We start from the raw sequence: 56,625 nt of genomic DNA on the forward strand, positions 1-56,625 counted from the left end.
ACATACTGCTTTCTCTCGTGCATGGGCCGGGGGCGGATTTTCCTTCCACACCAAATAATTACTATGAGGGTTTGGCTGACTATGGTGTTCAGAACCTAGCAAAGTCGACAACAGCAATCAAGCGGTTCTATCAAATTTGTACAGGTTCTGAGTTATTGCGCGGAAAGAATCGTTAGGCTCAGGCCCTCGCAATCGGTATGTCGTCAATCTTGGTGGTGTAGCGCGGTGTGCGGCGCTCTTGGCGCATGCGCCAGCCGCTCTCGTCCAGCTCGGGAACGCCGGTGCTGGCGACATGCACCGTGCCCTTGCCGAAGCGCTTGTTGACCTTGTCCATGGCTTCCATCAGCTTGCTTTGATCGCGGCTGGGTTCCTGAAAGAGCAGATCGCCTTGCTGCACTTCTGCAGGGCACAGGTCTTGCAGCATGACTCCGGCCTTGGATAGTTGATAGCCAGGCTGGTAGATCGAGCGCAAGCCGCGCACGGCCGCATTCACTAGCGCCTTGGTGTCGGAGGAGGGCGGCTGGAGTTGAATCACTGCCGTTTCGTAGAACCTGCGGCCTGGTCTGAATGGTGATGTGTGTGCGAAAACATGCAGGGCGCCAGCACGCAAACCGCCAGCGCGCAGTTTTTCTGCAGCCCTGGTTGCAAATTCGCTCACAGCTTCTATCAATGGGGGCAGGGTGGTGATGGGGTGACCGAAGCTGCGGGTGCATGCAATCTGTTTTTTGGCGGCAGGGGCTGTCTCCAAGCTCATGCAGCTCACGCCTTGCAGCTCGCGCACGGTGCGCTCGAGCACCACGCTCCAGCCATCGCGCGCGGCATGGGCGGGCAGCCTGGCCAGGTCAAGCGCAGTCAGCACGCCTTGCTCGGCCAGCTGGGCAGAGATGCGCCGGCCCACGCCCCAGACCTCGCCGGCGGCGGTGCGGCCGAGAATGTCGGTGCGTTGCTGCTCGGACAGCTCGGCCCAGTTGCAGACCCGCTGCAGCTCGGCGGGATAGCTGCCAGGCTTGCGCTCCGAGTCCTTGGCGACGTGGTTGCAGAGCTTGGCCAGGGTCTTGGTGGGGGCCAGGCCCACACATGTGGGGATGCCTGTCCATCTGAGGATGCGTGCGCGAATGGCAAAGGCTCGCCTGGTCAGATCCCGCACGCCGTCCAGATCCCCAATGAATGACTCATCGATGCTGTAGATTTCTTGGGTGGGGCCCAGGCCGGCAGCCAGCGACATCATGCGGTCGCTCATGTCGCCGTACAGCTCAAAGTTTGGTGAGAGGCAGACAAGCCCCTTGTGCTCGACTAGGTCGCGCAATTGAAAAAACGGCTGCCCCATCTTCACGCCCAGGGCCTTGGCCTCGTCGGAGCGTGAGATGGCGCAGCCGTCGTTATTGCTCAGGACGACGACAGGGATGCCCTCAAGGGCAGGCCTGAAAGCCCGCTCGCAGCTGACGTAGAAGTTGTTGCCGTCGATGAGCGCGAACATACATGCTCATGCAAAGCGTTTGATGCAGGACTTGACCACGCCCCAGATTTCCAGCTCTTGGTTCTCTTTGGGGACGATGTCGGGATAGGTGGGATTGCCAGCCCTGAGCTTGAAGCAGCCACCAGCGTTGTGCAGGACCTTGACGGTGAAGTCATTGTCAAGAACGGCCACGACGATGCTGCCATGGCGCGCGCGCAGTGCCCGGTCGACCACGATGAGGTCACCGTCATCGATGCCGTATTCGCGCATGGATGGCCCGGCCACGCGCAACAGGAATGTGGCCTGCGGGTGCTCGACAAGCAGCTCGGTAATGTCCAATCGTTTGCCCGAGAAGTCCTCGGCTGGTGAAGGGAAGCCTGCGCGCACGCTGCAATCAGCCAGCGGCAAGACAACTGGGGTGGCAGTGAGTTGGACGGGCATGCCGCTCAGTAGACGATGACTGTACATGCATACAGTATATAGCCGCCTTTTCTGGGCGAATATTGAAAGCCCCTGCTGCCAGCGCACGGGGCCTTTGTCGTCACGGCGCTGATGTATTAGTCAGCGGCTTCGTAGCTTTCGTCATGTACCCAGTTGCCATCCCGGTCAATGCGAAGCCATCTGGAGCTGCCGCCTTTGGCGACCAGCATCAGGTCAATGTAGTAGTCGCGGGACTTCGGTGTGTGATTGGGGCGAAGGCCGTGGTGGTAGACCGATATGCGGCTGAAGGTGTCCGCGACAAGCTGGCGCGCTTGCAATCGTGTCTCTATGTCCTGGGCTTCCACGCCGGCTGCGAGTGCCCGCCATTTCTCATCAGCACCAGATATGTCGCGGCGGGCGAGCATGGCGATATCGCGCTCTTGGGCTGTCAGAGATTTCTCTGCGACTGCCAGATCCTCTTCGAGCTGGCGGGCGCGGCGGGCAAATGTGAGTGGAATTCCTTCATCTGCCGAGGCGAGCATGGCGTCTGTCAGCTTGTCGAGCTGGGCCTTTATCGCCTCGACATTCTTTTGTGCCTTTAGAAGCTCCTTGCGGCTTTCAGAGCTGGTGTCCGTTTCAAACAAGCCTTGCAGATTCATCATGTCGGAGCAGTAAGACATGATCGCGCGCTCGATGGGGGCCACCGAGGTTGAGCCGCGAACCGGGCACACAGCACTGAAGGTGGCAGCGGCCGAGCACAGCAGGCGTCTGTAGCCATCCCGAATCCTGCCGTCAGGTAGCCGCTTCTTGCTGGCCAGGTGCTGCCCGGCCATGGGGTGCCCGCAGTACCCGCAGAACGTGATGCCTATGCCGGTGATTACGTGGGGCAGATCCCCCTTCACCCTGCGGCGTCCAGAACTCTTGACAACCCGTTGCAGGTCTTCCCAATCGAGCTCCGACAGCAGCGGTGGGTAATAGCCTTTGAGCAGGTACTCGTCGCCATCCACGCTGATAGGCTTGTGCCCAGCCAGTTGGGGCATTTTGGTGACGCGGTAGACCTGCAGCGTCTGGTTTTCCTTGCTGGTTGGGTAGATGCGCAGGCCCTCGGCATTGAGCTTCTCAATAATGCGCTTGCCGCCCAGGCCTTGCTTGTACATCTCGATCGTGCGCAGGATGGCCTTGACAGTATCGGGCTTGAAGTCCCAGCCGTCGGTGTCATTGCGGGTCAGCCAGGCCGGGTCGTGGCCCTGTTCGACGCGGCCACGGTAGGAGCCATCAATCCATTTTTCGCAAAGACGGCGGACGCTTGCCTTGACCCGCTTGCTCTTGGTGTCCGACTCTTCGTGAGCGCGAATCATCACCAGCAAGCTATAGACAAGGTCCATCGGGTTGTCTTTGAGCCGCTGCCGGCTGTAGGTCTTCCCGTCGCTGGCGGTGACCACTGTGATGCCCGCATTTACAATCTGGGCTAGTTGCGCCTGTGCCTGGATGGGTTCAGCGCGAGATAGGCGGTCCAAGCCCTCAACAATGAGCACTGAGCCAAAGGGAACACGCCCTTCTTCGACAGCACGCAGGAAAACGCCCAGAGCGCCTGATTTGATGTGCTGTTGATGGTAGGCAGAAAGACCCTCGTCCCTTAACGATAGATGGGTATCAAGTTTTAGGTCGTGCTCGGCAGCCCACTTGGCAGCATATGCAAGCTGTCGGTCTGTGCTGCCTCCTGCCGATTGCTTTGGATCAGAGAACCGCAGATAGCTATACACCAAACCATTTTTTGCAGAATCCCCCATGACTGAAGCCATCTCCCAGAAAGATCAAATTCCCCGTATAGGTATGGTATCACTCGGGTGCCCCAAGGCCTTGACTGATAGCGAGCTGATTCTCACGCAGCTCAGCGCCGAGGGCTACCAGACTTCCAAGACCTTTGAAGGCGCGGATTTGGTCATCGTCAACACCTGCGGCTTCATCGACGATGCCGTCAAGGAAAGCCTGGACACCATTGGCGAAGCTCTGGCAGCCAACGGCAAGGTGATCGTGACTGGTTGCCTGGGTGCCAAGGCTGGCAAAGAGGGTGGCTCCACCATGGTGGCCGAGGTGCATCCCAGCGTGCTGGCAGTCACGGGACCCCATGCGACGCAGGAAGTGATGGATGCGGTGCACACTCATCTGCCCAAGCCGCACGACCCGTTCGTGGACCTGGTGCCTGGCAGCTTTGGCGATGCTGGCATCAAGCTCACGCCCAAGCACTATGCCTATCTGAAGATTTCCGAAGGCTGCAACCATCGCTGCACCTTTTGCATCATCCCCAGCATGCGCGGCGATTTGGTTTCGCGTCCGATCGGCGATGTGCTCAAGGAGGCCAAGGCGCTATTCGAAGGGGGCGTGAAAGAGCTGTTGGTAATCAGCCAGGATACCTCGGCCTATGGTGTGGATGTGAAGTACCGTACCGGCTTCTGGGACGGCAAGCCCGTCAAGACCCGCATGCTGGAGCTGGCCGACGAGCTGGGCAAGCTGGCGCAGCAGCACGGTGCCTGGGTGCGTCTGCACTATGTCTACCCCTATCCCACCGTGGATGCGGTCCTGCCCTTGATGGCCGAGGGCAAGATCCTGCCTTACCTGGACGTGCCCTTGCAGCACAGCCACCCCGATGTGCTCAAGCGCATGAAGCGACCCGCATCGGGCGAAAAGAACCTGGACCGTATCCGCGAATGGCGCAAGATCTGCCCCGAGCTGGTGATTCGTTCCACCTTCATTGCCGGTTTCCCCGGCGAGACCGAGGAAGAGTTCGAGCATCTGCTTAACTTTATTCGCGAAGCCGAGATCGACCGTGCCGGCTGCTTTGCCTACAGCCCTGTCGAAGGCGCCACCGCCAACGAACTGCCTGGCATGCTGCCCGAAGAGGTGCGCGAAGCGCGTCGTGCGCGTTTCATGGAAGTGGCCGAGGAAGTCTCTACCAAGCGTTTGCAGCGTCGGGTGGGCCAGGTCATGAAGGTGTTGGTGGACAAGGCTGTCAGCCTGGGCAAAAAGGGCGGTGTGGGCCGAACCTATGCCGATGCCCCCGAGATCGACGGCGTGGTTCACATCCAGCCGCCCGAAAAGGCCAGCAAGACCTACAAGGTGGGTGAGCTGATCAGCGTGCGCATCGTGGGCACGCAGGGTCATGATCTGGTGGGCGTTCCGGTTTGAGTTTCCATGGCGCCGCTGTGCGGCGCCATGTCAATCCGGTAAGAACAAAAAGGCCGCAATTGCGGCCTTTTTGCATCTGATTTCTTGGTTGTGGCTCTGGTCTGTCAATTGCCTGCGGGAGATCTTGAGGCAATGACGGGTTCAGCTCTGACCGGGTCGCTGCCGCCTCTGGAATCAGGTTGAGACCCCAGGCATGGAGCGCCGATGCGAAACACTTTTTCTGGGCAAAGTGCTACTGCATGGTGTTGTTCATGGTGAAAAATGGCCTTTCTCGGAAGACAGCCTCTTGTCTGTAAAGAGGTTTCCATCGAAAGGTGACGAGCCTGATCTCGGCACTGTATCCACAGTTAGGGCTGCTTGGTTCCCCACCTGACCCGGTTGGCTGCTTCCCCATGCGAGGAGGCCCGTCATGCTCGATTATAGATGCAAAACAGACACAGCCCAGCGAGCTGTGAAATGAGATTCCAGGAGCAGGCTTGTTGGCATGTCCCGGCCCCGTAGAATCAGAGGCTATGTCTTATTTAGTGCTTGCTCGCAAATACCGGCCCCGTACCTTCACCGAAATGGTGGGACAGGAGCACGTGGTTCAGGCTCTGACCAATGCGTTGACCCAGCAGCGCCTGCATCACGCCTATCTGTTCACGGGCACACGTGGCGTGGGCAAGACCACGGTGTCGCGCATTCTGGCCAAGTCTCTGAATTGCCAGGGCCTGGACGGTAACGGTGGAATCACCGCAACCCCCTGCGGAGTTTGCGCAGCATGCACTGAAATCGATAGCGGGCGTTTCCCCGACTACACCGAGCTGGACGCTGCGTCCAACCGGGGGGTGGATGAGGTGCAGAGCCTGCTGGAGCAGGCGGTGTACAAGCCAGTGCAGGGGCGCTTCAAGGTCTTCATGATCGACGAGGTGCACATGCTGACAAACACCGCGTTCAACGCCATGCTCAAGACGCTGGAGGAGCCTCCGGAGTACCTGAAGTTCGTGCTGGCCACGACCGATCCGCAGAAAGTGCCGGTCACTGTGCTCTCGCGCTGCCTGCAGTTCAATCTGCGTCCGATGGCGCCCGAGACGGTTCTGGAGCACCTGACCCATGTGCTGGACAAGGAAAGCGTGCCGGCGGAGCCTCAGGCGCTGCGCCTGCTGTCGCGTGCTGCACGTGGTTCCATGCGTGATGCGCTGAGCCTGACCGACCAGGCGATTGCCTTTGGCAGCGGCCAGTTGCAGGAGGCGACGGTGCGCCAGATGCTGGGCAGCGTGGATCGCAGCCATGTATTTCGCCTGATCGATGCCTTGGCGCAGGGGCACGGGCGCGCGGTGGTGGAAGTCTCCGAAGAGCTGCGTCACAACGGTCTGTCTGCGGCATCGACGCTGGAAGAAATGTGCGCCGTGCTGCAGCGCATGGCCGTGTTGCAGGCCGTGCCCGATATGCCGCTGGATGCCAGCGACCCCGAGGCCGCCGAAGTGGACCGACTGGCCAGTCTGATGCCGCGCGACGAGACTCAACTGCTCTACAGCATCTGCCTGCATGGGCGTGCAGAGCTGGGGCTGGCCCCCGATGAATATGCGGCGTTGACCATGGCGCTGCTGCGGTTGCTGGCCTTCAAGCCGGAAAACGCCGAAGCTGGCACGGCTGAAAAAAAAACTCCAGCGCTGAGGCCTAGCCGTCCGGTTGTCCAGGCTCCGAATCCGATTCAGCAGCCTCCGGCTTCACCGCCAGCAGTGATGGAGGCACCGTCGGCCCAGGCTCAGTCCGTCCCGTCTGTACCGCAGCCTGTTACGAAAGCCGCACCGGAGTCCGCACCAAAGCAGGAGCCTGCGTCAGAGGTCGGCATGGCCGAGCCAGAACATATTCAAGCTGTTGCAGATCGCTCGGATTCAGCTGCATATTCCCTAGCAGAGCCGGTGGTGCAGGTCGCTCCGGAGCCGACCCGATCGCCAGCTCCTGCGGTGACGCCTGAGCCTGCTGCGGTTCAGCAAACCACGCCCTCGGCGAATCATGAAGCTGTCGCAGAGGCAGGCCAAATGCCCGCCGACGATGCGTCCGAGAGCGCTGAAAGCGCCGAGGTCGTCGATATGGCTGATGCTCCCGAAGAGCAGGATGCCAGCGAGGCGGCCTGGGCAGGCATGCCCGATGAGGGCTGGTCTGACGATGGGCGCTGGGGTGATGATGCTGACCTGGATGTCGGCCAGCCCCTGCATGCCATGCCGCCCATGGAGTCTGACGAGCCGGCGGCCCAGAGCGCAAGCGGCGGCTATGTCAGCACGGCCCAGGATGCAGCCCCTGTGGAGTGCACCCCCGAGGGCGATCTGTGGTTTGGCGTGGTGCAGCAGTTGCTGCAGAGCGAAGCCGTGGTGGCTGTGGCGCGGCAACTGGCGCTGCAGTCGCAGCTGCTGGGCCGTGAAGGCGATCTGTGGCGGCTGCGCGTGGAGTCCAACTCGCTCAATCAGGCTGGCACACGTGATCGTCTGCGTGCTGCGCTGGAAGCAGCCGGTCATGCGCGACAATTGCAGGTTGAGCAAGGGCCGGTGACGGACAGTCCTGCCCGCCGGCTGGCCCTGGAAAGGCAAGCTAGCCAGTTGCTGGCCGAGGACATTGTCAAAAGCAATCCGCAGGTACAAACCTTGATGCGAGACTTTGGCGCGAAAATCGTGCCCGGTAGTATCAAGCCCATATCTATTCAGCCTGAATAAGGCGTTTCAACAAAAGAAGGAATTCTCATGTTCAACAAAGGACAACTCGCCGGTTTGATGAAGCAAGCTCAGGCCATGCAGGACAACCTGAAGAAGGCTCAGGAAGAGCTGGGCAATATCGAAGTTGAAGGCGAATCCGGTGCCGGTCTGGTCAAGGTCGTGATGACCTGCAAGCATGACGTCAAGCGCATCACCATCGATCCCAGCCTGCTGGCCGAAGACAAGGACATGCTGGAAGACCTGGTGGCTGCTGCCTTCAACGCGGCTGTGCGCAAGGCCGAAGAGACCTCCAACGAGAAGATGGGCAAGATCACTGCGGGTATGCCTGGACTGCCAGGCGGGATGAAGTTCCCGTTCTGACGGATTTTCCCTTGAGCGGCAGTGCCGCTTCCCCGGCAAAGAGATGGCTGCGATGCCGCGATGCGGTTCTTGCTCGCTGTCCCTGGCCGGAGTGTGCAGGGGATGAATGGCGATCTGCGCAGTGGCAGATCGCCTTTTTTCTGGTGACTGAAAGGACAACGCGTGTCTGATGTGCAATCTCTGGATGCCTTGATCGAGGCCTTGCGCCGACTGCCGGGCGTGGGCATCAAGTCGGCGCAGCGCATGGCGTTTCATTTGCTGCAGCGTGATCAGGCCGGGGCGCTGCAGCTGGCGCGGGCACTGGACTCTGCGGTGAACTCGGTGCATCACTGCGAGCGCTGCCACACGTTTACCGAAGGCGCTATCTGCCGCATCTGTGATGACGCCGGGCGCGACGGCGCTCGGCTGTGCGTGGTCGAAGCGCCGGCCGATCTGGCTGCCATGGAGCGCACGGGGGCCTATCAGGGCTACTACTATGTGCTGATGGGGCGGCTGTCGCCGCTCGATGGCGTGGGTCCCAAGGAAATCGGCATGAAGCAGTTGCTCGAGCGTGCCTGTGACGGCGTGGTGCAGGAGGTGATTCTGGCCACCAGCTTCACGGCCGAGGGCGAGGCCACGGCCCATGCCGTCAGCGAGGCGCTCAAGTCGCGCGGCATTCTGGTCACGCGGCTGGCGCGCGGCGTGCCTATAGGCAGCGAACTCGAATATGTGGATCTGGGCACGATTGCCCACGCGCTGGTGGATAGGCGCTGAAGATATTTATTGGATTGGCTTCAAGCGCTTTTCTATCAAGCGTTTGTTGCTATCTACTTCGTTAAACGAGTAGATATAAAAAAGCCCGCTGGTTTTGCGAACAGCGGGCTTTTTTGCGGCTGGCGAGGCTTATTTGCGCTTCTTGGCAGGTGTGCCGCCGCGTGCCTTGGGTTCGCTCTTGCCGCCGCGGGGAGCGGTTGCGGTGCTGGTCTTGGCGCTCTTGCTGGCGGTGGCTGCCACCTTGCTGCCGCCACGAGTGTTGCGGGCTGAGCTGTCGCTGCTTTCGGCGCGTGCGCTGCGGGCTGCGCGGCTGGGCAGGTAGGCAATCAGTGACTGGCCGGGGCGCAAGGATGCCGTGGACTTGAGGTCGTTCCAGTCCGCGAGGTTGGAGACGCTGATGCCATAGCGGCTGGCCACGCTGACCAGGGTATCGCGCTTGCGCGCCTTGACCGTGGTGCGCACGGTCACGACTTCAGGTGCGAAGGAGATCTGACCGTTGTCGGCCACATGGCCGGGCACATCGGTCTTGACGTTGGCATCGCGCGGCACCATCAGGGTCGAGCCGGCCTTGATCAGCATGCGCGGCGGGATGTTGTTGATGGCGCGCAGATCGGCTTCGCCCAGGCCTGCACGCTGGGCGGCTTCGGCCACGGTGATGGTGGTGGGCACGGTCCATACCGTCCAGCTGGCAAACTGGCCTTCGCTATAGGCCTGCAGATTGCGGCGGAAAACCTTGGCATTGTCCCAGGGCAGCAGCACCTGTGGTGTGGCGCGCGCAAAGATCACCGGCTTGTGAAAGCTGGGGTTGAGTGCCTTGAAGTCCTTGACGCTGACATCGGCCAGCTTGGCCACCAGCTCCACGTCGATGTCGTGCGGCAGATCCACGGCCTGGAAATAGGGGTGGTTTTCGATGATGGGAAGCTCGGTGTTGAACTTCTCGGGTTCGGCCACGATGTTCTTGACGGCTTGCAGCTTGGGCACGTAGTTGCGGGTTTCGGCCGGCATCTGCAGATCAAGGTAGCCGGCGGGCTGGCCCAGCTTTTCATTGCGCTTGATGGCGCGGCCCACGCTGCCTTCGCCCCAGTTATAGGCGGCCAGGGCCAGATGCCAGTCGCCGAACATGTTGTAGAGCTTTTGCAGATAGTCGAGCGCAGCGCGGGTCGAGGCCAGCACATCGCGGCGATCATCGCGGAAGACATTTTGCTTGAGGTCGAAATAGGTGCCCGTGGCCGGCATGAACTGCCACATGCCGGCGGCTTTGGCGCTGGATACGGCCTGAGGGTTGAAGGCGCTCTCGATGAAGGGCAACAGCGCCAGCTCTGTCGGCATATTGCGGCGCTCCAGTTCCTCGACGATGTGGAACAGGTATTTGCTCGATCGCTCCGTCATGCGCTGGATGTAGTCGGGGCGCGTGGCATACCACTGCTCTTGGTTCTGGACCAGATCCTGCTCAAGATTGGGCATGGCAAAGCCCTTGCGGATGCGAACCCAGAGATCGCCCGTGGCTTCCAGTTCAGCGACTTCGGAGCTGCCGACTTTGCCCTGGCCCAGGGGTTTGAGAGGGCCGTTCGGATACATGGGGTCGACGCTGCTGGTGGTTGCGCAGCCGGTTAATATCAGTGCGCTTGTCAGCAGCAGGGTGGATAGCAGCTTCATCAGAAAACGTTTTTCCATTGGCGCAGGGTAGCCAGCACGCTGGCGGGCTCCTCGGGCTTGGTTTGAGGATCATGGTGCACGGCGGCCGCGATCACATCGGCAGCGCGGCTTCGCATGAACGGGTTGATGGTCAGCTCGGTCTGCAATGTGGAGGGCAGCGTGGGCAGCCCGTTCTTGCGCAGTTGCTGGCAATATTCCAGATACTGAGCCAGTTCCGGATTGTTTGGTTCCACGGCCTGCGCAAATCGCAGGTTGGAAATTGTGTACTCATGTGCACAGCACACCAGCGTGTTGCCGGGCAGGGCGGCCAGTGCGTCCAGCGAAGCCTGCATCTGCGCTGCAGTGCCTTCGAAGAGGCGGCCGCAGCCGCCCGAGAACAGCGTGTCGCCGCAGAACAGCAGGGGCTGGCTTTGCGCCCGGGTGCTGAAGAAGGCGATATGACCGCTGGTGTGCCCGGGCACATCGATGACCTGCCAGGGGCCACCGAACAACTCGACGCTGTCGCCGCCCTGTACGCGCGTGACCGGCTCGGGCAGGGACTCATAGGCAGGGCCCCAGACGGGAGCGCCGGTGGCCGCACGAATGGTCTCGACGCCGCCCACATGGTCGGCATGATGGTGGGTGACTAAAATGCCCAGCAGTTTCAGACCCCGCTGTGCCAATGTGCTCAGCACAGGCTCGGCCTGACCCGGATCGACGACCACGGCATGTTCTGCATCGTGGAGCATCCAGATGTAGTTGTCGGAAAAAGCGGGAATGGGCAACAGGTTCATGAGCTGCAAAATTATAGAGATGCATCACTGGACGGATTCAGCCCTCGGGCACTACCTCCTGAAATGGGAGCAGCAGCGCTTTGACGAGGCGGTGGCCGATATCTTTGGCTACCACGCCTTGCAACTGGGCTTGCCGCAGCTGCAAGGCCTGCGCGGCAACCGCATGCCCCATCGCTGGCTGGCACTGGAGGGCCTCGATCCCGTTCCGGATGCAAAAGCAGGCACTGTAGCGCAAGCGGCGGCGGACCGAGTGTCGCAGGTGCAGCCGCCTGCCGATGATGCGCATAATTTTGCCCCTTTGATGCCGGCGCTCCGGACAGCCCCGGAAGCCCTGCCTTTTGCCGAGGCCAGCCTCGACCTGCTGCTGATGCCGCATACGCTGGAGGCTTCGAACGATCCGCATGCCGCACTGCGCGAGGCTGCGCGCGTGCTGGTGCCCGAAGGGCGGCTGGTGATCAGCGGACTGAACCCTTCCAGTCTGCTGGGCTTGCAGCGCCGGGTGGAGCGCAGTGCGGGTTATTTGCCGGACCTGAGCCTGGGGGTGGGCTACTGGCGTTTGCGCGATTGGCTGCGATTGCTGAGCTTCGAGATCGAAGCAGTGCAATTTGGCTGTTATCGTCCTGCCACTGAAAGTGAAAAGTGGCTGAGCCGCTGGCAGTTCATGGAGGGCCTGGGCCACCGCTGCTGGCCGGTGATGGGGGGCGTCTATTGCGTGGTGGCCGTCAAGCGCGTGCAGGGCATGCGACTGATGAGCCCGAGCTGGCGCAAGGGCAGCGTGCCGGCCGGCATGAAGGCGCCCGTGACCCAGAGGCAGCCGCCGGACATGTTCTGGCGTAACAAGGAAGAAAATTGAATCAAGTTGTGATCTATACCGATGGTGCCTGCAAGGGCAATCCCGGCCCTGGAGGCTGGGGCGCATTGCTGCAGGCCGGATCGGCACAGAAGGAACTCTTCGGTGGTGAACTGGGAACCACCAATAACCGCATGGAACTCAAGGCCGTGATCGAGGCGCTGTCCGCGCTCAAGCGTCCCTGCGATGTGGTGCTGTATCTGGACAGCCAGTACGTGCGCAAAGGCATTACCGAGTGGATCCAGGGCTGGAAGGCCAAGGGCTGGGTCACCGCGTCCAAGGAGCCCGTCAAGAATGTCGAGCTCTGGAAGCAGCTGGACGCGCTGGTGCAGGGCAGCGGCCACCGTATCGACTGGCGCTGGGTCAAGGGCCATGCCGGGGACCCAGGCAACGAGCGCGCCGATGCGCTGGCCAACAAGGGCGTGGAGTTGGCGCTCAAGAACGGCTGAGTCAGCAGCTGGACCAGTTGCGCTGGCTCAGTTCGTGATCTGTGCCAGTGCTTCTTGGATCTGCTGCTCGGATTCGGGACGCACGATGCGCGCCACTTCCTTGCCGTCACGCAGAAAAATCAGCGTGGGCCAGAGCTTGACGCGATAGCTGCGCCCCAGCGGCCGGCCGGGACCATCTTCCACCTTGATGTGCGCCACTTCGGGCTGGACTGACAGCGCGGACTGCAACAGTGGCTGGGCGCGCTGGCAGTGGCCGCACCAGGGGGTGCCGAATTCCAGCAAATTCGCGCCCTTGAGCGCATCGATGGCCTGCCTTGTGGGTTCTGTGGCCCAGTGGGTGGCTTGGTATGGCATGAAATATTTCCCAGAATGGATCGAAGGTCGAAGACCAGACGGCAAGTCTGTCTTCAGATCAGGCCCTGCAGCAGCAGGACGTTGACGGATTCTCCGGGCAGGACATCGCCGCGCGCATCGTCCAGCACGATGATGCAGTCGGCTGCGACCATGGAGCTGAGCACGCCCGAGCCTTGCGGGCCCGTGGTGCGTACGGCGGCCTGGCCCTTCTCATTGAGTTCGAGTATGCCGCGCAGATATTCGGTACGACCCGGGCGTTTGCGCAGGCGCTCGCTGCTGATCGCCTGCAGCAATGGCGCAGGGGCGCCGCGTTCGCCAGCCAGCATGGCCAGGGCCGGGCGCACAAACATCAGAAAGCTCACCATGGCGGCCACTGGGTTGCCGGGCAGTCCCAGCAGCACCGCCGGGCGCTGAGTGGGCGGTAGGTTGCTCTGATTTTGGGAGCCGCTTGCGCCTGTCTTGATTGGAATACCTGCCGACCTGGTCAGTGAAATTCCACCGGCGGGAGCAAGCAGGCCCACCGCCAGTGGCCGACCGGGACGCATGGCCACTCGCCAGAACTGCACGGTGCCCAGGCGCTGCAGCATCGCGCGGGTGTGATCGGCCTCGCCGGCGCTGATGCCGCCACTGGTCAGCACCACATCGGCCAGGGTGGCTGCTTCGCGCAGGCGCTCTTCCAGCGCGGCCGGCTCATCGGGCACGGCCCCCAGGTCCAGCACATGGGCACCCAGTCGGCGCAGCAGCGCCTGCAGGCTGAAACGGTTGCTGTCGTAGATGGCTCCCTCGCGCGGCTCGGCGCCGGGGCTCAGCAGCTCGTCGCCGGTGGAGAAGTAAGCCACGCTGAGCCGGCGCCGCACGCTGACCTGGCCCAGTCCCAGACTGGCCAGCAGGCCAAGAGCGGCTGGTGTGAGACGCTGGCCGGCCTGCAGCGCCACAGAGCCTTGCTCCAGGTCTTCGCCGCGCAGGCGACGATTGGCACCTGCACGCAGGGCATGGCCGTCAAACTGAATGCACTCCTGGCCAGCGCTGGCCTGTTCATGGGCTACCACCGTGTCCGCACCCACCGGCATGACCGCACCCGTCATGATCTTCACGCATTGGCCAGAGCCAAGCCGGCCTTGCCAGGGCCCTCCTGCCAGTGCCGTCCCCACCACACGCAGCACCAGTGGCCGGCCGGGCTGCGCCCGCTCCAGTTCGCTGCCTGCAAAGGCATAGCCGTCCATGGCGCTATTGTCATGGGGGGGGACGTTGACGGGGCAGACCACATCGGCTGCCAGCACACGATCAAGAGCCTCGGGCAGGGCGACGGTTTCCACCTCTGCGACCGCACCCAGCGGCTGCAGCAGGGCCTGCAGCTGTTGCAGCACCTGGTCAGTGGTCAGCGTCTGGGCGCTGGTGGAAGCGGCAGGTTGAAAAGTCGCAGTCATAACAGCAGAAAATAAAAAACCTCATGACGGGATGCGGCCATGGGGCTGCGTGGCACTTTACGCTTTTGGCTTGAGGCGCCGGTGAATCAGGATTGGCGTTCGGGGGCGATTTGCTCCAGATCAAGCAACTGGGCCAGCGTGTTGGCGTTGCTGAAGGCCTGCTCGTCCCCGGGGCGGTCAAATAGGGCCTGGGCGCTGCGATGCTGGCCGGTCCAGGCATCTATCTTGCGGCCGCCGCCGATGATGAAGCGCTCGAGGCTTGGGGCGAGCTGGGCCCGCAGCAGGCAGAACACGGGCTGGGCGCGCAGTTGCGGCGGCTGACCCGGCAGGGCATGCTCGGTATCCCAGCCGTGAGCGATGACGATATCGGCATCGCCGCGCGACGCCAGCATTTGCGCAGCCAGATCGAGGGGCAGCAGCGGCGTATCGCAGGGCACGCAAAGCAGCCATGGCGTGCGGCAATGCGCGAGGCCAGCCATGAATCCCGCCAACGGGCCGGGGTAGTCGGGAAGGCTGTCGGCGCAGACCTCGGCAGCCAGTGGCTGGCCCAGCTCAGCATAGGCCGCTGCATTGCGATTGGCATTGATGAGCAGGGGGCCGACTTGCGGGGCCAGGCGCTGCAATGCATGCAGTGCCAGTGGCAAGCCTTGAAAGCGCTGCAGGCCTTTGTCCACGCCGCCCATGCGTGCACCGCGCCCCCCGGCCAGCACGCAGCCGGTGATCTGCTCAGGGGGGATGCGTGAGTCAGCCACCGATATAGCTCATCTCGATGCGCCGACCTTGCCGCACCGGCGCCACATCGGGCGGCATTTCGCTGCGCAGCTGCGAGTAGCGATCGTCGCGCTGCTGCCAGATGGGGGCGATGGCGCCGGCAATCTCGGCATCGCTGGCGCCGGTGCGCAGCAGGCTGCGCAAGTCCCAGCCCTGGCTGGCGAACAGGCACAGATAGAGCTGGCCCTCGGTGGACAGGCGTGCGCGGTTGCAGTCGCCGCAGAAAGCATGGGTCACACTGCTGATGACGCCCACCTCGCCCAGTTGCGGGTCATATTGACCGCTGGCATCGGCATAGCCCCAGCGCACGGCGGTCTCGCCAGGGGCACTGGGCGCCAGCGGGATCAGCGGCAGCTCGGCGCGCAGACGCGCTATCACCTCGTCCGAGGGCAGCACCTCGTCCATACGCCAGCCGTTGGTGGCGCCCACGTCCATGTATTCGATGAAGCGCAGTGTGATTCCCGTGCCGCGGAAGTAGCGGGCCATGGGCAGGATCTGGTCGTCATTGGTGCCGCGTTTGACCACCATGTTGACCTTGATGTGCGACAGACCTGCGGCCTGCGCAGCCTCGATGCCCGCCAGCACATCGGTCACGGGGAAGTCCACATCGTTCATGCGCCGGAACACGGCGTCGTCCAGCCCGTCGAGGCTGACGGTCACGCGATTCAGGCCGGCGTCCTTCAGGGCACGGGCCTTGCGTGCCAGCAGCGAAGCGTTGGTGGTCAGTGTCAGGTCCAGCGGCTGGCCATCGGGCGTACGCAGCTCGGCCAGCTGGGCGATCAGGGCTTCGATGTTCTTGCGCAGCAGCGGCTCGCCGCCGGTCAGGCGCAGCTTGCGCACGCCATGGGCGACAAAAAGTCTGGCCAGGCGCGTAATTTCCTCGAAGCTCAACAGCGAGCTGTGGGGCAGATATTGGTAGTTCTTGTCGAAGACTTCCTTGGGCATGCAGTAGTTGCAGCGGAAGTTGCAGCGGTCGGTGACGCTGATGCGCAGGTCGCGCAAAGGCCGTCCCCATTGATCCTGCAGCAGCCCGGTAGGGGTCTGCAGGGGGCTGGGGACGATTGCGTTGCGGCTCGCCGCACGCTCATCGACCAAGGGGATCACACGTTCTGCCATGGGCTCGATTGTGCCGCAAGCGCGAAGTCCGGGACGGCTGCGGGCTTGTTGTGGTTTATCAAATTTGATAGCTGTTAGCGCTTGATGGTATTGTGGATCAGTCTTTTGTAGTGGTTTCCGCGGGTTGCTGAGCGATCGGCTTCCAGCCTTTGAACTCGGGGTAGAACTCGGCCACGCCGGGGCCGTTGAAGTCCCAGCCCAGGCATTGGCCCAGATGGCGTGGCGGCAGGCCCGAGCCATTGGGGCCGAACTGGTTGAGCACGGTGTGGAAGGCGGGCGTTGCCATATTGAACAGCAGCTCGCGCAGATGCGTGCAGCCCACCACCCCGCCCAGATTGTCGGCAATGGCGCGGCGCCACCCACGGGCTATGCAGCAGCCCACCATCTTCTGCATGGACTTTGTGGCCTGGGGGCAGTGGCCCAGGGGGTGGTCGTCCATGGCAGCCTCTATGCCGTGCACCACCATGTCGGCATCGATGGTCAGGCGGATCCACATATGGTGAATCGGCTTGCCTGCCGGCACTTTGCGGCGGCCGTGCAGCTCGATGTCATAGGTTTTCTGGTCGATCAGCTCGGCTTCCACGTCCCACATGCCGTCATCACGGGCATAGCCCCGGTATTTGACGTCGCGCATGTGGATGGGGGCTGGCGTGCGGCTGGCACTGGGAGGCAAGGGCATGGGGTATACGTTGTTATGGCGGGCGACGACGGCATGTCGGAGCATGGCTGGATCGCCCGCGATGATCTTGAATCGGGTCTGGTGCGCCAGACCCGATTTCATTATCAAAGAGATAGCAGGCTTGTCCAGCACCAAGCGGACAGCGCGGCGGCAGGGGGGCGACCCCGAGCCCGGCGGCAAGCGCCTAGCTGCTCGTGGGTATTTGCCCGGTGAGTGCTGCGGCCTTGAGTGCGGCCAGATCGAGAACTTCCAGTTTGCCGCGCCGCAGTTGCAACCAGCCGGCCTGCTGCAGCTCCTGCAGTATCTGGTTGGTGGTCTGGCGCGACAGGCCCAGCATGCGTGCGATCTGCTCCTGCGAGACGGCCAACTCGCGGTGAGTGCGCATGCGGTCGGCCCATTGCTCGTGGCCCATGGCCATCTGCACCAGGCGGCACATCACACGCTGCGGAGCAGGCAGCACGGTCTGTTCCTCCAGCGCAATCAGGCTGGAGCGCAGCTTGTGGGTCAGCAGCAGGGCCATGTGGCGCCAGCAATGCGGGTTGGCATCCAGCCATTCGCGCAGCGGCGTTATAGGGATATGCAGCAGAGCGCAGGCGGTATTGGCGCAGGCGTCGTGGGTGCGGGGCTCGCCATCGAAGAGGGCGATCTCGCCCAGCCAGCTTGGCGGCTCGATCAAGGTCAGCAAGGCTGTGCGGGTGTTTTCCTGAAGTGCTGCCGTGCCGGAGATGCTGAGCGAGCCCCTGGCCACCGCATACAGGCCGCAGGGGGCATCGCCGCGGCGAAACAGCCATTCGCCGGCGGTCAGCAGCCTTGGCTGGGCCAGTTGCTGCATCTGGGCGGTCAACTCCGGCGGCAGGGAGCGGAACCAGCGCCCGGCCTGCACAATGGCCCAGAGGTCATTGGAGTTGACATGCTCGAAGCTGCCGCGCTGGCGTGCAGTGGGCACTGAGGCCGGTGCAGGCCTGGGTAAGGGGTTTAGCGCTTGTGTCGGTGGCATGACAGACGGCAAGGTTGATGCTGCGCCACCATGCTCTGACAAGCGACCAGGAGATACAGCGATGAAAACCCTAATCGATCAACTGTCCAACTACGCCGACTACCACCGCGACCCGCGCAATATCGTGACGCACTACATTGGCGTGCCCATGATCATGCAGGCGGTGGTCATTCTCCTGGCCAGGCTGCAATGGGGAGCGCCTGGCGGTATGCCGATCTCGCTGGCCCTGCTGGCAGCGCTTGCCGCTGCGGTGTATTACTGGCGGCTGGACGGGCGCTACGGCCTGTTCATGAGCGTGCTGCTGGCCGCCATGCTGGCGCTGGCCACTCCCATCGCCGCGCAGCCCATGGGCAGCTGGCTGGCCTGGGGGCTGGGTTTGTTTGCGCTGGGCTGGGTGATCCAGTTCATCGGTCACTACTGGGAAGGACGCAAGCCCGCTTTTTTTGACGATGTGATGGGCCTGCTGATAGGCCCGCTGTTTGTGGCGGCCGAGCTGGGCTTTGCGCTGGGGCTGCGCAAGGAGGTGCAGGCGGCGGTGGAGCAGCGCAGCGGCCCCGTGCGTCGCCGGCACCCGGTGAACGCTTGATATGCTCTGGTTCTGAGAGCTAAGTCCGCTATATGCATATTGGTTTGAGTGAGTTTTTATGGGTGTTGTGGCTAGCGGCGCCCGGCGGTAATACACAACTGTGCGTGCATCTTTCAAACATGTAATGCCTGCGTTAGGGTCATGCGCCTAAAATCGCGGGCTGACCCTAGGGGGCTGATGCCTTGTTGGCTCTTGCGGGGCTTTTTGTATTACTTCACCCAACCATCATGTCTCTGAACAATGTGACCCCCGGCTCCAAGACGCCTGAAGTCTTCAACGTCGTCATCGAAATCTCGGCCAACTCGGCTCCCGTGAAGTACGAAGTGGACAAGGAGTCCGGCTGCCTGTTCGTGGATCGTTTCCTGGGCACTGCCATGCACTACCCCGTGAACTACGGCTATGTGCCCCAGACCCTGTCTGGCGACGGCGACCCCGTGGACGTGCTGGTGATGACTCCCTTCCCCCTGCCCAGCGGCGTGGTCGTGCCCTGCCGTGCCATCGGCATCCTGGAGATGGAAGACGAGTCCGGCGTCGACGGCAAGGTTCTGGCCGTGCCCACACAGAAGCTGCTGCCTTCCTACGACAAGATCAACCACCTCAGCGACATCCATGAGCTGACCCTGCAGCAGATCGCCCACTTCTTCGAGCACTACAAGGATCTGGAAAAGGGCAAGTGGGTCAAGGTTCTGGGCTGGAAGGGCGTGGACGCGGCACACAAGGAAATCGTGGACGGTATCGCCAACTACAAGGGCTGATCCAAACTAGTAAAGGGTCTCTAACCTTTACTTGCAGAGAAGCCCCGCAATCTGCATATATACAATTTGAAACGCACCTGGCGGACCTCGCTTGGTGCGTTTTTTTATGGCCTGCATCGATAGATACGAGGGGGAGCGCATGAGTTGGAAGATTTCGGACTGGCGCGTGGGGACCAAGTTGGGCATCAGCTTTACGGCGCTGGTGTTGTTGTCTGCATTGCTCGGGTTGGTGGCCTGGCTGCAGCTGTCCAGCATTCATGCAGCGGGCCGCGAGGTATCCGAGGTGGCGCTGCCCAGCGTCTACAACGCAGCCTCCATGCGCTCCGAGTACAACCGGCTGCGACGCCATGAGGCAGGTATCGCCACTGCACGCACCCTGGTCGAGATCGAAGGCTACGAGCAGCAGATCCAGCAGCGCCTGAAGACCATTGCCGAGCAGGAGAAGGTGGTCCATGAGCTGATTGCCAGCCAGCCGCTGCGCGAGGCCTATGAAGGCTATCAGGCCAACAAGGCGAATTTCCTGAAGCTGCACGAGCAGCTGCTGGCGCGGGCCCGCGACGGCGACTACAACACCGTGGACAGCCAGGCCGGCATGGCCGATGAGCTGGGCCTGTTCTTTGCGGGGCTGTCCGAGCAGGCCTTCAGCCAACTGGCGGAAAGCACGGGCAAGCTGATGACGCTGCAACTCGAGAGCGCGGCCCAGGCCCAGCAGGCCGAAAAATCCAGCTTCGAGCTGGCTCGCTACTGGCTGCTCGGCACGCTGGCGTTGGTGGTGCTGTTTGCTGCCGTGGTCGGCATTGCGATGACACGTGCCATCACGGCGCCCGTGGCCACGGCCGTGGAGCTGGCGCAGGCCGTGGCTGCCGGCAAGCTGGGCATGGTGGTGAAGAACCAGCGCCGCGATGAAATGGGCTTGCTGCTCAACGCGCTGGAAGACATGCGTCGGCAACTGTCCGCCGTGGTCCAGGATGTGCGCGGCAATGCCCATGGCGTGGCCCTGGCGTCCAGCGAGATCGCGCAGGGCAATGCCGATCTTTCATCGCGCACCGAAAGCCAGGCCAGCGCCCTGGAGGAAACGGCGGCATCCATGGAGCAACTGGGCTCGACCGTGCGTCAGAACGCGGACAACGCCCAGACCGCCAATCAAATGGCAAAGAATGCCTCCGATGTCGCGGGTCGCGGCGGGGATGTGGTTGCCCAGGTGGTGGACACCATGAAGGGCATCAACGACAGCAGCCGCCAGATCGCCGACATCATCGGCGTGATCGACTCGATTGCCTTCCAGACCAATATCCTGGCCCTGAATGCGGCCGTGGAAGCCGCTCGAGCCGGCGAGCAAGGTCGTGGCTTTGCCGTGGTGGCGGGAGAGGTGCGCACGCTGGCCCAGCGCAGCGCCGAGGCGGCCAAGGAAATCAAGCAGCTCATTCATGCCAGCGTGCAGCGCGTGGAGCAAGGCTCGCAGCTGGTGGACAAGGCCGGCGCCACCATGGCCGAAATCGTGACGGCCATCGGCCGCGTGACGGACATCATGGGCGAGATCAGCGCGGCCAGTCGTGAGCAGAGCCAGGGCGTGGCCCAGGTGGGCGAAGCCGTCACCCAGATGGATCAGGCCACGCAGCAGAATGCGGCTTTGGTGGAGGAGAGCGCGGCAGCCGCCGACTCTTTGCAGCGCCAGGCCAAGGCACTGGTCGATTCGGTGGCGATTTTTCAGTTGGGCAATCAGGCCCAGAGCTTTGCCGCGGCGGCTCTGAAAAAACGTACCGAACCCGTCGCCAGGGCCGTTGCCGCCAAGGCCGCCGACCCGGGCCAGGCCAAAGCCGTGCAGATGGCCGCCAAGCCGACCCAGCCGGCCTTGAGCAGCGATCAGGACTGGGAGCAGTTCTAAGCCATTGACTGTTTCGGCAAGCAAATATTTCTCAGAACCCCGGTAGCGATCGCTACCGGGGTTTTTTTACAAGCTTTCATCAAACTGTCTTGATATTCATCAAGAAGCGGGGTGGCTTGGTGCCTTTTCAAAGCAATGTCTGTGCTTTGGAGCTCGAGAATCGCTATGGGTCTTTATTGGTAACTTCTAGTAACTGCAGGGCGGCGTAAGTGCCTGCCTACGTGGCTGTAGGTTCCTGAAGATAGGCAAGAAATATGAAACTGGAAACAATTGAAAACAGATAAGACCTTATCCCGGACCCTTGGATCTCATATGCGCTCCACAGAGATATTTTCCGATTGAGCAGAGAAATTGAATCCTCACGTCTCGCATGCGTGGATTCAAAAGCGGTATTCATAAAAAACTAATTGGTAATAGAGGGAGGTGCAATCAATGAAAAGCATCAAAATCTCCACGCGGATTCTCGGCACGTTCGGGATTCTGGTCGTGCTGCTGGTCGTGGTAGTGGCCATGGCATTGCTGCAGTTGCGCTCCATGCGCTCCAGCGCTGAAACCATCACGGGCAATGCCTTGCCCAGCGTGGAAGTGATCAACACCCTCAATACCGACCTGGCGCGCACCCGCTTGCTCGAGTTGCGGCATGTCAACAATGACGAAGCCGCCTATATGGCCCAGGTGGAGACCCAGTTCGAGCAGTTGCAAACGCATCTGGCAGAGGCGAAAAAGCTCTACGAGCCGCTGATCATCACGGCCGAGGAGCGCGAGCTCTATACCCAGTTCCTGCGCGAGAGAGAGCGTTATGTGGCGCTGAACAAGCAATTGTTCGAGGCATCGCGCAGCGGCGACAAGGAGCGTGCCAAGCAGTTGCTGGGGGGGGAGTCTCTCAAGCTCTACGACGCGTCTTCGGCGACCCTGCAAAAGCTGATCAAGTTCAACAGCGATGTGGCAAGAGGCGAGACGCTGGCTTCGGAGGGGGTCTATGAACGGGCCGTGAGCCTGCTGATCGTGGCCGCCGCAGTGGCGGTGCTGGTGGCCCTGGGCGCCGGCCTCTGGCTGGTGCGTTCCATCCGCGCGCCGCTGGAGCAGGCCGTGCAGGCGGCGGACCGCGTGGCCAACGGGGATCTGAGTGGCGTCATTCGAGTGGAGCGAGAGGACGAAACAGGCCGCTTGCTCAGCGCCCTGCAGCGCATGCAAAGCAGTCTGGTGCAGACCGTGCGCTCGGTACGCCAGAACGCGGAAGGCGTGGCCTCGGCCAGTTCGCAGATTGCCTCGGGCAATGCCGATCTCTCCGGTCGCACCGAGGAGCAGGCCAGTGCGCTGGAGCAGACCGCCGCCTCCATGGAGCAGTTGGGCTCCACGGTGCGCCAGAACGCCGACAACGCCCGCGCCGCCAATCAGATGGCGGTGAATGCTTCCCAGGTGGCAGCGCAGGGCGGTGCCGTGGTGGCTGAAGTGGTGGAGACCATGAAGGGCATCAACAACAGCAGCCAGCAGATTGCCGACATCATCACGGTCATCGACTCCATCGCCTTTCAGACCAATATCCTGGCGCTGAATGCGGCCGTGGAAGCGGCTCGCGCCGGTGAGCAGGGCCGTGGTTTTGCCGTGGTGGCGGGCGAGGTGCGCACCCTGGCCCAGCGCAGTGCCGAAGCCGCCAAGGAAATCAAGGCCTTGATCAGCACCAGCGTGCAGCGCGTGGAGCAGGGCACGCAGTTGGTGGACAAGGCCGGAGCCACCATGGCCGACATCGTCTCGGCCATCAGCCGGGTGACGGATCTGATGGCCGAGATCAGTGCCGCCAGCCAGGAGCAGAGCCAGGGGGTGGCCCAGGTTGGCGAGGCTGTGACGCAGATGGATCAGACGACGCAGCAAAACGCGGCGCTGGTGGAGGAGAGTGCTGCAGCCGCCGGCGCGCTGCGCAAGCAGGCGCAGGATCTGGTTCAGGCCGTGGCGGTCTTCCAGCTGCCTGCCAGCGCACTTCATGACCAGGCACCCAAGGCTGCAGCCCGTGCAGCGGTGCCGGCCGTGGTCGCCGCTGCCGCCCCGGCGCGTCAGGCTCCTGTCCGTCGTGTGGCCGCCCGTTCTGCCCCCATGCCGGCAGCCCCGCGCTCTTTGATGGGGGGCGCTGCTGCTGGTGAATCTGCGCCTGCCCGCAATGCGCCCAAGTCCTCGCTGAACGAGGATGACTGGGAAACCTTCTGAATGTCTCCAAGGGTTAGGGATTCAAGGCCGCTGCAAAGCGGCCTTTTTTTGTCTCCGCCTTCAGGCCTTGCGCAGCGGGCTATGGGATTGCAGCTCTTGCACATACTGGGCCATGCCTTCGCTCTCGCGCTGCAAAAAGCGCTCGATGGCATCGGCAAAAGCCGGGTGGGCCACCCAGTGGGCACTCGGTGTTTCCACGGGCAGCAGCGCACGGGCCATCTTGTGCTCTCCCTGGGCGCCGCCCTCGAAGCGGTCAAAGCCGTTGGCGATGCACCATTCGATGGGCTGGTAGTAGCAGGCTTCGAAATGCAAGCTGTCGATCCGCTCCAGAGCGCCCCAGTAGCGGCCATAGGCGACCTTGTTATTGATAGCTGCTTGCGCTTGTCCATCATCAAAAAACAATGGTTTTGATGCTGAATTCGTTGACTGTAAGGCGGTAGTAGCTATCAAACTTGATGCTACGGGCTGCCCGTTGCGCTCGGCAATGAACATCACCCAGCTCTCGGGCATGGCCGAGGCCATGGCGGCAAAGAACTCCGGTGTCAGATACGGCGGGTTGCCATGCTCCAAGTAGGTGCGCTCGTAGCAACGATAGAAGAAGGACCAGTCCTGCGCACCGATGTCGCGGCCTTGCAGGGCCTTAAAGCTCACGCCGGCCTCGGCAATCTTGCGCCGCTCCTGGCGAATCTTCTTGCGCTTTTCCTGGTTCAGCGAGCCCAGAAAATCGTCGAAGTCCTTCCAGCGGGGCGGTGTCGTTGCGGTGTCAGCGCAGGCCTGCATGCTGGCGGGCTCTGCCTCGGCGGGCAAAGTGGCGCGCGCAGCAGGGAGGGCGGGCGGCGTGTTCGTCCAGTGAAACTGCACCGTGCTGCGCTGCATCCAGCCGGCCGCCGCGCAGGCGGCAAGATCATCGGCATCGCCAAACAGCAGGTGCAGCGATGACAGCTGCTGCTCGGCTGCCCAGGCCTGGACGGCATGCACCAGCGCCACGCGCAGCGCCTGGCTGCGTGCCAGCAGACGCGAGCCTGGCACGGGCGTGAAGGGGACGGCCAGCAAACCCTTGGGGTAGTACGGCAGGCCATGCTGCTGATAGGCGCGAGCCCAGGCCCAGTCAAACACATATTCGCCGTAAGAATGGGTCTTGATGTAGAGGGGGCAGGCGGCCAGCAACTCATCGCCGTCCCAGACGGTGATGACCCGGGCGATCCAGCCGGTGTCGGGCGTGGCGCTGCCGCTTTGCTCCATGGCCGCCAGGTATTCGTGGCGCATGAAGGGCGTGGGCGTGGATTGAGAGGCCAGCAGCACATTCCAGGTTTGTGCGTCCAGCTGCTGCACGCTGGCAAGCACGCGAGTGATAATCTTGTTTTCGGCCATGCCCTGATTGTCGCGGGGGCTGGTGGCCTCACCGCCTAGCTTGCTTTTCATGACGCTTTCCATTTGCTGTGCCCAACGCAATTTTGTTGTGGGAGACCTCTCTGGCAATGTCCAGAAAATCATCGCCGCTGCTGCTGAAGCTTATGCCAACGGCGCCCGACTGCTGCTCACGCCCGAGCTTGCCCTGTGCGGCTACGCGGCCGAGGACCTGTATCTGCGTCCGGCATTTTTGGAGGCCTGCGACGCGGCCCTGCAGCAATTGCAGCAAGCCAGTGTCCAATGGCCGGGGCTGGCGCTGGTCATCGGTCACCCGCAGCGCGATGAACAAGGTAACAAACTGTTCAACGCTGCCAGCGTGCTGCGCGATGGTCTGCAGATTGCGCGCTACTTCAAGCAGCTGCTGCCCAATTTTGGCGTGTTCGACGAACAGCGCTACTTTGCGGCCGGTCAAGAGAGCTGTGTCTTTGAGCTCGATGGCATCCAGGTCGGCCTGCTGATTTGCGAAGACGCCTGGCATGCCGGCCCTGCGCGGGCTGCCGTGGCCGCAGGCGCCCAGTTGCTGGCCGTCATCAATGCCTCGCCGTTTCATAGCGGCAAATCCTCCGAGCGCGAGGCGGTGATTGCGCAGCGCGCCATGGAAAATGCGGCTCCCCTGGTGTATGCCCATCTGGTGGGCGGTCAGGACGAAGTCGTGTTCGACGGCTGCTCGTTTGCAGTGGACGCCAGCGGTCAGGTGGCGGCTCGCGCGGCAGCTTTCGAGGAAGAGCTGCCCATGGTGGCCGCGCATCTGGTGGATGGATGCGTGACGCTGACGGGGTCAGTCAAACCCCAGCTGAACCACCACCATGCGCTTTGGTCTGCGCTGGTGCTGTCCGTGCGCGACTATGTCGGCAAGAACCGTTTTCCGGGCGCACTCATCGGCCTGTCGGGCGGCATGGACTCGGCCCTGGTGCTGGCTATCGCAGTGGATGCGCTGGGCGCGGACAAGGTGCGCACGGTCATGATGCCTTCGCCCTATACGGCCGATATCAGCTGGCTTGACGCGCGCGAAATGTCCGAGCGCGTGGGCGTACAGCACGAAGAGATCGATATCGCGCCGCAGTTCGAAGCCTTCAAGGCGGCGCTGGCAGGCACTTTTGCCGGGCGCGCCGAAGACACGACCGAGGAAAACCTGCAGGCCCGTATTCGGGGGACCTTGCTGATGGCCATGAGCAACAAGTTTGGCTCCATCGTGCTGACCACAGGCAACAAGAGCGAGATGTCCACCGGCTACTGCACGCTGTACGGCGACATGGCTGGAGGCTTTGCCGTCATCAAGGATGTGTTCAAGACCGAGGTGTTTGCGCTGGCACGCTGGCGCAATGCCAACGATCCCTTCGGCACGGGGCTCGATCCCATTCCCGATCGCATCATTACGCGTCCGCCCAGTGCTGAGTTGCGCCCCGATCAGAAGGATCAGGACAGCCTGCCGGACTACGAGGTGCTGGATGCCATCGTGTCCCGTTACATGGAAAACAACGAGAGCATAAGCTCCATCGTCGCCGAGGGTTTTGCGCCGGCGGATGTGGAGCGGGTCACGCGTCTGATACAAATCAACGAGTACAAGCGTCGCCAGGCGCCGGTCGGTCCACGTCTGACAATGCGCAGCTTTGGCAAGGACTGGCGCTACCCCATCACCAACAAATTTCGCGCCTGAGGTTCTGCCTCCGGTGTTTGCCGATTTCAATCAATTGAGGAACCCGCCCCATGAAAATGATTACCGCCGTCATCAAGCCCTTCAAGCTCGAGGAAGTGCGCGAGGCCCTGGCAGAGTGTGGGGTGAATGGTCTGACCGTGACCGAAGTCAAGGGTTTTGGTCGCCAGAAAGGCCATACCGAGCTCTATCGTGGCGCCGAGTATGTGGTCGATTTCCTGCCCAAGGTGAAGATCGAAGTCGTGGTGCGAGATGAAGATGTGGACCGCTGCGTGGATGCCGTCGTCAACGTCGCGCGCACCGGCAAGATTGGAGACGGCAAGATCTTCATCACCCCCGTGGAGCGAGTGGTGCGCATCCGCACGGGCGAGCTGGACGACACTGCTGTCTGAGCAGGCATGCCGGGTCCAGTTATGCGCCCCAGTTATGCGCGCCAGACATGCGCCCCAACCAAAAAGCCAGACCTTGAGTCTGGCTTTTTTCATGGCCCGGAGCGGGGCTTGCGCACTGCCTGCAGCGCTGCGGGCCGGCGGATGCCGTTCCACAGGGTTTGCAGGCCTCAGATCACCGAGCGCAGAGGCGGCGTATCCAGCTGACTGCCTGCATTCTGGACGAGATTTTGCAGCAGGGCCGAGGTGTCGCTGCTGCTTTCGACCAGGCCCATCTGCCACTCGCCCATGAAGCCGTTGCCCACGCAGGACTGAAGAAACTGCAGCATGGCGTCGTAATAGCCATCCACATTGAGAATGCCGACGGGCTTGTCGTGGTAGCCCAGCTGGCGCCAGGTCCAGACTTCGAACAGCTCTTCAAACGTGCCGATGCCGCCGGGCAAGGCCACGAAGGCGTCGCTGCGCTCGGCCATCATGGCCTTGCGCTCGTGCATGTTCTTGACGATGTGCAGCTCGTCGCAGGCCTGGTTGGCCAGTTCCTTGTCGACCAGCGCCTGAGGGATGATGCCGACGACACGGCCGCCAGCTTGTTGCGTGGCTTCGGCCACCACGCCCATCAGGCCGCTGCGTCCGCCGCCATAAACCAGCTGGCCGCCGCGCGAGCCTATCCATTGGCCCACGGCCTTGGCGACTTCGGTGAATTGAGGGTTGGTGCCGGGGCGTGAGCCGCAGTACACGCAAATGGAAAAAGCGGGTTGGGTCATACGATGAAACGGTGATAAAGAGCGGCAGCCCAGATGGCGCCGCACAGGCACAGGGCCAAAAATACAGCGGCGCTGCCCATGTCCTTGGCTTTCTTTGACAGCTCGTGCCATTCCGGGCCGATACGGTCTATGGCTGCCTCTATGCCGGTATTGAGCAATTCCACAATGAGAACCAGGATGACGCTGCCGGCCAGCAATGCTGCCTGCTCCCAGCTCTGACCTAGCCAGAGCGCCAGAGGAATCATGACAACAGCACAGATGGCTTCTTGCTGAAATGCTTTTTCGTGCCAGCCGGCCTTGAGGCCAGCCAGCGAGTAGCCGCCGGCATGCAGCACCCGGGACAGGCCGGTGCGGCTCTTTTGCGGGTTGACGGGGTCGGGTGAGGAGGCGCTCATGGAGAGATTGGGTCAGCGAATGTGTTTTGGAGTGGGGGCCTGATGCACCAGCTGGGTGCCGGCCCAGGCGTCGTGCCAGAACTGCTTTCGGGGGTGAAAGCGGCTCAGCAGTGCCCAGATCAGAATCCAGCCCAGGAGCAGCACCAGCACCTCCAGTGGCGGCAGGCCCAGCGGGTAGAGCAGGGCCAGCGGCGGCAGCCACCACATCCAGCTGGCTGCGTAGCGCAGCAGGGCGCGGGTCTGCGTCAGCGGGCGACCTTGGGTATCGACCACGCGGATATGCCAGGTCTTCATGGCCAGCGTCTGGCCCTTGCTCCAGAACCAGACAAAGTAAATCCCCAGCACCACCAGCATGAAAGCCTGCAGCAGATGCCGATTGTCGAGTGCATTGCGCGTCTGAGACAGGGTTCCGAACAAATAGCCGGCAATGAACACCACGCCAAACAAAAGCATTCCTTCATAAAGCCAGCAAGCCATGCGGCGGCGAAGGCTTGGTGCTATGAAGTCAGGAGTGGTTGAGGGTGCTGCACTGCCTTTGCGGATCGGGGTGTCTTGCTGCATGAGGCAATTGTAGGGTTCAGGTCAGCAGGCTTGAAACTCGGTTTGCCGCATCGACGCTGTCATTGGTGCGAGTCTTGACCTGGCGCATCCAGCGGAGGCAGGGTGATCGGGGTGGCGCGAGGAATGTCCACGGGAGCCGTCTCCACAATCACCGAGGGCGTACGGATTGGGTGCGTCTCCACCATGGCCGGTGTTGCGGGCACGGGCGGTGGTGGGTGATGAATGGTTGCGGGCGGAATCTTGGGCAGATTGGGTACCGTATTGGGGGAGGCCGTGGCAGCAGGAATGCGCGCCAGCTTCTTGGAAGGCACAGGCTTGATGGCCGGTGCGGCGCTTACCACCTTGGGGGTGGCGCGGGCGGCCAACAGTCGCTTTTCTTCATCGCTCAGAGCCTGGTAGGCCTCCCACTGGGCCTGCTTGTCTGTTGCGAGCTTGTTGGTAATGGCGAAGTTCAGCCGGGCCTGGTTGCGCTGGGCGGCACTCAGGCCGGACCATGCTTCCATGCGGTCATGAAGTTTTTGCTGTTCGCGTTCGCTGAGTTTGTCAAAGCCATCCGCCAGGGCAATCCAGCGGCGCTTCTGTACCGAGCCGATCATGGCCCAGCGCTCTTCCAGCGGCTGCAGAATCTCACGCTGGTGGCTGCTGAGCTCGCCCCAGCGTGGGCCCGAAGCCTGTGCCGAGGCTCTTTGGCGCGTGGACGGATCCGCATGCATGGACTTGGATGCAGCTACCGTGGCGGGAGGCACGGAGCTGGGTGCCAGCCTGACTTGCTGTACGACATTCCATCCTGTCCAGCTCAAGGCCACCAACAACAGCGCCGCCATGATGGCGGCGGTGTTGTCGGGTTTCAGGAGGGAGCGCTTCTCAGTGGGCATCAAGGCAGAGGTGGCAGGCTGTTTAGTGTTCTGATGGAGTGGCTGCCGAGGTCTTGAGGTACTGGATAAAGCCAGGGTCAGAGTAGGCAGCAGGGGGCAGATCATCGGTCAGCAAGGCGGTATCGACCTCGGTGACTTCGCTCAGCATACTTTGTTCGGTGTCGGAGTTGTAGATTACCAGGCCCGCAATGAGTGCAAAAACGGGGATGGCCGAGACCAAGGTGCGCCACCAGCCGTTGCCTTCGTCGGGATTGCCCAGTGTCAGGGTACTGCCCTGGGCAGATGTTGCGGTACTGGTCTGAACGCGCAGTACAGACGCTTCGCGGCGGCGTATGGACACGGCTTGCTCGCGGGAGGCGCGCAGACGTTCGGTGACTTCATACGGGAGCAAGGCTTCACCCTCACTCAGTCGGGCAGTGATTTGACGGGCGATACGGTCGACGGCCTGTTCTTGCCGGAGGGTGGGCACGGATTTCATAACTCGATTCCTTTGGCCTTGAGTGCCTTGCTCAATGTTTGGATGGCGCGAAAGCAATGGGTTTTGACACTGCCTTCTGAGCAACCCATGGCGGCAGCGGTCTCCGCGACATCCATCTCTTCCCAATAACGCATGAGAAAGGCCTCGCGTTGACGCGCAGGCAGCTCTTGTATCTCTTTTTCTATGCTTTGCAGTGTCTGCTTGCGTTCGGTCAGGCTCTCGGCGTTGTTGGCGGCGGATTCGTCGCTCTGGGTGGCATAGGTTTCCAGCCAGTCGAAGTCGCTGTCCCCGTCTACGGAAGACTCCAGGTCGCTGAAGTGAGTGAAAACGGCTCTCTGGGTCTTTTGGCGGCGAAACCAGTCCAGGGTGCTGTTCGACAGAATGCGCTGGAACAGCATGGGCAGCTCGTTGACGGGCTTGTCCCCATAGTGCTGGGCCAGCTTGAGCATGCTGTCCTGCACGATATCCAGGGCGGCCTCCTCGTCGCGGACATGGAAAACGCTGCGTTTGAAGGCGCGCTTTTCAACGTCTTTGAGGAATGCAGACAGTTCTTGTTCTGTGGCCAAGAGAGAGTAACCCTGGAGGAAGCGGGAGTTAGGTAGTGGCGAAAGCCGCAGATTATCGCATCCGATGATGTTTTTTTGTGTACTGCATTTGAAGGTCTTGTTGCAGTGCGATAATGATTTCCAACTTAAAGAAGCAAACGGATCACGGTCCGGCGTACACACAAACGTCCATGGCATGTGGTCTTAAGTCCTAAACCGGCCTCACAAGGGCTTCAGGCTAAGGGCACCGAAGGTTTTTCGTTAGAGAAATTCACAAAGGTTGATCATGGAAATCTCCAAAGCCGAGCTGGCCTCTGCAGCCGCCGCATCGTCGCCCAAGGGCGCCCAGGAATTGATGGGCTCCGAAATCCTCATCAAGTCTCTTCAGGCTGAAGGTGTCAAGCACCTGTGGGGTTACCCTGGCGGGGCAGTTCTCTATATTTACGACGCGCTCTACAAGCAAGACAGCATTCAGCATGTGCTGGTGCGCCACGAGCAGGCGGCCGTGCATGCTGCCGACGGTTTTGCGCGTGCCACCGGCGAGGTGGGCGTGGCGCTGGTGACTTCCGGCCCCGGTCTGACCAATGCGGTGACGGGCATCGCCACTGCCTATACCGACTCCATCCCCATGGTGGTGATTGCGGGTCAGACTTCGACCAATTACATCGGTACCGACGCATTTCAAGAGTGCGACACCGTGGGTATCACTCGTCCCATCGTCAAGCACAACTTCCTGGTCAAGGATGTGCGCGAGCTGGCCGAGACCATGAAAAAGGCTTTCCACATCGCCCGCACCGGCCGTCCCGGCCCTGTGGTGGTGGATATTCCCAAGGACGTGTCCTTCAAGAAGGCGCTGTACACGGGCTATCCCGAAAAAGTGGAAATGCGCTCGTACAACCCCGTCAAAAAGGGTCATGCGGGCCAGATTCGCAAGGCATTGCAGCTGCTGCTGACGGCCAAGCGCCCCTATATCTATACCGGCGGCGGCGTGCTGCTGGGCAATGCCTGTAACGAGCTGCGCCAGCTGGTGGACATGCTGGGCTACCCGGTCACGAATACGCTGATGGGTCTGGGTGCCTATCCAGCCAGCGACAAGAAGTTCCTGGGCATGCTGGGCATGCACGGCACCATCGAAGCCAACAATGCCATGCAGAACTGCGATGTGCTGCTGGCCGTGGGTGCCCGCTTTGACGACCGCGTGATCGGCAACCCCAAGCACTTCATGTCGGTGGAGCGCAAGATCATCCATATCGACATTGATCCCTCCTCCATCTCCAAGCGCGTGAAGGTGGACGTGCCCATCGTGGGCGATGTCAAGGATGTACTGAGCGAGCTGATCGCCATGCTGCGCGAGTCGGCACAGCGCCCCGATGAGACAGCTTTGGGTCAATGGTGGAGCACCATCGAAGGCTGGCGCAGCCGCGACTGCCTGAGCTACGACAAGTCCAACACCGAAGTCATCAAGCCCCAGTACGTGGTCGACACGCTGTGGAACATGACCAAGGATGCGAACGCCTACATCACCTCCGATGTGGGTCAGCACCAGATGTGGGCGGCGCAGTACTACCGCTTTGATGAACCCCGTCGCTGGATCAACTCCGGAGGTCTGGGCACCATGGGTGTGGGCCTGCCTTACGCCATGGGCATCAAGCTGGCCAAGCCCGACTCCGAAGTCTTCTGCATCACGGGCGAAGGCTCGATCCAGATGAACATCCAGGAGTTGGCCACCTGCAAGCAGTACAACACCCCGGTGGTCATCTGCGCGCTGAACAACCGTTTCCTGGGCATGGTGCGCCAATGGCAGGAAATCGAATACTCGGGTCGCTACTCGAGCAGCTATATGGATTCGCTGCCCGACTTCGTGAAGCTGGCGGAAGCCTTTGGCCACCGCGGCCTGCTGATCGAAAAGCCTGCCGATGTCGAAGCTGCGCTGCGCGAGGCACGCCGCATCGTGCGTGAGGAAAGCAAGACCGTCTTCCTGGACTTTCGCACCGATCCGACCGAGAACGTGTTCCCCATGGTGCAGGCCGGCCGTGGCATCACGGAAATGCTGCTGGGCGCCGACGACCTGTGATGCCTGGAAAGCCGATTTTCAGTGAATTCGGCCCCAAGTACTTACATGTAAAGCGCAAGTAGCTATATTTTAAATAGCATTTTTTGACGAATCTATTGCCCGCCGAGCTTGGCACTTACCGGTGTCAGGGGAGGGCGGCGAAAAGAGGAATCTCCCAATGAAACACATTATTGCCGTGCTGCTCGAGAACGAGCCTGGAGCACTGTCGCGCGTCGTGGGCCTGTTTTCTGCCCGTGGCTACAACATCGAATCCCTGACAGTGGCACCGACCGAGGATCCCTCGCTGTCGCGCATGACCATCCTCACCACAGGTTCGGATGATGTGATTGAGCAAATCACAAAGCACCTGAACCGACTGATTGAAGTGGTTAAAGTGGTGGACCTGACCGAAGGTGCTTACACCGAGCGCGAGCTGATGATGGTCAAGGTGCGTGCCGTGGGCAAGGAGCGCGAGGAAATGAAGCGCATGGCGGACATCTTCCGCGGTCGCATCATCGACGTGACCGAGAAGAGCTACACCGTGGAGCTGACCGGCGACCAGTCCAAGAACGACGCCTTCCTGCAAGCCATTGATCGCACTGCCATCCTTGAGACCGTTCGCACGGGTGCCTCGGGTATTGGCCGTGGCGAACGCATTCTGCGTGTCTAATGGCTGTTTGCACCACTTTTGAATCTGAATAAACCTTTTTAACCCCCTCAAGATAAGAGACCTGGAGCCATCATGAAAGTTTTCTACGACAAGGACTGTGACCTGAGCCTGATCAAGGGCAAGACTGTTGCCATCATCGGCTACGGCAGCCAAGGCCACGCACATGCTCAAAACCTGAACGACAGCGGCGTGAAGGTTGTGGTCGGTCTGCGCAAGGGCGGCTCTTCCTGGGACAAGGTCGGCAAGGCCGGTCTGACCGTGATGGAAGTCAACGAAGCCGTGAAGGCCGCTGATGTGGTCATGATGCTGTTGCCCGACGAAAACATCCCTGATGTTTACAACAACAACGTTGCTCCCAACATCAAGGCAGGCGCTGTGCTGGCGTTCGCTCACGGCTTCAATGTGCATTACAACCAGGTTGTGCCTCGCGCCGACGTGGACGTGATCATGGTTGCTCCCAAGGGCCCTGGTCACACCGTGCGCTCCGAATACCTGAAGGGCGGCGGCGTGCCTTCGCTGATCGCTGTGTACCAGGACGTGTCCGGCAAGGCTCGCGATATCGCTCTGTCCTATGCTTCTGCCAACGGCGGCGGCAAGGGTGGCATCATCGAAACCAATTTCAAGGAAGAAACCGAGACTGACCTGTTCGGCGAGCAAGCCGTGCTGTGCGGCGGTGCTGTGGAACTGGTGAAGATGGGCTTCGAGACTCTGACCGAAGCTGGCTACGCTCCCGAAATGGCTTATTTCGAGTGCCTGCACGAGCTCAAGCTGATCGTTGACCTGATGTATGAAGGCGGTATCGCCAACATGAACTACTCCATCTCCAACAACGCGGAGTATGGTGAGTACGTGACCGGCACCGAAGTCATCAACGACAAGTCCCGCGAAGCCATGCGCAACGCCCTCAAGCGCATCCAGAGCGGTGAATACGCCAAGATGTTCATCAGCGAAGGCCGTCTGAACTATCCTTCGATGACTGCACGTCGTCGCCAGAACGCTGAGCACGCCATCGAGCAAGTGGGCGGCCAGCTGCGCGCCATGATGCCCTGGATCTCCAAGAACAAGCTGGTTGATCAGACCCGCAACTGATGCAGGCAAATCATTCGGCGCGAGCCGGATGACTGCGCCCGAGCAAGAGGCCACCTTCGAGGTGGCCTTTTTTCATTCCGGAGGCGATCTGTGTGGCGGGTACACTGGTGGCAGGGACATGGCCATGATGGCCGTGCTTGAAATACTATCGTTTTAATAGCTGCATGCATTTGACATGCACGCACTGGAGGTCTGTTTGATGCAAAACAGCAATGATTCTGCCGATCTGAGTGGAATGCCGCGCAAGCCGCGCAAAGGCATTTATGTGCTGCCCAATCTGTTCACGCTGGCAGCGCTGTTTGGCGGTTTCTACGCCATCGTCATGGCGATGAACAACAAGTTCGAACTGGCGGCCGTGGGCGTTTTCTGCGCCATGGTGCTCGACAGTCTTGATGGTCGCGTGGCGCGAATGACGCATACGCAAAGCGCGTTTGGCGAGCAGATGGATTCGCTCTCCGACATGGTGTCCTTTGGTGCCGCGCCTGCACTGATTGCTTATGAATGGGCCTTGCGTCCCCTGGGGCGCTGGGGCTGGATTGCCGCCTTTGTGTATTGCGCCTGCGCGGCACTGCGCCTGGCGCGCTTCAACGTGAATACGGCCGTGGTGGACAAGCGCTATTTCCAGGGCATGCCTTCTCCTGCGGCAGCGGCCCTGGTGGCGGGCTTTATCTGGCTGACCAGTGCCCTGATGGTTTCTCACCGCGATGTGCCCATCTTCGGCGATGTGATTTCCTTTTTCGGCGGCTACCCCACGGATCGGGCCGATCTGTCCTGGATCATGTTCGCCATCACGCTGTTTGCAGGCCTGACCATGGTCACCAATATTCCCTACTACAGCTTCAAGGACATTGGCGGCGCCAAGAGCATGCCCTTTGTCTCGCTGGTGGTGGTGGCGCTGCTGATGGCCGTGGTCAGCATCGAGCCTGCAACCATGCTGTTCCTGGTGTTTGTCGGCTATTCGGTCTCGGGCTATGTGATCTATGTCTGGCGCCGTGCCAAGGGCGAGCAGGTGAGCATTGTGGCGACCTCCAAGGACGAGCCCGATGAGCGTGGTCTGCACGACGATTGAAGCGCGGCCCCAAAAATTCCTGGCCCTGTCAACTTTTCTTGTGTTAAAGTGATCCGCATGCAAAACCTGTCGCTAGCTCTACTACTAATGTCCAACGGGCAGAGAAAGTAGCGCGCGCGTACAAACACACACCCTACTTGGCGGCCCGTAGCATCAGCGACGGGCCGTTTTTGCGTTTGGGCGTCGCTGAAGCTGGGTTCAATTTCCTCTAATTTCGACTAAAGAGACTCACCATGTTGCAAAACCCTTCCACCAAATACCGCGCTTTCGCCCCCGTGCGTCTGACCGATCGCACCTGGCCCGACGCGGTCATCACCAAGCCCCCGGTCTGGTGCAGTGTGGATCTGCGTGACGGCAACCAGGCCTTGATCGAGCCCATGGACATCGAGCGCAAGGTGCGCATGTTCGAGCAACTGGTGAAGATCGGCTTCAAGGAAATCGAAGTGGGCTTTCCTTCGGCCTCGCAGATCGAGTTCGATTTCATGCGCAAGCTCATCGAGGAAAACCGCATTCCCGACGACGTGACCGTACAGGTGCTGACCCAGGCGCGTGAGCACCTGATTCGTCGCACTTTCGAGGCGCTGGAAGGCGTGCCTCGCGCCATCGTCCATCTCTACAACGCCACGGCTCCCGTGATGCGCCGTGTGGTGCTGAACATGAGTGAAGACGAGATTGTTGAACTGGCAGTGACCAATGCGCAGATGTTCAAGGACATCGCGGCCCAGCACCCCAACACCAAGTGGACCTTCCAGTACTCGCCCGAAATGTATTCGGACACCGAGCTGGAGTTCTCCAAGCGCGTGATCGACTCTGTCACCGATGTCTGGCAACCCACGCCCGAGAACAAGTGCATCATCAATCTGCCCACCACGGTAGAGCACTCCACGCCCAATATCTTTGCCGACATGGTGGAGTGGACGCATCGCAACATCAAGCGCCGTGACAGCGTGGTGATCTCGGTCCATCCCCATAACGACCGCGGCACGGGAACGGCGGCTGCCGAGCTGTCCCTGATGGCCGGTGCGGACCGTCTGGAAGGCTGCCTGTTCGGTAATGGCGAGCGTACCGGCAATCTGGACGTGGTGAATGTGGCGCTCAATATGTATATCCAGGGTGTGAACCCCGGCCTGGATTTCTCCGACATCGACGATATCCGTGCAACGGTTGAGCATTGCAACCAGTTGCCCGTGCATCCTCGTCATCCTTACGTGGGTGACTTGGTCTACACCTCCTTCTCCGGCTCCCACCAGGACGCCATCAAGAAGGCTTTCGCCGCCCACAAGGAAGGCGATATCTGGGATATGCCTTATCTGCCCATCGATCCCAAGGATCTGGGTCGCAGCTATGAGGCAGTGATTCGCGTGAACAGCCAGTCGGGCAAGGGCGGTATTGCCTATCTGCTCGAGAGCGAATACGGACTTCAGCTGCCCCGGCGCCTGCAGATCGAATTCAGCCAGGTCGTGCAGCGCGAGATGGATGCCAGCGGCAAGGAATTGTCGGCTGCTGATCTGTGGGAGCTGTTCCAGCGCGAATATGGCGTCAACACCGTCAAGGCGCCTCAATATCGCCTGAGCGAGGCAGATGGCGTGGTCAATATGACTTCCCACATCGAGATCGCCGGAGAAAAGGTTTTTTTGGAAGGCGAAGGTACGGGCCCCATTGATGCCTTCGTGCAGGCGTTGTCGGCTAACGTCGGTCGCAATGTGCGCGTGCTCAACTATGCCGAACATGCGATTGGCGAGGGTGCGAATGCCAAGGCGATTGCCTATGTGGAATTGCGCGTGGATGACGCTCAGGTCTGCTACGGCGTAGGGGTGGATGCCAATATCGTTTCCGCCTCGTTGCGCGCCATCATCTCGGGAGTACAGCGCGTTACCGCTGTCGCTGAAGAGGCGGTAGCTGCATAAAAGGTTCAAAGCCGGTGTCGCCAAAAGCGCACCGGCTTTTTTGTCGGCAATCCTCCAGTCAAAACAGGCGTCTACCGGCGCCAACACATAGAGAGTCCCCACCATGTCCGATCAGCTCATTATTTTCGACACCACCTTGCGTGACGGCGAGCAATCTCCCGGCGCTTCCATGACACGCGATGAAAAGCTGCGCATTGCCCGTCAGCTGGAGCGTCTGAAGGTCGATGTGATCGAGGCGGGGTTTGCCGCGGCATCCAATGGCGACTTCGAGTCCATCCAGGCCATTGCACGAGCCATCAAGGACTCCACAGTCTGCTCGCTCTCCCGTGCCAACGATCGCGACATCGCGCGTGCGGCCGAGTCGTTGAAGGGTGCCAACCGCGCTCGCATTCATACCTTCATCGCCACCAGTGCGCTGCACATGGAGAAAAAGCTGCGCATGACACCCGAGCAGGTGCTGGAGCAGGCCAAGCAGGCGGTGCGCTTCGGGCGCAATCTCATTGAAGACATCGAGTTCAGCGCCGAAGACGGCTACCGCAGCGAGCCCGATTTTCTGGCACGTGTGATCGAGGCGGTCATCAAGGAAGGTGCAACCACCATCAACGTGCCCGACACCGTGGGTTACGCGATTCCCGAGCTCTATGGTGAATTCATCCGCAACTTGCGCGAGCGCGTGCCCAACAGCGACAAGGCCGTCTGGTCCGTGCATTGCCACAACGACCTGGGCATGGCGGTTGCCAATTCTCTGGCGGGCGTGAAGATCGGCGGCGCGCGCCAGATCGAATGCACCATCAATGGTCTTGGCGAGCGCGCGGGTAACTGCTCACTTGAAGAAGTGGTCATGGCCATCAAGACGCGCAAGGACTACTTCGGTCTGGATGTGAATATCGATACCCAGCATATCGTGGCCGCCAGCCGCCTGGTCAGCCAGACCACGGGCTTTGTGGTGCAGCCCAACAAGGCTGTGGTGGGGGCCAACGCCTTTGCCCATGCCTCCGGCATTCATCAGGACGGCGTGCTCAAGGCGCGTGACACCTACGAAATCATGCGTGCCGAGGACGTGGGCTGGGCGGCCAACAAGATCGTGCTGGGCAAGCTCAGCGGCCGCAACGCCTTCAAGCAGCGCCTGCAGGAGCTGGGGGTGGAGCTGGACAGTGAAGCAGCCATCAACCAGGCCTTCACGCGCTTCAAGGAGCTCGCGGACCGCAAGAGCGAGATTTTTGACGAGGACATTCTGGCGCTGGTGAATGCCGAAGGAGCGGAGCACCAGGGCAATCAGTTCCAGTTCATTTCGCTGGCCCAGCAGAGCGAAACGGGTGAGCGCCCACATGCCAGCGTGGTCTTCAGCAATGCAGGTCGGGAAATCAAGGCCAGCTCCGAAGGCAATGGCCCGGTCGATGCCTCGTTCAAGGCCATCGAGTCCGAAGTCAAGAGCGGTGCGGAGATGGTGCTGTATTCCGTCAATGCCATCAGCGGCTCAACAGAGAGTCAGGGCGAGGTGACGGTGCGCCTGCAACGCAGTGGTCGCGTCGTCAACGGAGTGGGTGCTGACCCCGATATTGTGGTCGCATCCGCCAAGGCTTATCTGAGCGCTTTGAACAAATTGCATAGCAATCAGGAAGTTGTTGCAGCACAAGGTTGACTGCTGGATTTATAATTTCACTCAGATTATCGAGAAGGTTGTGCAAGTGCTTGTCACTGCACGACTTTTTTGATTGAATTAAATCCTTACACCTTGTTGTCTGGAGTATCGCATGCAGCTGCTGCGTCCATTTCGCCTTGCAAAACTCACTCAGGTGGTGTCTTTGGCTCTGTTGAGCTGCGCTCTGGCTGCTCCGGCAGTGCATGCGGCGGCGCCCAAAAAAGACTCCAAAAAGCCCGTGGCTGCTGCGGCTTCGGCCAAGAAAGCGGCCAAGGAGCCGGCTGGCAAGGTTCGCGCTGCAGCGCAGCCCAAAAGCGCAAAGGTCTCCAAAGGCAAGCCGGAAAAGGCAGACGCCAAGCTTGCAAGCAAGAAGGGCGGCAAGACTGTTCTAGCAGCCAAGGCCGAAAGAGACGAGAAGACCGGCGGCAAGAAGCGTCTGGCCAGGGCTGGAGCCGCTGGCGCTGCGGTTGCGGCGGCAGCAGCTGCCACGGCGGTCGAGCCCGCACGCCTGTCCTATGGGCAGATGGCGGGTCTTCACTCCGTCTCGGACCCCCTGGATCTGCAAAGCAGCGTGGCTTATGTGATCGACCAGGACACACATGAGGTGCTGCTGAGCAAGAACGATCAGGCAGTGCTGCCTATCGCCTCGCTGACCAAGCTGATGACAGGTCTGCTGATCTCTCAGGCCCGTCTGCCCATGGACGAGATGATCACCATCACGCAGGACGATGTGGATACCGAAAAGCACAGCAGCTCTCGCCTGCGTGTCGGCACCACCTTGACGCGTGCCGAGATGATGCATCTGGCGCTGATGTCCAGCGAGAACCGTGCTGCCCATGCCTTGGGACGCACTTATCCCGGCGGTCTGGCGCAGTTTGTTCAGTTGATGAACTCCAAGGCGCTGCAACTGGGCATGAAGGACACGCGCTATGTCGAGCCCACCGGCCTGTCCAGCAGCAACCAGTCCAGCGCGCGTGACCTGGCGCGTCTGGTGGCGGTGGCCCACGCGGATCCGCTGATGCGCGAATACTCCACATCGCCCGGTTATGAAGTGGCCGTGGGTCGTCGCACGCTGCAGTTCAACAACACCAACCGTCTGGTCAAGAGCGACAACTGGGATATTGGCCTGCAAAAGACCGGCTATATCTCCGAAGCCGGACGCTGCCTTGTGATGCAGGCCCATGTGGCCGGGCGCAAGCTGATCATGGTGTTTCTGGATTCTGCAGGCAAGTTCAGCCGTCTGGCTGATGCCGAGCGTGTGCGCCACTGGATGGAAAGCAAGGGGCCCACTGCCAGCAATACGATTGCAAGCCGTATCAGGGGCTAAGCAGGTAAAGGTCCAATAAAAAAGCGCTACCCAGGTAGCGCTTTTTTATTGGATCTACACCTGAAACGGCATTGCAGCCCCTGCGCAGATTACGAGCTTTGCAGATCGCGACAGGCGCCCCTGTATTCAGCTGTGCTGGCTGCGGCTATAGGGGTTGGGGGCGGCCTGAGCCGGGGCCGGGCGTGTGCCACTGAAACCCAGCGCCACGGAGATCTCCTGCACCGTGGCCTGCAGCCTGGGGGCCCAGCTCTCGTCAAGCCGGTCTGCCGGGGCAGAGATGGACAGGCCCGCAATCAGCTTGCTCTGGTCGTCGTAAATGCCGGCAGCCATGCAGCGCACGCCCAATTCCAGCTCTTCGTTGTCGCGGGCAATGCCGTATTGGCGCACCTTGGCCAGCTCATGTTCCAGGTCGCCCAGCTGGGTGATGCTGAAATGGGTCTTGCCAGGCAGGCCGGTGCGCATGGCATAGGCGCGCACCTGCTGGGAGTCATCGGCCGCCAGGAACAGCTTGCCGTTGGAGGTCAGATGCAAGGGAGCATGGCCACCGATGGCACGTACCACCTGCATGCCTGAGCGCTCGCTGTAGGCGCGCTCCACATAGACAATCTCGTCGCCCTGGCGCACGGACAGGCTGATGGGCTGCTGAATCTGCTTGTAGAGCTGGCGCATGGGCGTCAGTGCCACTTCACGCACATTCAGCCGGGCCTTGACCAGGTTGCCCAGTTCCAGAAAGCGCATGCCCAGGCGGTAGCTGCCCGATTCGGGTCGGTCCACAAAGCGGCCCAGTGCAAGGTCATTGAGGATGCGGTGCGTGGTCGATGGATGCAGGCCCGTGCGTTCGCTGATCTCCTTCAAAGAAACCGCTTCCTCACGCGATGCCAGCACGTCGATCAACGTGAACATGCGTTCCAGAACCTGGACGCTGGGCTTTGCGGAGGCCGATAGGTCGTCTTTTTTCATGCGTTGGAGATACTTTGCGGGATGAGGGCATTCTAGCGGTGCTGCAGCCGTGCAGCCATGTCATCCGCTCATATATCCATGTGCTGCTTTTTGTGGCGTCACTCTTCAATTTGCGAGCGCACAATGCTTTGCCTGTCTACGCGCTGCCATAGCTCGCCCTGGCGAATCTCATGTGGCAAAAAGCTGGCCTTGTAGCGCATCTTCTGGCTCTCGGAGATCCAGTAACCAAGATACACATAAGGCAGGTTCATGGCTTTCGCCTGCTGGATTTGCCACAGCACATTGAAGGTGCCGTAGCTGGCGTGGTCTTCCGGATCGTAGAAGGTGTAGACAGCCGACAGCCCGTCCTCCAGTACGTCCAGAATGGAGAGCATCTTGAGTGTGCCGGGCTGACCGTCTGAGCCCGGCTCGCGGAACTCGACCAATCGGGAGTTGACTCTGCTTTGCAGCAGAAACTGCGTGTACTGGTCCACGCTGTCGTTGTCCATGCCGCCGCCGCTATGGCGGTGCTGCTGGTAGCGTAGGTAGAGCTGGTAGTGCTCGTCGGAGTAGTGCAGGCGCTGAATGGAGGCGACAAGTTGCCCATGCTGTTTGGCAGCGCGCCGCTGGCTGCGGCTGGGGCGGAACTCCTGGGCCAGAATTCGCAGGGGAACGCAGGCCTTGCAGCCATCGCAATAGGGGCGATAGGTGAACATGCCGCTACGCCTGAAGCCCAGCGTGACCAGCTCCGAGTAGGTGGTGTTCTGAATCAGGTGGCTGGGTGTGGCGACCTGAGAGCGTGCCAGCCGGCCCGGCAGGTAGCTGCAGGGATAGGCTGCCGTGGCATAGAACTGCAGGGCATGTAGCGGGAGGTCGTTCGGGTGCGTCATGATCGGACTCGGCTGCAGATGCGGTGCGTCAAGCTTCACTGTGGCTTAGCAATTGCTCCCAGTATATGGGGCTGAATTGCCACTGCATATCGGGGAGCTGGGCCTGGGCTTGAACGGTCTGGGCGAACTGCGCTCTTGTGACTTCTCGGGCGCCCATGAAAGACAGGTGCGCGGTGGCCTGCTGGCAGTCGATCTGCGGAACCTGATGAGCCCGGCACAGAGCAACCAGTGCCGAGAGTGCGATCTTGGAAGCATCGGTTTGCAGGGCGAACATGGATTCGCCAAACACCGCTTTGCCAAGCGCCACGCAGTAGAGGCCGCCAGCGAGCTGGCCGTCGATCCAGGTTTCCACGCTATGTGCAGCGCCTTGCTGATGCAGCTCGGTATAGGCATCGACGATGCTCTGCACAATCCAGGTGCCGTTCTGTCCGTCGCGAGGGGTCTGGGCGCAATGCTGCATCACCGTGGCAAAAGCGCTGTCGATGCGAATTTCACAGCGCGGATCGTTGCGAAATTTCTGCAGTCTTTTGCGCAGGCTGCGGTGCAGACGAAATTCGCCGGGATGCAGGGCCATGCGCGGGTTGGGAGACCACCAGAGCACCGGCTGTCCCTCGCTGAACCACGGGAAAATGCCTTGACTGTAAGCAGTGCGAAGACGTGCAGCATCAAGCGTATTGCCGGCGGCCAGCAGCCCGGGAATGGGGTCCCGCTCCCCCCAGGTCTGATCGATAGGGGGGAATTCTTGTTCGGGCTGCAGCCAGGGCAGGGAGTGCGTCATTGGCAGTGGGAGTGGATGGACTGCCCTTAGTCTTGCACAGACTGAAGCGGTTTTGCGCGTCGCGGCAGATGAGGGGGCTGGCGTAATCCCGCTGTCGGAGGCGGAAATGAAAAAAGGCTTCTCGAAGGAAGCCTTTTTTCTGGGGGAGCAGCTGCGGCAGCCGCCGCCACATTACACGCGCTTGCGGTATTCGCCGGTGCGGGTGTCGATTTCGATCTTGTCTTCCTGGGACACGAACAGGGGCACGGCCACTTCGAAGCCGGTAGCGATCTTGGCGGGCTTCAGAACCTTGCCGGAGGTATCGCCCTTGACGGCGGGCTCGGTCCAGGTGATTTCGCGCACGATGGTGGTGGGCAGTTCGACGGAGATGGCCTTGCCGTCGTAGAACACCACTTCGGCAGTCATGCCGTCTTCCAGGTAGTTCAGTGCGTCAGCCATGTTTTCGGCTTCGACTTCGTACTGGTTGAACTCTTCGTCCATCCACACGTACATGGGGTCGGCGAAGTAGGAGTAGGTGCAATCCTTCTTGTCCAGGATCACGTTGTCGATCTTGTCGTCGGCCTTGAACACGTTTTCCGTGCCGAAGTTGCCGATCAGGCTCTTGAGCTTCATGCGCACGGTAGCAGCGCCACGGCCGCCACGAGCGTATTCGGTCTTCAGAACGATCATGGGGTCCTTGCCGAACATGATCACATTGCCTGCGCGGATTTCTTGAGCGATTTTCATGGCTTGCTTGCGTTTGAAAGGTTGGAGCCGCTCTACACGGCAGGCAAGCTGTTCGCAATGGTCGCTGGAGAAAGCAACGCATCAAAGGTGCGGCGGCGGGGCCTGCCGCATGTACCGCGGCGGGGCGCGACCCCGAAAGCAAGATCGCTCGGCATACCGGCTGCGACTGCCCTCAGAGAGGCAAAACGTGGATTTTAGCTTTTTTCGGCGACAAAAGCTTGAAGCTGCGCAATCAGTTCGGTTTGCTCCATCAATCTGGCGCGTGCAGCCCTGATGCAGCAGGCCCATTCGTCCAGCATTTGCCGGTCGAGCAAAGGCAATGCTTGCGGTGCGGTCATGCCATTCCAGGTGTGGTGAAAGCGCCTGAGGCTGTCCGGGGCCTGGAGCCAGTCGAGAAAGGCGTTCAGCTTGTCGTGGTGGGCGTTGTCATGCTGGGGGTAGATCTGCCAGACCATGGGCTGGCCGGCCCAGAGCGCACGGACCAGGGAGTCCTCGCCGCGCACCAGATTCAGGTCGCAGGCCCAGAGCATTTCGTCGAACCGGGCCTGAGGGCGGGCTTGCAGATAGACCGGCTGCATCTGCTGTGCTTCGGGCAGCGCCTGCACGGCAGTCGTGGCCCTTCCCGGGGTCACCAGCAGTCTTGCGTTGAGCGTCTGCTTGTCCGAGAGCTGCGCGAGCAACTGGGGCAGGGCGGCAGGCTCGTAGCAAAACAGCGAGACGGCGCATTCGTCATGCTGAATGCCTTCTGTGCGGCGCCATGAGTCGCGTTGGGCCACGAAGGCCTGCTGGCGCTGCGCCAGGTTCTGCTCGCGCACCAGCGATCCGGTTGCAGCCGTAAAGCCGGGGTAGAAGAACCAGCGTGTCAGCCCAGAGGCGGCTCCGCTCATGATGCGTGAGGGCAGGCGATGGCAGCGCTGCACATAGTCTTCGGCCGAGAGATATTCGAGGTTGATCCAGACCGGGGGCTTGCTCTTCGACGCCTTGTCGGCAATGGCGCTCACAAATGCTGCGGGAATCTCGCAGCCGAAGGCCTCGATGACCACATCGCCGATTGGCGCTGGGATGTCAGCAGCTTGCGCGGGCCAGGCATGCACGCTCAAGCCCGGCGGCCAGGGTTGAGGGGCCATCCATTGCAGGGCGCTGGCATCGTCCATCCACAAACGGACCAGCTGGCCGCGTGCGGCCAGCTCTGCGGCCGTGCGCCAGCACACGCCCACATCGCCAAAATTGTCTATGACCTGGCAGAAGATGTCCCAGCTCAGCGAAGGATGTTGTGGCGTGCCGGCGGATACGGGCAACGGTGCGAATTCGGGCATGGGTTCAGTCTTGATCGGTTGAGGCGCTCTGGCACAGGTGCTCGACCAGCAGTTGCGCGACGGGCGAGAGTGCGTCCTGGGAGCGTACGCAGAGCATGAGCTGGCGCTCGGCCCAGACTTCCTCCAGGCGGATGCAGCGCAAGGGCAGCGCGCCCATGTAGATATGGGCGCTGCCTTCGGGAAGAATGCCCACGCCCAGGCCGGCGGCCACCATCAGGCACAGGGCGTCATAGCCCGTCACTTTCATGCGCAGGCGCGGCTGCAGGCCCTGGTCGGCGGCAGAGCGGGTGATGAGATGGTTGAGCGCGCTGTCGGCATGCATGCCGATCAGATCATGTTCGAGGACTTGTTCCAGGCGCAGTCTGTGCTCGCTGGCCAGCGGATGGGATTGGGGCATGACAACGGCCAGCCGGTCCCTGCGATAGGGGCGCAGGCTGATCTTGCTGCCGTAGCTGCCGTTGTTGAGCAGGCCGATGTCGGCTTCGTTGTCGGCCACGGCACGCGCGATATCGGTGCTCACGCGCTCCTGCAGCCGCACGTCCACCAGCGGGTGCCGACTCAGAAAGCTTTGCAGCTGGGCGGGCAGAAACTGGGTGATGCTGGAAATATTGGCCATCACCCGCACATGACCGCGCAGGCCTTGCTCGCCGCCCTGGGCGTAGTCCTTCATCTGTGTGGCGATGCCGTCGAGCTCGTTGAGCACGCCGCGCGCCATGTTCAGCAGGGCGTAGGCGGCGGCCGTGGGCTGGCTGCCCCGGTTGCTGCGGGTGAACAGCTCAAGCTGCAGCTGATCCTCCAGCTCGGCCAGGCGGCGGCTGGCGGCCGAGGGGGCTATGTGCTCGCGTGCAGCGGCACGCGCGATGGCGTTTTCTTCCATCACGGCCACAAACAGGCGCAGGGTGATCGGGTCCAGTTTCATGAGGCATGCATTATCCCGCCTGGCTATGCCCAAATGCGATGGCAGCTTCGCATTTCAGCGTTTTGCAGGACTGCTCTTCATTGGCAAGATGATTGAAAAGCCGTTTTGCCTGGCATTGGTCAACGCAAAGCGGCACAGCAAGAGAGCAATCAAGAGACAAACGGATGACGACGATGAATATCCAAGACCCCGCCACGCAGACCGCCACGCCGCGCGCGCTGGAAGGGGTGAAAGTGGTGGAAATGGGCCAGCTGATTGCCGGCCCCTTCTGTGGCAAGACCCTGGGCGAGTTTGGTGCCGATGTCATCAAGATCGAGGCGCCCGGTGCGGGCGATCCGCTGCGCAACTGGCGCCTGATCAAGGAAGGCACCTCCGTCTGGTGGCAGGTGCAGTCGCGCAACAAGCGCTCGGTCGCTCTCGATCTGCGCCAGCAGGAGGCGCAGGCCGTGGCGCGTCAGCTGATTGCCGAAGCCGATGTGCTGGTCGAGAACTTCCGTCCCGGTACGCTGGAAGGCTGGGGCATGTCGCCCGAGGAGCTGCACGCCATCAACCCCGGTCTGGTGATCCTGCGCATTTCGGGCTATGGCCAGACCGGCCCCTATCGCGATCTGCCTGGCTTTGGCGTGATCGGCGAGGCCATGGGCGGGCTGCGCCACCTGACGGCCGAGCCGGGCCGGGTGCCGGTGCGCGTGGGCGTGTCGATCGGCGATACGCTGGCGGCCCTGCACGGCGTGATCGGCGTGATGATGGCTCTGTATCACCGCAAGGTGAACGGCGGCCCCGGTCAGGTGATCGATGTGGCCCTGCATGAGGCCGTGTTCAACATCATGGAAAGCCTGATCCCCGAGTACAGCGCCTTTGGCGCCGTGCGCGAGGCCGCCGGCAGTGCGCTGCCGGGCATTGCGCCCTCGAATGCCTACCCCTGCCAGGATGGCTGGGTGCTGGTGGCGGGCAATGGCGACTCCATCTTCAAGCGACTCATGGCGGCCATCGGCCGCCATGATCTGGCCGATGCGCCCGATCTGGCCGACAACGCGGGCCGCGTCCAGCGCGTGGCCGAGATCGATGCCGCGATTGGCGCCTGGACGCAGGCGCGCAGCGTGCAGGCGGTGATGGACGAGCTGGGCGCGGCACGCGTGCCGGCCGGCAAGGTCTACACGGCCAAGGATATTGCCGAGGATCCGCATTACCAGGCGCGCGAGATGATTCTGACCCAGCGCACCCGCGATGGTTTCGAGCTGCAGGTGCCCGGCGTGGTGCCCAAGCTTTCGCTGACGCCGGGCACGGTGCGCAGCAGCGCCCCCCATGTGGGCGACGACACCGATGCCGTGCTGGCTGAGATAGGTCTGAGCGCCGAGCAGATTGCGCAGTTGCGCGCCAAGGGGATTGTCCAATGATGGCCGCCGATCTCAACACCACGGTGTGGACGGGTGCGGGTCGCCGCATCCATATGAACGAAGTCGGCACGCGCGACGGTTTGCAGATGGAGCAGGCCTTTGTGCCCACCGAGGACAAGATCGCGCTGGTCAACGCGCTGTCCGAGGCGGGCCTGTCCAAGATCGAGGTCACGGCTTTTGTCTCGCCCAAGGCCATCCCGGCCCTGCGCGATGGCGAGATCGTGATGCGCGAGATCGCTCGCCGGCCGGGCACGGTCTACACGGCGCTGGTGCCCAATGTGCGCGGCGCGGAGCGTGCGATCGATGCGCAGACCGACGAACTCAATCTGGTGATGTCGGTCAGCGAGACGCACAACCTCTGCAATCTGCGCATGCAGCGCAGCCAGTCCTTCGAGGCGCTCAGGCTGGTGATCGCCACGGCGCAGCAGGCGGCAACGCCCGTCAACGTGTCGCTTTCCTGCTGCTTTGGCTGCCCCATGGAGGGCGATGTGGCCGAGGCCGAAGTGCTGGCCTGGGTGCAGCGCTTTGCCGATCTGGGCGTGCAGGGCATCACGTTGTGCGACACCACGGGCATGGCCTATCCCAACCAGGTGCATTCCATGGTCCAGGCCTTCAAGGCGCGCTGGCCGCAGCTGGGCCTGACCCTGCATTTCCACAATACGCGCGGCATGGCGCTGGCCAATGTGCTGGCCTCCATAGCTGCGGGTGCGGATCGCTTTGACGCCTCGATTGGTGGTCTGGGCGGCTGTCCCTATGCGCCAGGTGCCTCGGGCAATGCCTGCACGGAAGAGATCGTGCACGCGCTGCAGCTCATGGGCTACGACACCGGCACAGACCTGGCCCGCATCGTGGCGGCCGCTCGCAGCCTGCCGGCACTGATCGGCCACGAGACGCCCAGCCAGATCGTCAAGGCCGGCGCGCGCTGGGACCTGCACCAGCCGCCTGCGGATTTTGCCGAGATCAAGGAACGCGCCCAGGCCAGGGCCTGAGACGGTTTTCACCCCGCTGCATCGGCTCTTTCGGGGGAAGGAGCTGATGCGGTTTACAGCCCCACGGCTTGCGCAAATTCAGATCAGGCATGGTGTCTGGCCAATACAGATGCCCGCTGTCCACCCTTGTTTGCGCAAGTCCCCATTCCAATCAGGAGACAAACATGACTGTTCAACCTCAACGCCTTCATTTAATGCTTGCGACGGCCGCTGCCGCGGTCGGCCTTGCCAGCGCCCCGGCCATGGCCCAGGGCAGCTATCCCAGCAAAACCGTGCTGATGATCGTGCCCGCAGCCGCGGGTGGCACCACCGATCTGGCCGGCCGCATGGCCGCACAGGCGCTGGCGCCGGTGATCGGGCAATCGGTGGTGGTGGACAACAAGGGCGGCGGCAACGGCGCCATCGCCGCCAATCTGGTCAAGCGTGCCGATGCCGACGGCTACACGCTGCTGATGCAGTACTCCGGCTACCACGTCATCTCCCCGCATCTGACCAAGGCCAGAAGCTGGGAGCAAAGCGACTTTGCCCCCGTGGCCAATGTGCTGTCGGCGCCGCAGATCATCGTGGTGCGCTCCGAGCTGCCGGTGAAGACGCTGGCTGAGCTGGTGAGCTACACCAAGGCCAACCCCGGCAAGCTCAACTACGCCTCGTCGGGCAATGGCTCGCTGCAGCATGTGACGGGTGCCATGCTGGAGCAGCAGGCCGGCGTGAAGATGGTGCACGTGCCCTACAAGGGCACGGGCCCGGCGCTGCAGGACCTGCTGGGCGGTCAGGTGGACCTGACCTTCGGCACCGCGCCTCCCTTCATGCCCCATGTGCAAAGCGGAAAGCTGCGCGTGCTGGCCGTGACGGGCAAGCAGCGCCTGCCCAGCCTGCCCAATGTGCCCACCACGGCGGAAGCCGGCTACCCGGGCGTGAACGCCACGTCCTGGTTTGCCGTGTTTGCGCCCAAGGCCACGCCGCAGCCCGTGATCGACAAGCTGACGGCCGACATCAAAAAGGTGGTGGAGGACCCCGCCTTCAAGAAAAAGGCCGAAGAGCAGGGCGCCACGGCGGACTATATGAGCCCGCAGCAACTGGCGGCCATGGTCAAGACCGAATACGGCAACTGGGCGCAGGTGGTGAAGTCGTCCGGGATCGAAGCCGAGTAAGCTGCAGGGCGCAGGGATTGCCTCGAATCCCTTGGTCCTAAAAAAGGAGCTTCTATCGCTTGATTGGTAAGGATTTCAGATTGAAAACTATCTGAAATCCAATCTGATCAAGCGCTGGCAGCTCCTTTTATTGATGTGCAATACGCCGCCGGTCGTTTGCACCGCTTGCTGCAGGATTCGTCCACATGCGCAGACAATAGCACCCATGTCTTCCACGCATTCCGCCGAACTGCTGGCCCAGGTGGCCGCGCTGCCGCCATTGCCCGGCGTCTATCGCTATTTCGATGCTGCCGGTGTCCTGCTCTATGTGGGCAAGGCCATCAACCTCAAGCGCCGCGTCTCCAGCTACTTCCAGAAGGAGCATGGCGGCACGCGCATAGGCCATATGGTCAGCAAGATCGTGCGGCTGGAGACCACGGTGGTGCGCTCCGAAGCCGAAGCGCTGCTGCTGGAAAACAACCTCATCAAGACGCTGTACCCCAAGTACAACATCCTGTTCAGGGACGACAAAAGCTATCCCTATCTCAAGATCACCGGCGTGGCCCACCGAGACGGCAAGGAGGGCGAGCCTGCGTTTCAGGAGTTTCCGCGCATTGCCTACTACCGCGGCGCCGTGGACAAGAAGCACCGCTACTTCGGCCCCTATCCCAGTGCCTGGGCGGTCAAGGAAAGCATTCAGCTGCTGCAGAAAGTCTTCCGGCTGCGCACCTGCGAGGACACGGTGTTTGCCAACCGCAGCCGCCCCTGTCTGCTCTATCAGATCAAGCGCTGCACCGGCCCCTGCGTGGACCTGATATCGCCCGAGGCCTATGCGCTGGATGTGCGCAACGCCGAAGCCATGCTGCGCGGCGAAACCAGCGAGCTGCTGCAGCAGCTCGAAGCGCGCATGATGGCGCACTCCGACAAGCTGGAGTTCGAGCAGGCGGCCGAGGTGCGCAACCAGCTCACGGCCCTGTCGCGCGTGCTGCACCAGCAGGCGATCGAAACCACGGATGACAAGGATGTGGACATCCTGGCCGTGCGCGTGCAGGGCGGCCGTGCCTGCGTGAACCTGGCCATGGTGCGCGGCGGCCGCCACCTGGGCGACCGGCCTTACTTCCCGGTGAATCTGGGCGATGCCGCGTCGGTCTACTCCAGCGAGGAAGAGGTGGACGCCGCAGCCCAGGCGCGGCCCGTGGAGGAGCTGGTGCTGGAGGCCTTTATCGCCCAGCACTATGTCGGCGTGGCCGTGCCGCCCACGCTCATCGTCAGCCATCGCGTGGACAAGCGGCTGGTGGAGCTGCTGACCGAGCAGACCGGCGTGCGCATCACCGTGGTCCAGCAGCCGCGCGAGCAGCGCCGCATCTGGCTTGAGATGGCACAGAAAAATGCCGACATCCAGCTGGCCCGTCTGCTGGCCGAAGAAGGCTCGCAACAGGCGCGCACGCGTGCGCTGGCCGAGGCGCTGGACCTGCCGGTCGAGAATCTCGACGAGCTGACCATCGAATGCTTCGACATCTCGCACACCAGCGGCGAGAGCACCAAGGCGTCCTGCGTGGTGTTTCATCACCACAAGATGCAGAGCAGCGACTACCGCCGTTTCAATATCGAAGGCATCACCGGCGGCGACGACTATGCGGCCATGCGCCAGGTGCTCACGCGCCGCTACAAGCCCGTGGCCGAGGCGCAGCGCGAGGCGGGAGGCGCCGAGCTGAGTGGCAAGCAGCCGCATCTGCCCGATCTGGTGCTGGTCGACGGCGGCAAGGGCCAGGTCAGCATGGCGCGCGAAGTGTTCACGGAGCTGGGCCTTGATCTGTCGCGCATCGTGGGCGTGGAAAAAGGCGAGGGCCGCAAGGTCGGCCTGGAGGAGCTGGTGTTTGCCGATGGGCGCGACAAGGTCTACCTGGGCCATGACTCGGCGGCACTGATGCTGGTGGCGCAGATCCGCGACGAGGCGCACCGCTTTGCCATCACCGGCATGCGCGCGGCCCGCGCCAAGGTGCGCACTGGCAGCAGCAGCCTGGAAGACATTGCCGGCGTGGGGCCCAAGAAGCGGGCGCGATTGCTGCAGCGCTTTGGCGGCGTGCGCGGCGTGGCCGATGCCAGCGTGGACGACCTGATGACCGTGGAGGGCATTTCCGCAACGCTGGCCGAAGAAATCTACAAGGCACTGCATTGATGCAGGCTGCGCGAGCGCGAATCCACGCTGGCGCTGCGTGCTCGTGACACAATGACACCCATGTTCTTCACCATCCCTACTGTGCTGACCCTTACGCGGATCGTGGCGATTCCGCTCATCGTGGGGGTGTTTTACGCGCCGCTGGATCAGGCGACCCGCAATCTCATCGCCACTGTGATGTTCATTGTGTTTGCCGCCACCGACTGGTTTGACGGCTATCTGGCGCGCAAGCTCAATCAGACGTCGGCATTCGGTGCTTTTCTAGATCCCGTTGCCGACAAGTTTCTGGTCTGTGCATCGCTGCTGGTGCTGGTTCATCTGCAACGCGCCGATGTGTTCGTGGCGCTGATCATCATCGGACGCGAGATCGCAATCTCGGCACTGCGTGAATGGATGGCTCAGATCGGCGCCAGCAAGAGCGTGGCCGTGCACATGATCGGCAAGGCCAAGACCATGGCCCAGATGGTGGCCATCCCCTTTTTGCTCTATGACGGAGTGGCGTTTGGAGTGATCGATACCGGTGTCTGGGGACAGTGGCTGATCTGGATTGCAGCGGTGCTGACCGTCTGGTCCATGGTCTACTACCTGCAAAAGGCATTGCCCGAAATTCGTGCCAGGCTCTGAAATCCGAAGTGGACCTCTCTGAAAGCGCTTGTTCATCAAGCGCTTTTTGCTGTCTGGTGGGCTGTTTTCGACGCGGCAAAAAGACTTTGCGGCGGCGCCTCGCACGACATGATCGGACTGCAGATTTTGTCAATTGTTGTCAATCGGTGAAGCCGACACGGAAGAAGCTTGAAAAAAGGCGCTGTGGATGGCCGAACCCGCTCAAAAACCGCATAGAATCTGGTTCTGTCGCTGGAATGCGCAGCGCGAGTTGGCGTCAAAAATGTCAGCGGCTTCAGGTAAAAATGGGCTTGCCCATACGCAAAAACTGATAGGCTGGCTTCCGTCTTCATCGCGACTGGTTTCTTGTTACGCAAGACTTGCGTTTGCAGAGACATTCCATTCACTTATTTCTCGAGAGGCATCTTGTGAATAAAACCGAACTGATTGAGCACATCGCTAACAACGCCGATATTTCCAAGGCCGCAGCTGCGCGTGCACTGGACTCCACGATCGACGCAGTGAAGAAAACACTGAAAAAAGGTGGTACAGTATCGCTTGTTGGTTTTGGCACATTTGCTGTTGGCAAGCGTGCAGCTCGCACCGGTCGTAATCCCCGTACCGGCGATTCCATCAAGATCAAAGCGGCCAAGGTGCCTAAATTCCGTCCGGGCAAAGCATTGAAAGATGCTCTGAACTGACAGCCAGTTTCAGTGGGTCCTTAGCTCAGTTGGTAGAGCGGCTCCTTTACACGGAGTAGGTCGGCGGTTCGAGACCGTCAGGACCCACCACTAAAACTAAAGAAATCAAGGGCTTAGAGCAATCTAAGCCCTTTTTCTTTGTCCTCTCTACCAGCCCAAATAGCCGCCACAGGCCGCCTCTACCAACTGAAAATCGTTGTCTGCCAACTCTGCAGGGATTAGTATGGCGCTCCCTTTCGGGAGGCTACATGGCATCCAGCAGAGCGCTGTCACTCCGCGCGTCCGCCTGCGCGGGAAGTGTCCGGTAGCAGTAGCCAGCAGGGCGCGCACTGTGGAGGCGTAAAAGACGCCGTACTCGCCGTTGGTCAACGTGTTGAGGCTGAAAACGCTCGGCGTGTCGCCATCGGCAAAGACTCTCAGCACTGCATCAGGCTCAGGCAGCACCACTGGCGCGGCAGTTTTAATTTGGTGTAATTCCACCGAGTTGGCTGCCGGGGTGGCGGCAAGCGCGGCGCGGGGCTGCCATGCCAGGGATGCGGCAGCCGTGTTTGAGTGGATATAGCCATCGCAGTCTGAGCCGGTACTCATATCCCCAGATTTCGCCCACGCCTCAAACGCGGCGCGCTCATCAGGCACTGCCACGGCGGCTGCTGCTGCCAGCTTGGCGCGAATTGGAACAAGCCTATTAATCGCTTCTGCACGCGCTTCGCCAGTTAGAGCCTGTGCGGGCATTGCCACGGCTGCGGACGCTGCCTGGGGTTGTGTGCGATAGAACTCCAGCGTTTCGGCTTCGCTTGAAAAGTGCAGCGTCACCTTGGAGTCGCCTGTGTGGACCATGAATGTGGGGAGAACCGCCTGCGCAGGAGCTGGCTCCTGAATCTGGTGCAGGCACTGGCCAATTTCTCGATCATATGCCGGCAGGGCTGATGCCAGACGGCGGACTGCATGGGCGCTGCATCCCGCGCCTTCGGCTGTGCTGCAATTGCCGCGATTGCGCTCATCGTTCTCCAAGCCTTCAAGAATGGATGCTCCTTGCTCGACCGGGGCTGCGCCGTCGGTCAGCTTGATGACGTTCTTGTCTTGCATTTAGGTGGCTCCCAGAATGAGAAAAGCCCGCGGCGGCGGGCTGGGGTGCTGGAGGTCAGGACATGCAACTCATGCCTGCTTTGATGAAGACGCGCGCCTGTTCCGCGTTGATGGCATTGCCGTGGGCGCGCAGGCGTCCCACTCTGGAGTTAGCCCCATGAGCCAGCGGGAATGTGCCGGGTTCAACTGGCCGCCACTTTCCATCTCGGCATAGGAGCCAGTCAACAGCTGACCAGAGGCCGTTGGTCGGGCCGGGCAATCGGGGATCCATGCAGGCCACCTGCATTCCAAGATCGGTAATCGTTGCCACCTTGCGCCCCATGTCCAGCTTGCGTTGCATGTGCGCCTCCGGTGTGCCGCCCGCTTGATTCGCTGTGGGTGTTGCCCATCCTGCTAGATTCTCCGCATGGTTCAGCGTGATGTTGGGTATCGTTGACTCGATCGACGGGCAGCGAAGGGCATCCGTGCTGGTTGCCGTTGGCCAGCCTGCAAACTGTGCTAACTGCATATTCCGGTTGAGCTGACCGCCTGTGCCGGTTGCGGCTGACCAGTCCGCTGGTCGTGACCGACTGCGTTCGGCCAGAAGCAGTCGGCGACGGCAAAGCAAAGCGGACGTTCCACACAAAGGTGATCGACGCCTTACAGCAACGTGTCCGAGTCGACCGATCTGTTATGCGGCATCTGCGACGCGCTCACGGTCTCGCGTTCCTGATTTGCAGGAAACCATCCCTTCATCTGCAAAAGTGCCTGTCACCTTGGTTCTGCTTCCACGTATGGACGCACAGGCAACAGCCCCGTTGCTGGGGGCTCCACCAAGGTGCAGTGTGGAAAGGCAGCGCACATGTAATCGACAAAGGCGGCCACTTTAGTGCTGACCAGCCAGCGCGAGACGTGAAGCACCCGCAGTTCGATCGGGCGATTGTCCATGCGCTGCAAGCCTTGGTAACACGGCACCGGAGAGGGCTTCAACGGCGCGTGATCCATGAGGGGGTGTCAATTCGAGCGTTCGCTACGCTTCACAGCTTGCTGTTTGAATGCACGAGCCACAGAATTCGTCAGTGGGTGCTGGGCTTCTTGTTGCGCTTACTCCAGCAGCAATTTGCCCTCGCGAGCAACGATCTGGCCGTTGGCGATGACCAGTGAGCGAACCGGGCGGGCGACCACGGCGTGGGCGGGAGTTTGAGCAGGCACCAGCACCAGATCGGCTCGGCGTCCGGGTGTAAGGCCATAGTCGGCAAAGCCACAGACTTCGGCACCTGTGTGGGTGACGCAGTGCAGGGCCTGCTCCACTTCGTCGTCGCGGCGCAAGTTGTAGCGCATGCCGATGAACATGGCGCGTTCCAGCATGTCTGGGCGGCCATAGGGCGACCAGGTATCGCGGATGCCGTCGTTGCCACCAGCCATCAGCACGCCAGCGCGCTGGCAAGCGCCCAGTGGAGGCACGATGCGCGAAGGCGGCGCACTGGTGACCAGCGAGACTCCCAGCTTGGCCATGCGTGCCAGCAGCGCGCTGCACTGGGCATCGCTCACATCGCCCAGGCAGAAACCGTGGCTGATAACCACCTTGTTTTGCAGGCCGTGGGCTTCGGTGCGGTCCAAAATCAGCTTGAGCGAGAAGGCTCCCATGTCACCGGGTTCGTGCAGGTGGATGTCGAGCGGCTTGTTGTGGCGCTCGGCGATCTCGAACAGCACGTTCAGCGACTGAGCCGGGTCCAGGTCGATGGCACAGGGATCCAGACCGCCCAGCACGTCGGCCCCCATGGCCAGGGATTCATCTAGCAACTGTGCCGTGCCTTTGCGCTGCAGCAGGCCCGATTGTGGGAAAGCCACCACCTGAATATCTTGCCAGGGCGCCATGTCCGCGCGGGTCTGCAGCAGACCAGCCACATGCTTGGTGCCAATTTCCGTATCCACGTCGGCGTGACTGCGGATGCGCGTGGTGCCCGACGCGAGAAACTCGCGAGCCATGCGCAGCGACTGGCTCGCACTGTCGTGCTGGGCCTGGGCACGGTAGGCTCGCTCGTTGTTGATCTTGTCGACCAACTGGTTGCCCACCTCGTTGACGTACCAGTCTTGGCCCCAGAGCGTCTTGTCCAGGTGGGTGTGGGCTTCGACAAGGCCGGGCAGTAGCAACTGACCCAGGCCATCGATGTGCTCAGTACCCTCGGGTGTATTCAGAGAGGTGCCCATGGCCGCGATACGGCCTTGCTCGATTAACAGGTCGCAGGCTGGTTGGCCCATGGGGCGAACGTTCTGCAGTAAGAGGCTGGAAGTGCTCACGTTGAATGTTTCCTGTAGCGATGGAGCCTATCGCACGGCGCCGATTTCGGGCGTTGCGATCTGGCGCATCTTCTGGGCGTCTGTCAGGATCAGCTTGGCGAAATCAGCGGGCGTACCGCCCGATTGGCCAATGCATGCCTGGTCGAGCATTTTGATGACTTGGGGTTCGCGCATCACTGCATTGATCTCGGTGTTCAGACGTGTCACCACAGTGTCCGCTACACCCTTGGGGGCGAAGATGCCGGTCCATACGCCGAAGTCATAGTTGGGCAGGGCCTTGCTCGCCGACATGGCGGGGATGCCATTCAGGACTTCGCAGTTGGTCTTCGAGGTGGTGCCCAATGGCTTGACCTTGCCCTCTTTGAGGAAACCCAGCACCGAAGGCACCATGAAGTAGCCGTAATCCACATTGCCGCCGATGATGTCGGTCAGCATGGGTACGGCGCCCTTGTAGGGGACGTGCTGTATCGACACCTTGGCCTGCTGGTTCAGCATT

54 protein-coding genes, 1 tRNA gene and 1 other RNA gene (2 of these 56 running past the window's edge) are annotated in these 56,625 nt (G+C 61.5%); 27 read left to right on the forward strand and 29 right to left on the reverse strand.

Features of this window, described 5'->3' with window-relative positions:
- Positions 1–176, forward strand: the final stretch of a protein-coding gene (locus P353_RS29290; RefSeq protein ID WP_157839622.1) for a hypothetical protein. 421 nt of this gene lie to the left of the window's left edge; 176 of the gene's 597 nt are visible here — the last part of the coding sequence; its start codon lies beyond the left edge, outside the window; it ends in the stop codon at positions 174–176.
- A 2-nt stretch (positions 177–178) separates the two neighbouring features.
- Here P353_RS29290 and P353_RS16575 read toward each other — a convergent pair whose 3' ends face one another.
- The 3 genes from P353_RS16575 to P353_RS16585 all read right to left on the reverse strand — a co-directional run bounded on the left by P353_RS16575 (position 179) and on the right by P353_RS16585 (position 3,678).
- Positions 179–1,477 carry a Y-family DNA polymerase gene (locus P353_RS16575; protein WP_034371759.1) on the reverse strand — a complete coding sequence of 433 codons (1,299 nt, stop codon included), beginning with the start codon at positions 1,475–1,477 and terminating at the stop codon, positions 179–181.
- Positions 1,478–1,483: 6 nt separating this feature from the next.
- A complete protein-coding gene (locus P353_RS16580; protein WP_198529089.1) occupies positions 1,484–1,897 on the reverse strand; it encodes a LexA family protein in 414 nt (137 codons plus the stop codon).
- Positions 1,898–2,013: 116 nt separating this feature from the next.
- Complete coding sequence (locus P353_RS16585; RefSeq protein ID WP_232776590.1) at positions 2,014–3,678, reverse strand: recombinase family protein; 1,665 nt, start codon at positions 3,676–3,678, stop codon at positions 2,014–2,016.
- Between P353_RS16585 and rimO the strand changes: the two genes are divergently transcribed.
- Entirely contained in the window at positions 3,665–5,062 is a 1,398-nt protein-coding gene (gene rimO, locus P353_RS16590; protein ID WP_034371765.1) for a 30S ribosomal protein S12 methylthiotransferase RimO, read from the forward strand. The two genes, P353_RS16585 and rimO, sit on opposite strands and share 14 nt — an antisense overlap.
- 313 nt (positions 5,063–5,375) lie before the next feature.
- Here rimO and ffs read toward each other — a convergent pair.
- Positions 5,376–5,471: signal recognition particle sRNA small type (gene ffs / locus P353_RS28320), an RNA gene on the reverse strand.
- 103 nt (positions 5,472–5,574) lie between these two features.
- On the opposite strand from ffs, the gene dnaX reads away from it, so the two are divergent.
- The 3 genes from dnaX to recR all read left to right on the forward strand — a co-directional run bounded on the left by dnaX (position 5,575) and on the right by recR (position 8,868).
- The gene (gene dnaX / locus P353_RS16595; RefSeq protein ID WP_034371768.1) at positions 5,575–7,755 is read left to right on the forward strand and encodes a DNA polymerase III subunit gamma/tau; all 2,181 of its coding nucleotides are present in this window, start codon (positions 5,575–5,577) and stop codon (positions 7,753–7,755) included.
- 27 nt (positions 7,756–7,782) lie between these two features.
- A complete protein-coding gene (locus P353_RS16600) occupies positions 7,783–8,115 on the forward strand; it encodes a YbaB/EbfC family nucleoid-associated protein (RefSeq protein WP_003066189.1) in 333 nt (110 codons plus the stop codon).
- Between the two features lie 162 nt (positions 8,116–8,277).
- Positions 8,278–8,868 carry a recombination mediator RecR gene (recR, locus tag P353_RS16605; RefSeq protein ID WP_034371771.1) on the forward strand — a complete coding sequence of 197 codons (591 nt, stop codon included), beginning with the start codon at positions 8,278–8,280 and terminating at the stop codon, positions 8,866–8,868.
- A gap of 129 nt (positions 8,869–8,997) precedes the next feature.
- Here the strand turns inward: recR and P353_RS16610 are convergent, their stop codons facing one another.
- Positions 8,998–10,524 (reverse strand): transglycosylase SLT domain-containing protein, encoded by a 1,527-nt coding sequence (locus tag P353_RS16610; protein WP_034371774.1) that lies wholly within the window; start codon positions 10,522–10,524, stop codon positions 8,998–9,000.
- Complete coding sequence (gloB, locus tag P353_RS16615; protein ID WP_034371777.1) at positions 10,524–11,297, reverse strand: hydroxyacylglutathione hydrolase; 774 nt, start codon at positions 11,295–11,297, stop codon at positions 10,524–10,526. The genes P353_RS16610 and gloB overlap by 1 nt, the downstream gene beginning before the upstream one ends.
- Before the next feature lie 19 nt (positions 11,298–11,316).
- On the opposite strand from gloB, the gene P353_RS16620 reads away from it, so the two are divergent.
- On the forward strand, positions 11,317–12,150 hold the full coding sequence (locus tag P353_RS16620) for a methyltransferase domain-containing protein (protein ID WP_034371780.1): 834 nt from the start codon (positions 11,317–11,319) through the stop codon (positions 12,148–12,150).
- The gene (rnhA, locus tag P353_RS16625) at positions 12,147–12,596 is read left to right on the forward strand and encodes a ribonuclease HI (protein WP_003056672.1); all 450 of its coding nucleotides are present in this window, start codon (positions 12,147–12,149) and stop codon (positions 12,594–12,596) included. Before P353_RS16620 ends, rnhA begins: the two co-directional genes overlap by 4 nt.
- A gap of 27 nt (positions 12,597–12,623) precedes the next feature.
- Here rnhA and P353_RS16630 read toward each other — a convergent pair whose 3' ends face one another.
- The 6 genes from P353_RS16630 to P353_RS16655 all read right to left on the reverse strand — a co-directional run bounded on the left by P353_RS16630 (position 12,624) and on the right by P353_RS16655 (position 17,940).
- Positions 12,624–12,950, reverse strand: a complete 327-nt coding sequence (locus P353_RS16630) for a thioredoxin family protein (RefSeq protein ID WP_034371783.1) — start codon at positions 12,948–12,950, stop codon at positions 12,624–12,626.
- A 53-nt stretch (positions 12,951–13,003) separates the two neighbouring features.
- Entirely contained in the window at positions 13,004–14,377 is a 1,374-nt protein-coding gene (glp, locus tag P353_RS16635; RefSeq protein ID WP_034371786.1) for a gephyrin-like molybdotransferase Glp, read from the reverse strand.
- Between the two features lie 86 nt (positions 14,378–14,463).
- Positions 14,464–15,129 (reverse strand): molybdenum cofactor guanylyltransferase MobA, encoded by a 666-nt coding sequence (gene mobA / locus P353_RS16640; protein WP_034371788.1) that lies wholly within the window; start codon positions 15,127–15,129, stop codon positions 14,464–14,466.
- Positions 15,122–16,264 carry a GTP 3',8-cyclase MoaA gene (moaA, locus tag P353_RS16645; RefSeq protein ID WP_034371792.1) on the reverse strand — a complete coding sequence of 381 codons (1,143 nt, stop codon included), beginning with the start codon at positions 16,262–16,264 and terminating at the stop codon, positions 15,122–15,124. Before moaA ends, mobA begins: the two co-directional genes overlap by 8 nt.
- 97 nt (positions 16,265–16,361) lie before the next feature.
- Complete coding sequence (locus P353_RS16650; protein WP_230847622.1) at positions 16,362–16,988, reverse strand: DUF2889 domain-containing protein; 627 nt, start codon at positions 16,986–16,988, stop codon at positions 16,362–16,364.
- Positions 16,989–17,127: 139 nt separating this feature from the next.
- Complete coding sequence (locus P353_RS16655) at positions 17,128–17,940, reverse strand: Crp/Fnr family transcriptional regulator (protein WP_034371795.1); 813 nt, start codon at positions 17,938–17,940, stop codon at positions 17,128–17,130.
- Between the two features lie 61 nt (positions 17,941–18,001).
- On the opposite strand from P353_RS16655, the gene P353_RS16660 reads away from it, so the two are divergent.
- From P353_RS16660 to P353_RS16675, 4 genes are all read left to right on the forward strand, one after another.
- Positions 18,002–18,526 carry a DUF962 domain-containing protein gene (locus P353_RS16660; RefSeq protein WP_034371797.1) on the forward strand — a complete coding sequence of 175 codons (525 nt, stop codon included), beginning with the start codon at positions 18,002–18,004 and terminating at the stop codon, positions 18,524–18,526.
- Positions 18,527–18,753: 227 nt separating this feature from the next.
- The gene (gene ppa / locus P353_RS16665) at positions 18,754–19,281 is read left to right on the forward strand and encodes an inorganic diphosphatase (RefSeq protein ID WP_003056663.1); all 528 of its coding nucleotides are present in this window, start codon (positions 18,754–18,756) and stop codon (positions 19,279–19,281) included.
- 139 nt (positions 19,282–19,420) lie between these two features.
- Positions 19,421–21,166, forward strand: coding sequence for a methyl-accepting chemotaxis protein (locus P353_RS16670; protein ID WP_034371979.1), 1,746 nt, complete (start codon positions 19,421–19,423; stop codon positions 21,164–21,166).
- A gap of 432 nt (positions 21,167–21,598) precedes the next feature.
- Entirely contained in the window at positions 21,599–23,368 is a 1,770-nt protein-coding gene (locus P353_RS16675; RefSeq protein ID WP_080750590.1) for a methyl-accepting chemotaxis protein, read from the forward strand.
- 60 nt (positions 23,369–23,428) lie between these two features.
- Here P353_RS16675 and P353_RS16680 read toward each other — a convergent pair whose 3' ends face one another.
- Positions 23,429–24,790, reverse strand: coding sequence for a GNAT family N-acetyltransferase (locus P353_RS16680; RefSeq protein WP_034371800.1), 1,362 nt, complete (start codon positions 24,788–24,790; stop codon positions 23,429–23,431).
- Between P353_RS16680 and P353_RS16685 the strand changes: the two genes are divergently transcribed.
- Both P353_RS16685 and P353_RS16690 read left to right on the forward strand, forming a co-directional pair.
- Complete coding sequence (locus P353_RS16685; RefSeq protein WP_034371803.1) at positions 24,789–26,435, forward strand: NAD+ synthase; 1,647 nt, start codon at positions 24,789–24,791, stop codon at positions 26,433–26,435. The two genes, P353_RS16680 and P353_RS16685, sit on opposite strands and share 2 nt — an antisense overlap.
- Positions 26,436–26,485: 50 nt before the next feature.
- On the forward strand, positions 26,486–26,824 hold the full coding sequence (locus P353_RS16690; protein ID WP_003056652.1) for a P-II family nitrogen regulator: 339 nt from the start codon (positions 26,486–26,488) through the stop codon (positions 26,822–26,824).
- Positions 26,825–26,991: 167 nt separating this feature from the next.
- Here P353_RS16690 and P353_RS16695 read toward each other — a convergent pair whose 3' ends face one another.
- The 6 genes from P353_RS16695 to P353_RS16720 are packed head-to-tail and all read right to left on the reverse strand — an operon-like array spanning position 26,992 to position 30,460.
- Positions 26,992–27,585, reverse strand: a complete 594-nt coding sequence (locus tag P353_RS16695) for a TIGR00730 family Rossman fold protein (protein WP_034356985.1) — start codon at positions 27,583–27,585, stop codon at positions 26,992–26,994.
- A complete protein-coding gene (locus tag P353_RS16700; RefSeq protein ID WP_034371806.1) occupies positions 27,582–27,980 on the reverse strand; it encodes a diacylglycerol kinase in 399 nt (132 codons plus the stop codon). The genes P353_RS16695 and P353_RS16700 overlap by 4 nt, the downstream gene beginning before the upstream one ends.
- A 12-nt stretch (positions 27,981–27,992) precedes the next feature.
- Entirely contained in the window at positions 27,993–28,541 is a 549-nt protein-coding gene (locus P353_RS16705; RefSeq protein WP_080750591.1) for an RDD family protein, read from the reverse strand.
- 59 nt (positions 28,542–28,600) lie between these two features.
- Positions 28,601–29,416, reverse strand: a complete 816-nt coding sequence (locus P353_RS16710; protein ID WP_034371812.1) for a DUF3106 domain-containing protein — start codon at positions 29,414–29,416, stop codon at positions 28,601–28,603.
- Between the two features lie 22 nt (positions 29,417–29,438).
- Positions 29,439–29,894 (reverse strand): DUF3619 family protein, encoded by a 456-nt coding sequence (locus P353_RS16715; RefSeq protein WP_034371814.1) that lies wholly within the window; start codon positions 29,892–29,894, stop codon positions 29,439–29,441.
- Entirely contained in the window at positions 29,891–30,460 is a 570-nt protein-coding gene (locus P353_RS16720; protein ID WP_034371816.1) for an RNA polymerase sigma factor, read from the reverse strand. Before P353_RS16720 ends, P353_RS16715 begins: the two co-directional genes overlap by 4 nt.
- A 265-nt stretch (positions 30,461–30,725) precedes the next feature.
- On the opposite strand from P353_RS16720, the gene P353_RS16725 reads away from it, so the two are divergent.
- From P353_RS16725 to pbpG, 7 genes are all read left to right on the forward strand, one after another.
- Positions 30,726–32,513 (forward strand): acetolactate synthase 3 catalytic subunit, encoded by a 1,788-nt coding sequence (locus tag P353_RS16725; RefSeq protein WP_034371819.1) that lies wholly within the window; start codon positions 30,726–30,728, stop codon positions 32,511–32,513.
- A 157-nt stretch (positions 32,514–32,670) separates the two neighbouring features.
- Positions 32,671–33,162 carry an acetolactate synthase small subunit gene (gene ilvN / locus P353_RS16730; protein ID WP_003056638.1) on the forward strand — a complete coding sequence of 164 codons (492 nt, stop codon included), beginning with the start codon at positions 32,671–32,673 and terminating at the stop codon, positions 33,160–33,162.
- A 72-nt stretch (positions 33,163–33,234) separates the two neighbouring features.
- Positions 33,235–34,251, forward strand: a complete 1,017-nt coding sequence (gene ilvC, locus P353_RS16735) for a ketol-acid reductoisomerase (RefSeq protein WP_034371821.1) — start codon at positions 33,235–33,237, stop codon at positions 34,249–34,251.
- 199 nt (positions 34,252–34,450) lie between these two features.
- A complete protein-coding gene (pssA, locus tag P353_RS16740) occupies positions 34,451–35,320 on the forward strand; it encodes a CDP-diacylglycerol--serine O-phosphatidyltransferase (protein ID WP_034371984.1) in 870 nt (289 codons plus the stop codon).
- Positions 35,321–35,553: 233 nt separating this feature from the next.
- The gene (gene leuA, locus P353_RS16745) at positions 35,554–37,227 is read left to right on the forward strand and encodes a 2-isopropylmalate synthase (RefSeq protein ID WP_034371824.1); all 1,674 of its coding nucleotides are present in this window, start codon (positions 35,554–35,556) and stop codon (positions 37,225–37,227) included.
- Positions 37,228–37,330: 103 nt separating this feature from the next.
- Positions 37,331–38,869, forward strand: a complete 1,539-nt coding sequence (locus P353_RS16750) for a 2-isopropylmalate synthase (protein WP_034371828.1) — start codon at positions 37,331–37,333, stop codon at positions 38,867–38,869.
- A gap of 112 nt (positions 38,870–38,981) precedes the next feature.
- The gene (gene pbpG, locus P353_RS16755) at positions 38,982–40,196 is read left to right on the forward strand and encodes a D-alanyl-D-alanine endopeptidase (RefSeq protein ID WP_034371831.1); all 1,215 of its coding nucleotides are present in this window, start codon (positions 38,982–38,984) and stop codon (positions 40,194–40,196) included.
- 126 nt (positions 40,197–40,322) lie between these two features.
- On the opposite strand, the gene P353_RS16760 is transcribed toward pbpG, so the two are convergent.
- The 6 genes from P353_RS16760 to P353_RS16785 all read right to left on the reverse strand — a co-directional run bounded on the left by P353_RS16760 (position 40,323) and on the right by P353_RS16785 (position 45,764).
- The gene (locus P353_RS16760; RefSeq protein WP_003080783.1) at positions 40,323–41,156 is read right to left on the reverse strand and encodes an IclR family transcriptional regulator; all 834 of its coding nucleotides are present in this window, start codon (positions 41,154–41,156) and stop codon (positions 40,323–40,325) included.
- 98 nt (positions 41,157–41,254) lie between these two features.
- On the reverse strand, positions 41,255–42,025 hold the full coding sequence (locus P353_RS16765; RefSeq protein WP_034371834.1) for an arginyltransferase: 771 nt from the start codon (positions 42,023–42,025) through the stop codon (positions 41,255–41,257).
- A gap of 28 nt (positions 42,026–42,053) precedes the next feature.
- Positions 42,054–42,803: a leucyl/phenylalanyl-tRNA--protein transferase gene (gene aat, locus P353_RS16770; RefSeq protein WP_034371838.1), complete on the reverse strand. Its 750-nt coding sequence runs from the start codon at positions 42,801–42,803 to the stop codon at positions 42,054–42,056.
- 171 nt (positions 42,804–42,974) lie between these two features.
- Positions 42,975–43,529: an elongation factor P gene (gene efp / locus P353_RS16775; RefSeq protein ID WP_003056627.1), complete on the reverse strand. Its 555-nt coding sequence runs from the start codon at positions 43,527–43,529 to the stop codon at positions 42,975–42,977.
- 194 nt (positions 43,530–43,723) lie between these two features.
- On the reverse strand, positions 43,724–44,845 hold the full coding sequence (earP, locus tag P353_RS16780) for an elongation factor P maturation arginine rhamnosyltransferase EarP (RefSeq protein WP_034371840.1): 1,122 nt from the start codon (positions 44,843–44,845) through the stop codon (positions 43,724–43,726).
- A 4-nt stretch (positions 44,846–44,849) separates the two neighbouring features.
- A complete protein-coding gene (locus P353_RS16785; protein ID WP_034371843.1) occupies positions 44,850–45,764 on the reverse strand; it encodes a LysR family transcriptional regulator in 915 nt (304 codons plus the stop codon).
- 164 nt (positions 45,765–45,928) lie between these two features.
- Here P353_RS16785 and P353_RS16790 point away from each other — a divergent pair, with 164 nt between their 5' ends.
- The 7 genes from P353_RS16790 (at position 45,929) to P353_RS16820 (ending at position 52,853) form a co-directional block, all read left to right on the forward strand.
- Positions 45,929–47,161, forward strand: a complete 1,233-nt coding sequence (locus P353_RS16790; RefSeq protein ID WP_052084911.1) for a CaiB/BaiF CoA transferase family protein — start codon at positions 45,929–45,931, stop codon at positions 47,159–47,161.
- Complete coding sequence (locus tag P353_RS16795) at positions 47,158–48,150, forward strand: hydroxymethylglutaryl-CoA lyase (protein ID WP_113707729.1); 993 nt, start codon at positions 47,158–47,160, stop codon at positions 48,148–48,150. Before P353_RS16790 ends, P353_RS16795 begins: the two co-directional genes overlap by 4 nt.
- 164 nt (positions 48,151–48,314) lie before the next feature.
- On the forward strand, positions 48,315–49,301 hold the full coding sequence (locus tag P353_RS16800; RefSeq protein WP_034371849.1) for a Bug family tripartite tricarboxylate transporter substrate binding protein: 987 nt from the start codon (positions 48,315–48,317) through the stop codon (positions 49,299–49,301).
- A 205-nt stretch (positions 49,302–49,506) separates the two neighbouring features.
- A complete protein-coding gene (gene uvrC, locus P353_RS16805) occupies positions 49,507–51,459 on the forward strand; it encodes an excinuclease ABC subunit UvrC (RefSeq protein ID WP_034371852.1) in 1,953 nt (650 codons plus the stop codon).
- A gap of 60 nt (positions 51,460–51,519) precedes the next feature.
- Positions 51,520–52,083, forward strand: coding sequence for a CDP-diacylglycerol--glycerol-3-phosphate 3-phosphatidyltransferase (gene pgsA, locus P353_RS16810; RefSeq protein WP_003066269.1), 564 nt, complete (start codon positions 51,520–51,522; stop codon positions 52,081–52,083).
- A gap of 407 nt (positions 52,084–52,490) precedes the next feature.
- Positions 52,491–52,763, forward strand: a complete 273-nt coding sequence (locus tag P353_RS16815) for an HU family DNA-binding protein (protein WP_003056615.1) — start codon at positions 52,491–52,493, stop codon at positions 52,761–52,763.
- Between the two features lie 14 nt (positions 52,764–52,777).
- Positions 52,778–52,853, forward strand: a tRNA-Val gene (locus tag P353_RS16820).
- Positions 52,854–52,910: 57 nt separating this feature from the next.
- Here the strand turns inward: P353_RS16820 and P353_RS16825 are convergent.
- From P353_RS16825 to P353_RS16840, 4 genes are all read right to left on the reverse strand, one after another.
- A complete protein-coding gene (locus tag P353_RS16825; RefSeq protein WP_034371855.1) occupies positions 52,911–53,849 on the reverse strand; it encodes a hypothetical protein in 939 nt (312 codons plus the stop codon).
- A gap of 55 nt (positions 53,850–53,904) precedes the next feature.
- Complete coding sequence (locus P353_RS16830; protein WP_034371857.1) at positions 53,905–54,189, reverse strand: hypothetical protein; 285 nt, start codon at positions 54,187–54,189, stop codon at positions 53,905–53,907.
- Between the two features lie 743 nt (positions 54,190–54,932).
- Positions 54,933–56,129, reverse strand: a complete 1,197-nt coding sequence (locus P353_RS16835) for an amidohydrolase family protein (RefSeq protein WP_113707730.1) — start codon at positions 56,127–56,129, stop codon at positions 54,933–54,935.
- A 27-nt stretch (positions 56,130–56,156) separates the two neighbouring features.
- A protein-coding gene (locus tag P353_RS16840; RefSeq protein WP_034371863.1) for a Bug family tripartite tricarboxylate transporter substrate binding protein crosses the window boundary here: on the reverse strand, positions 56,157–56,625 show its 3' end. It continues 512 nt past the right edge of the window; 469 of the gene's 981 nt are visible here — the last part of the coding sequence; its start codon lies off the right edge, out of view — the gene reads right to left on this strand; it ends in the stop codon at positions 56,157–56,159.

This window comes from Comamonas testosteroni, from assembly GCF_000761245.1.
GTDB lineage: Bacteria > Pseudomonadota > Gammaproteobacteria > Burkholderiales > Burkholderiaceae_C > Comamonas > Comamonas testosteroni_C.

Coding starts and splice junctions, on each gene's coding strand:
- P353_RS16575 (WP_034371759.1), bottom strand. CDS start 1,477: ATGTTCGCGCTCATCGACGGCAACAACTTCTACGTCAGCTGCGAGCGG.
- P353_RS16580 (WP_198529089.1), bottom strand. CDS start 1,897: ATGCCCGTCCAACTCACTGCCACCCCAGTTGTCTTGCCGCTGGCTGAT.
- rimO (WP_034371765.1), top strand. CDS start 3,665: ATGACTGAAGCCATCTCCCAGAAAGATCAAATTCCCCGTATAGGTATG.
- P353_RS16585 (WP_232776590.1), bottom strand. CDS start 3,678: ATGGCTTCAGTCATGGGGGATTCTGCAAAAAATGGTTTGGTGTATAGC.
- dnaX (WP_034371768.1), top strand. CDS start 5,575: ATGTCTTATTTAGTGCTTGCTCGCAAATACCGGCCCCGTACCTTCACC.
- P353_RS16600 (WP_003066189.1), top strand. CDS start 7,783: ATGTTCAACAAAGGACAACTCGCCGGTTTGATGAAGCAAGCTCAGGCC.
- P353_RS16610 (WP_034371774.1), bottom strand. CDS start 10,524: ATGAAGCTGCTATCCACCCTGCTGCTGACAAGCGCACTGATATTAACC.
- gloB (WP_034371777.1), bottom strand. CDS start 11,297: ATGAACCTGTTGCCCATTCCCGCTTTTTCCGACAACTACATCTGGATG.
- P353_RS16620 (WP_034371780.1), top strand. CDS start 11,317: ATGCATCACTGGACGGATTCAGCCCTCGGGCACTACCTCCTGAAATGG.
- P353_RS16630 (WP_034371783.1), bottom strand. CDS start 12,950: ATGCCATACCAAGCCACCCACTGGGCCACAGAACCCACAAGGCAGGCC.
- glp (WP_034371786.1), bottom strand. CDS start 14,377: ATGACTGCGACTTTTCAACCTGCCGCTTCCACCAGCGCCCAGACGCTG.
- moaA (WP_034371792.1), bottom strand. CDS start 16,264: ATGGCAGAACGTGTGATCCCCTTGGTCGATGAGCGTGCGGCGAGCCGC.
- P353_RS16650 (WP_230847622.1), bottom strand. CDS start 16,988: ATGCTCCGACATGCCGTCGTCGCCCGCCATAACAACGTATACCCCATG.
- P353_RS16655 (WP_034371795.1), bottom strand. CDS start 17,940: ATGCCACCGACACAAGCGCTAAACCCCTTACCCAGGCCTGCACCGGCC.
- P353_RS16660 (WP_034371797.1), top strand. CDS start 18,002: ATGAAAACCCTAATCGATCAACTGTCCAACTACGCCGACTACCACCGC.
- ppa (WP_003056663.1), top strand. CDS start 18,754: ATGTCTCTGAACAATGTGACCCCCGGCTCCAAGACGCCTGAAGTCTTC.
- P353_RS16670 (WP_034371979.1), top strand. CDS start 19,421: ATGAGTTGGAAGATTTCGGACTGGCGCGTGGGGACCAAGTTGGGCATC.
- P353_RS16675 (WP_080750590.1), top strand. CDS start 21,599: ATGAAAAGCATCAAAATCTCCACGCGGATTCTCGGCACGTTCGGGATT.
- P353_RS16685 (WP_034371803.1), top strand. CDS start 24,789: ATGACGCTTTCCATTTGCTGTGCCCAACGCAATTTTGTTGTGGGAGAC.
- P353_RS16680 (WP_034371800.1), bottom strand. CDS start 24,790: ATGAAAAGCAAGCTAGGCGGTGAGGCCACCAGCCCCCGCGACAATCAG.
- P353_RS16690 (WP_003056652.1), top strand. CDS start 26,486: ATGAAAATGATTACCGCCGTCATCAAGCCCTTCAAGCTCGAGGAAGTG.
- P353_RS16695 (WP_034356985.1), bottom strand. CDS start 27,585: ATGACCCAACCCGCTTTTTCCATTTGCGTGTACTGCGGCTCACGCCCC.
- P353_RS16700 (WP_034371806.1), bottom strand. CDS start 27,980: ATGAGCGCCTCCTCACCCGACCCCGTCAACCCGCAAAAGAGCCGCACC.
- P353_RS16705 (WP_080750591.1), bottom strand. CDS start 28,541: ATGCAGCAAGACACCCCGATCCGCAAAGGCAGTGCAGCACCCTCAACC.
- P353_RS16710 (WP_034371812.1), bottom strand. CDS start 29,416: ATGCCCACTGAGAAGCGCTCCCTCCTGAAACCCGACAACACCGCCGCC.
- P353_RS16715 (WP_034371814.1), bottom strand. CDS start 29,894: ATGAAATCCGTGCCCACCCTCCGGCAAGAACAGGCCGTCGACCGTATC.
- P353_RS16725 (WP_034371819.1), top strand. CDS start 30,726: ATGGAAATCTCCAAAGCCGAGCTGGCCTCTGCAGCCGCCGCATCGTCG.
- ilvN (WP_003056638.1), top strand. CDS start 32,671: ATGAAACACATTATTGCCGTGCTGCTCGAGAACGAGCCTGGAGCACTG.
- ilvC (WP_034371821.1), top strand. CDS start 33,235: ATGAAAGTTTTCTACGACAAGGACTGTGACCTGAGCCTGATCAAGGGC.
- pssA (WP_034371984.1), top strand. CDS start 34,451: ATGCAAAACAGCAATGATTCTGCCGATCTGAGTGGAATGCCGCGCAAG.
- leuA (WP_034371824.1), top strand. CDS start 35,554: ATGTTGCAAAACCCTTCCACCAAATACCGCGCTTTCGCCCCCGTGCGT.
- P353_RS16750 (WP_034371828.1), top strand. CDS start 37,331: ATGTCCGATCAGCTCATTATTTTCGACACCACCTTGCGTGACGGCGAG.
- pbpG (WP_034371831.1), top strand. CDS start 38,982: ATGCAGCTGCTGCGTCCATTTCGCCTTGCAAAACTCACTCAGGTGGTG.
- P353_RS16760 (WP_003080783.1), bottom strand. CDS start 41,156: ATGAAAAAAGACGACCTATCGGCCTCCGCAAAGCCCAGCGTCCAGGTT.
- P353_RS16765 (WP_034371834.1), bottom strand. CDS start 42,025: ATGACGCACCCGAACGACCTCCCGCTACATGCCCTGCAGTTCTATGCC.
- aat (WP_034371838.1), bottom strand. CDS start 42,803: ATGACGCACTCCCTGCCCTGGCTGCAGCCCGAACAAGAATTCCCCCCT.
- efp (WP_003056627.1), bottom strand. CDS start 43,529: ATGAAAATCGCTCAAGAAATCCGCGCAGGCAATGTGATCATGTTCGGC.
- earP (WP_034371840.1), bottom strand. CDS start 44,845: ATGCCCGAATTCGCACCGTTGCCCGTATCCGCCGGCACGCCACAACAT.
- P353_RS16785 (WP_034371843.1), bottom strand. CDS start 45,764: ATGAAACTGGACCCGATCACCCTGCGCCTGTTTGTGGCCGTGATGGAA.
- P353_RS16790 (WP_052084911.1), top strand. CDS start 45,929: ATGACGACGATGAATATCCAAGACCCCGCCACGCAGACCGCCACGCCG.
- P353_RS16795 (WP_113707729.1), top strand. CDS start 47,158: ATGATGGCCGCCGATCTCAACACCACGGTGTGGACGGGTGCGGGTCGC.
- P353_RS16800 (WP_034371849.1), top strand. CDS start 48,315: ATGACTGTTCAACCTCAACGCCTTCATTTAATGCTTGCGACGGCCGCT.
- uvrC (WP_034371852.1), top strand. CDS start 49,507: ATGTCTTCCACGCATTCCGCCGAACTGCTGGCCCAGGTGGCCGCGCTG.
- pgsA (WP_003066269.1), top strand. CDS start 51,520: ATGTTCTTCACCATCCCTACTGTGCTGACCCTTACGCGGATCGTGGCG.
- P353_RS16825 (WP_034371855.1), bottom strand. CDS start 53,849: ATGCAAGACAAGAACGTCATCAAGCTGACCGACGGCGCAGCCCCGGTC.
- P353_RS16830 (WP_034371857.1), bottom strand. CDS start 54,189: ATGCAACGCAAGCTGGACATGGGGCGCAAGGTGGCAACGATTACCGAT.